The sequence below is a fragment of the Paraburkholderia sp. GAS41 genome (assembly GCF_050436545.1).
Classification (GTDB): domain Bacteria; phylum Pseudomonadota; class Gammaproteobacteria; order Burkholderiales; family Burkholderiaceae; genus Paraburkholderia.
This window is the reverse complement of the sequence record NZ_JBNDMK010000022.1, coordinates 1-57,333: the sequence shown is the minus strand read 5'-3', so window position 1 is coordinate 57,333 and position 57,333 is coordinate 1. Positions and strand designations below refer to the sequence as shown.

The following is a 57,333-nucleotide window of genomic DNA, read 5'->3' as shown; positions in this document are numbered from 1 at the left end:
ACATCGGCATTTCGTCGTACTCGGCTGCCAAGACGCGCGAGATGGCGAAGCTGCTCGCCGAATACAAGGTGCCGCTGCTGATTCACCAGCCGGCTTACAACCTGTTGAATCGCTGGGTCGAGCATGAGTTGCTCGACTCGCTCGAGGAACTCGGTACGGGCAGCATTGCCTTTACGCCGCTTGCGCAAGGTCTGCTGACCGGCAAGTATCTGAACGGCGTGCCGGACGATGCGCGCGTCAACAAACCAGGTGGCGGCTCGCTGAAACAGGACCATCTCAACCCGCAAAACATCGAGCATGTGCGCAAGCTCAATGAAATCGCGCAGCGTCGCGGTCAGAGCCTGGCGCAAATGGCCCTCGCATGGACGTTGCGCGGCGGGCGCATCACTTCGGCGCTGATCGGCGCGAGCAAGGCCGATCAGGTGCGCGAGAACGTCGGCGCACTGAAGAACCTCGAGTTCTCGAAAGAAGAACTGGCGGAGATCGACCGTTATGCGACGGAAGGTGGCGTCAACCTGTGGGAGAAGCCGTCCACCGATCAGGCCATCTGAAGCTCGCGGGTTCTCGCCGAGCCGCAGTCAGGAAAGTCGCCGTAAGGCGGCTTTTTCTATAGACGCGGGCTTTGCGTGCTCGGTTGCGCCGCTAGACGAGCGCGGGCAAGCCTTCGACCAGCAGGACCGCGACGCCCACGCCGAGCAACGCGCCGATCAGGCGGAAGACGTTGTGCCTTAGCTCCGTTTTGCAGGGTAGGGCGCCGACAAACAGAGCGCCGGCTAGTGCCATCGGAATGATCAGAATGAAATCGGCGATCGTGAAGTAGGTCGTCATGCTCGTCTCCTTATGGGGCGCTCGCGAGGTCGGCGACTGTATTTCTGGATTGGATGGTGCCGCTACGCTTGATTTGAGTATAGGCGACGCCTGAATCTGCGTGGGTCGCATTTGCGGCGCTGCAACGCCGCTCGGCGAGGCCCGGAAGTCTTGTCAGGCGGGGCTGCGCGGGTTTGCGTGGCGCCCAGTCGATATCCCTGACAGTGAAGCGAATGCTTACACTGTCCTTTCCGGATGGGCCGCGACAGCGCAGTCGAGGCCACCAACCCTGCGTTAGGCTGCACTGCGCCTTTCACGCCGATGCAGCCAGAGCGAAACGGCGAGTCCGAGCGCGAGCAGCATGCCGACCAGTCCGGCGACGCCATCCCACCCATGAGCGGTCCAGAAGCGCCCGCCGTATGAACCGACGAGGCTCGAGCCGAGGTAGTACGACAGCAGATACATCGCGGCGGCCTGCCCTTTTGCCTGTTTCGCCAACCGCCCGACCCAGCCGCTCGCTACCGCATGACCGGCGAAAAAGCCGAACGTCACGCAGGCGATGCCGGCTGCGATGGCCGTGATGGGGTGCAGCATCGTCAGCCCAAGGCCAATCAGCATGATGACGATGGCGCCGGTCAACACGCGTCCACGGCCGAAGGAATCGGCCATCCGGCCGGACCATGGCGAGGCCACCACGCCGGTCAGATACACGACGAAGATCGCGCCGATAGCGCTCTGGCTAAGCTGATAGGGTGGCGCGAGCAGCCGGTAGCCGATGTAGTTGTAGAGCGTGACGAAGCTGCCCATCAGCACGAAGCCCAGCAGGAACAGTGCAGGCAGGCTGGAGTGCGTGAATTGCTGGGCGAGCGCGGCACGGTGATGTGCAAAGCCGAGTCCGCGACGTGGCACGAAGTGGCGCGACGGTGGCAGCAGCGCACGAAACGCGAGCATCGACAGGATGCCGAGCACGCCGATCGTGCCGATGGCGATGCGCCAGGAGAACAGGTCGGCGACCACGCCGGTAATCACCCGCCCCGCCATGCCGCCGATTGCCGTGCCGCCGACATAGAGGCCCATCGCGAGGCCGAGCCCATCGGGATGAACCTCCTCCGCGAGGTAGGCCATCGCGACAGCCGGCACGCCGCCGAGCGCCAGCCCTTCGAGCGCGCGCAAAACCAGCAAGGTGTGCCACTGCGGTGCGATGGCAACGCCCACGGTGAGCAACGCCGACAGGGTGAGCGAGAGCGTCATGAGCCGATGGCGGCTCCAGCCCTCCGAAATGGAACCTGCGACGAATACCGCAAGTGCGAGCGTCGCGGTGCTGAACGACAGCGACAGACTGCTCTGCGCGGGACTGACGTTAAACGCGGTGGAAAATGCGGGCAGCAAGGGCTGCACGCAATAGAGCAGCGAGAACGTCGCATAGCCGGCGAACAGCAACGCCAGGCTGGCATGCCAGTAAGGGCGCGTGCCACGTTCGAGATAGGGCACAGCCGAAGTCGATGCAGCAGAGCCGGGAGGTGAGGAGGGGTGAACAGCGGAAGCAGCGGTCCGGTGGGATTCCGGCGATACGGTCACGAAACAGTCTCCCTGCAAAAGCGAAAACCACAACGATACGCGTATTACGTGTGCGGCGTCTGCGGGGCCGGCTCGACATAGGGGCCTCATGCGCGCGCGTTTCACCGCGACTGTCGACGATACGTTGACGATGCACGGTAGAAGCGCCGTGATAGGCCAGGTAGACAGCGCTCGCGCAACACCCACGTATGTTTTCGATATATCGGTGGCGTAAGGTTTATGATGGGCTCATCGGCATGCGGTAGAGTAGGGCCATCGGCTTGTTTTTTTGCCGGCCCACCACCGCGTGCGTCGCGGAGACAATCAGGTGCGTGCGCAACGTGTTCGACGAAGCGGCGCTTTTATCATCACCTCGACCGGCAAAGACGTTCATATAGCCGGCTATGGGAGAACGGGGAAATATCATGCAAGTCGGTTCTATTGTCCGCTCCGTGCATATCGCCGTGCCTCAGGGCGCGCGCGGAATTGTCATGCGTATTCTTGGCGATATGGCGATGGTGGCCTGGTATGCCGGTGAACCCGGCACGTCGCCGCATTTGAATACGGAACCCTTTTTCCTCGAAGACCTGATTGATACGGGCGAACTCGTGCGCCCGGCCAGTGCACAGATGCACTGAACGCGGCGCGTACCCGCGCGTGTTGCCGCGACGCTCGTCTTTGCTGGCGGCGCGGCGCACAATGCGGGCATGAACCACGAAACTCACGATTCGCAGGACAGCGCCCCCGGCGCTGTGCCCTTTACCCGGCTGACGCCGGAATGCGTACTCGACGCGATCGACAGCGTCATGAGCACGGTTGGCGTGCGCACCGATGGGCGCATGTTGCCGCTCAACAGCTACGAAAACCGCGTCTATCAGATCGGCGTCGAGGACGGCCCACCGGTTGTTGCCAAGTTCTACCGGCCGCAGCGCTGGACGGACGAAGCGATTCTCGAAGAGCATGCGTTTGTCGCCGAACTCGCCGCGCGCGAGATTCCGGCCGTGCCCGCGCGCGTCTTCGAAGGACGCACGCTGCATACATTCGACGGCTTTCGCTTCTCGATCTTCGAGCGGCGCGGGGGCCGCGCGCCCGACCTGGATCGGCGCGATACGCTCGAATGGCTTGGCCGTTTCATCGGACGCATTCATGCCGTCGGGCAGACGCAGAATTATGTGGCGCGTCCGACGCTCGATATTCAGACCTTCGGCTATGAACCGCGAGATTTTCTGCTGTCGCAGCATTTCGTGCCCGACAACGTGCGCACGGCGTGGGAGACCGTGGTGAATCTCGCGCTGCAAGGCGTTGAGCGGGCCTTCGAGCGGGCCGGTGAACTCCGCGCCGTGCGAATGCACGGCGACTGCCATCCGAGCAACGTATTGTGGACCGATGCCGGTCCGCATTTTGTCGACTTCGACGATAGCCGCATGGGACCGGCGGTGCAGGATCTATGGCTGCTGTTGCCGGGCGAACGCGCCGAAGCGTCGCGCGCGCTCACCGATTTGCTCGCGGGCTACGAGGACTTTTGCGAGTTCGAGCCGCGTGAACTGCATCTGATCGAAGCCCTGCGCACCTTGCGACTGATTCATTACCAGGCGTGGCTGGCGCGCCGTTGGGACGATCCCGCCTTTCCCGCGGCGTTTCCCTGGTTCAACACGCAACGATACTGGGAAGACCGCATTCTCGAAATGCGCGAGCAACTCGGCGCCATGCAGGAGGGGCCGCTGTGGCCGGTTTAACGTGTCGCTGTCTCGCCGGTTAGGCCCACGGTCGTGGACCTGCTGATCAAGGTGCGAGCAGCGAGACGGATGCAGACGGCGTCGACGGTGAGAACGCTGTGACGTTCGATGTTTCGACCAGCGTCGACCTGACGATCACTTCGGCCCGCACATCGCGCTGGAGTCTTTCGAGCGTGGGGCGCATCTGCACGAATTCGTCGGGGGTGCAGACATCGCTGTCGAAATGCGTGCTGCCATCGCGCGTTAGGGTCACGACATTGGTGAGCGGATCGAACGTGTACTGCGAGTGGAAATCGATGAAGCGATCTTGTGCCTGGATGGCCTCCGGCATGTCGAGCACGCGGAAATTCGACGGCAGCGAGATGCGTGTGTGCTCGTGCAACTCGAGGTTGCGGCACACGAACGGCTGGGTGCGCTGGCGTTCGCCCAACCAGTACTGCGCATCCGCACTGAAGCCGCCCGCAAAGCTCGTCAGCGCGGGAATGGAGGCCGCGGTGCCCGGTACCACGAGGCTCTCAAGGGTGCCTTTCAACGTGATGGTCAAGGGACCGTCGGTGGCGCTGAGATCGCTCGTGGAGAGGGTGGCCGTGCCATTCAGGTTGGCGCTGCGCAATTCGGCCTGAATCGATTCTTCACGCTGGGCCGGGGTCTGCATGCGCAGCATGGCGCGCCCCTGTTCCGCGGACCAGCCTGACGCCTGCACCTGATAGACGAAGCTCGCCGAGCCATTGGGCGCGACCGTGATGGCCAGCTCCGAAAGATGCGCCATTGGCGCGGTCGCGGGCGTTTGCGCCAGCTTGCCTTCGGCTACGAGCACGGCGGGCCGGTCCATGTCGCTCGAAGGCAGAAAGCCGAATTCGGTATTCGACGCGGTTGAATCAGCGTACATCTGCAGGTCGGGCAACCAGGTGATGACATGATTGATCACGCCATAGCCAGGCACGCTCGGCAGCGTGTAGATCGTGCCGCTGCTGATCAGGGCCGGTTCGTTGCGGATGCCCACGGCGTCGAGCAATGCGCCGTACAGGGCGACGTGATCCTTGCAGTCGCCATAGCGGTCCGCGAGGATGGCGCTGGCCGGATGCGGCACCACCGCGCCGCGCCCGACATTGATCGCGACATAGCGCACATTGCGGCGCACCCAGTCGTAGAGCGCCTTGGCTTTTTCACGCGGCGAGCTTTGGTGCGCCGTGACCGACTGCGCGAGCTGGACCAGTGCGGCATCATGCGCGCTCGGGTCTGCGGATGAAGCGCGATAGGTCGCAGCGAAGGCCGCGTAGTTGGCGAAGGTGGACACCATCAAACGGTCGCCGTAGGACACGTAGGCCACCGAACCATGTTCGAGCCGGCTGAAGTGCGCGCGATCGTAGCGGAATTCGTAACGCGTACGACCGTCGTGCGTCACCGGTGGCTCGGCGGTGAATCCGCGTGCGTCGGCGTAGAGCGGTTTGTCGGCGGGCAGATCGTAGATCAGGCGGAAGTTGTGGGTGGGCGCGAGATCGGGCGGCGTGAAGTCGCTGAATTCGCCGTCCACGATCGGCACCTTCTGCGTCTTGCGATACGTGAGATGAACGCGCGAACCCGGCTCGACCGCGGGAAATACGATCACCTTTTCCTGGATGTCCTGGAACATCGGCGCGTCGAACGAGCGGGCTTCCTGGACGTCACGAATCTCATCGGGCTGGACGTCGTGGCGTACGCCGTCGGCGCCGGTCGTATAGGCCTCGATGATCTCCACATCCGCCATGTTGCGGTTGAACCAGATGTATTGCTGGGCGGTGCGCGCGACACCCGCTTCGTTGTTCACCTGCAGCGTCATGCTGTCGAGCTTGCTGAACGAACCGTCAGCGTTGACGGTGTAGGTCTGCGTTTCGCCTTCGTTGGTATAAGGGTCGTCAGGATTGACCGCGACGCTCGCGCTGGCGGCGCAAGCGCACAACAGCCAACTGACAGTCGCAATACAGGCGAACGGGAAGAGGCGCATGGCGGGTTCAGGTGTCCGAACGGATACGTTGGTGGGGCTGCGTCCCTCAGAGTCGGTTCACGAAAACCGCTTGTCAAGCGGCGAACGCTCATAAAAACGGGGCTTTGATTGGTGCGCTGCGGTGGCTGGGTGGTGGCTCAGGCCACTGCACCGTCTGCTGCAGGACGCACGCCCAAAGAACTGAGTTTGACGTCGCGGTCCGGAAAGCGCGCGATCATCACCAGTTCGCCACCCAGCGCGTGAATATGGTCACGCAGCGTGGAGATATACATGTCCGTTCGCTGCTCGAGCTTGGCGATACTCGGTTGCTTCACATCCAGCAAGCCAGCCAGTTCTTCCTGCGAAAAGCCAAGCGCACGCACACGTGCGGCAACCCACGCGGCGCGCACGAAGCCATGCTAAGGATTTGAGGGAGGAAAACCAGTCAGCCGAACGGCCAACGTTGCAAAGGAATACGAATCAGATGGAAGGGAAACAACGGGCTGCAGCGTAGCGGCCCGCCGCACGCCGCCTACACCCGTCACCCCGGAAAATCGGCTACATGTTACGCGCTATACGCTACACGTCGTCCCACCGCTCGCCGCGATCTCTCTTGCGGCCTTGGCCCCTTCGACCTGCAACAAAGTCGGTAGCGACACGCCGTTCTTCGCGGCGGTCACTTCGGCAAGAATCGACACGGCGATTTCGGGCGGCGTCCTGCTGCCGATATAGATACCCACCGGCCCGTGCAGTCGCGCGAGTTCGGTATCGTTGAGATCGAACTCCTTGAGCCGCTCGCGCCGGGCGGCATTGTTGCGCCGTGAGCCCAGCGCGCCGACGTAAAACGCGCGCGTCTTCAGCGCCTCCATCAACGCGAGGTCGTCGAGCTTGGGATCGTGGGTGAGTGCAATCACCGCGCAGCGCTCGTCGAGCTTCATGTCGAGCACGGTATCGTCGGGCATCGTGCGCACGATCTTCGTGCCGGGAATATCCCATTCATCGGTGTACTCCTCGCGCGGATCGCAGACGGTCACCTGATAATCGAGCCCCACCGCGATATGGCAAAGATAACGCGACAATTGCCCCGCGCCGATCACCAGCATCCGGTAGCGCGGTCCATGGATGGTCAACAGGCGCTCGCCGTCGAAGTGGACGCCGTCGGTCGCCTGAGCGGGCCCCAGGTGCGCCGCGCCGGTCGCCATCTCCACATGGCGTGCGATCAGCTTGCCGTCTTCGACCGCACTGCAGAGTTCCGCGATGCCGCTGGCCTTGCTCAACGGCTCGAGCACCAACTGGATGGTGCCGCCGCAGGGCAGGCCGAAGCGGTGTGCTTCTTCCGCCGTGATGCCGTACTTGACCGCCTCCGGCACGCTTTGCTCGATGCCGCGTTGCCGGACACGTTCGATCAGGTCGTCCTCGATGCAGCCACCCGACACCGATCCCACCACGAGACCATCGTCGCGCACGGCCAGCATCGCGCCTTCCGGACGCGGCGACGAGCCCCACGTCTTGACCACGGTCACCAGTAGCGCGCGATGTCCCAATTCGAGCCAGCGTGCGCTGGACTTCAGGACTTCGAGATCCACGCTGTCCATCATGTGTTCCTTTTCATTTGAGCGTCGCCGGATTCGGGATCCGCGCCGTCTGTTGTTGCTGAGTCTGCGGGCGGCGCCTCTGCGCCGGCTTCGCCGCTCACGAGAGCATTGAAGCGCCTGAAAAATTCGCCGGCCAGCTTGCGCGCCGCACCGTCGACGAGCCGCGAGCCGATCTGCGCCAGTTTGCCACCCACCTGGGCGCTCGCCGTGTAAGTCAGCCGGGTCGACGCCGCGCCGTCCGGTTCCAGCGTCACGCGCGCATTGCCTGAGCCGAAGCCCGCCACGCCCCCTTGGCCCTCGAAAACGATGGTGTACGTGCGCGGCGCGTCGATATCGGTCAGCAGCATGCGTCCTTTGAAGCGCGCCTTGACGGGACCCACGGACGCGGCCATCGAGAGCGCAAATGCGTTTTCTCCATCCGCTTCGATGCTCTCGCAGCCGGGGATCGACGCGCGCAGGATGGCGGTGTCGTTCAGCGCTTCCCACGTGCGTTGTTGCGAAACGGGCAGCGTATAGGTTTCGGTCAATTCCATCGAGAGGCTCCACGTGTTCCGGCTACGGCGGCGCTGCGGGGGGCGCGGGTCAGTTGCGCCAGATCGCGGCCGAATGCAGCCAGGCTGTCCAGATTATGTACCGGCCGGTGCGCGTCGACATGGGGCAGGATCGCCCGCACGCCGCGCGCCTTCGCCGAGAAGCCGCTGTACCGCAGCAGCGGGTTGAGCCAGACGACGCGATGGGCGAAGCGGCGCAGACGCGCCATTTCGCTGCCGAGCATGTCGATGGCTTCGTGATCGAGGCCATCCGTGACGAGCAACACGGTTGCCCTGCCGGTCAACACCCGCCGCGCCCACCGCCGGTTGAACTCGGCGAGCGCCGCGCCGATGCGTGTGCCGCCCGACCAGTCCATCACCTGATCGGCGAGGCTGGCGATCGCCACGTCGGGATCGCGCTCGCGCAGCGCGCGCGTCGCATTGGTGAGGCGCGTGCCGAACAGGAATACCTGCAGCCGTTCGCGCGATTGCAATAAGGCGTGACAGAAGTACAGCACCGCACGCGAATACGCGCTCATCGATCCGGAGATGTCGAGCAGCAGCACGAGCGGCGGTTTGCGCTCGGTGACGGCGCGGTATTTCCAGACGGTCCAGTCGCCGCCCGAACGCACCGCGTGACGCGCACTCGCGCGCAGGTCGGCGTGGGTGCCGCGCGAAGCTGCCTTGAGACGGCGTGTCGGTTCGGTGGCGAGCGGCAGGCGGTGTCCGCGGATGACATGGCGCAGCGTACGCCATTCGTCGGCGCTGAGGGTTTCGAAATCGCGGTGGCGCAGGCGCTCCTCGGCGCTGAAGGTGACGTGGGCGTGCAGTTCGTGCTGCTCGGTTTCAGGTGCGGCATGGGGATGGCGTAGGCCGGGCGGACGCGCGGCAAGCGCATCGGCGAGACGGTTGTTGCGCTTCGGCGGCGGCAGACCGTTGCGGACTTTGGGCAGCAGGAGCGCGCGCAGCTTGCCTTCCCAGTCGGGGTCGCGCCAGAACAGATTGAAAGCGGCATTGAAGATCTCACGCGCGTCCGGTGCGGAAATCAGCATGGCGGCAAGCGCGGCGCGCACATCGTCGCGGCGGCTGAGGTCGATCCAGCGCAATGCTTCGAGTGCATCTACGGCGTGCGAGGGCGACATCGGCAGGCCCGCGCCGCGCAGGACACGCACGAAGTGCACGACATTGTGCGCAAGCTTGGGGGCCAGCTTGTCCTCAGGATCACTGAGCATCGTCGTCATTCCTTCACCGCCAGACACTGCGCGATCTGCGCGGCGTCGACACGGGCCAGATCGTCTTGATACTTGAGCAGCACGCCAAGCGTGTCCTGCACCGATTGCGGATCGAGTTCGGTGACGCTCAATGCGGCGAGCGCGCGGCACCAGTCGATCGTCTCGGCGATACCGGGCGCCTTGAACAGATCCATGCCGCGCAACTGATGGACGAAATCGACAGCACGCCGCTGCAGTTCGGCGCTGGTTTGCGGGGCGCGCGCGGCGACGATCGCCAACTCGCGGTCGCGTTCCGGATAGCCGATCCATTGATACAGACAGCGGCGCTTCAAGGCGTCGTGCACTTCGCGGGTACGGTTCGAGGTCATGACGACCAGCGGCGGCTGCTCGGCGCACACCGTGCCATATTCTGGAATCGACACCTGAAAGTCCGACAGCAGTTCGAGCAGAAACGCTTCGAATGGCTCATCGGCGCGGTCGATCTCGTCGATCAGCAACACACGGCGAGCGCCAGGATGCTGTTCGTCAGGCATCAGCGCCTGCAATAGCGGACGCTTGAGGAGAAATTCGCTGCGATACAGCGTGTCGTTACGGGGGCGTTCACCGGCGGCTTCCGCGAGCCGCAGCGCCATGATCTGACGCGGGTAGTCCCACTCGTAAAGCGCGCTAGCGGTGTCGAGCCCCTCGTAGCATTGCAGCCGCAGCATCGTCGTGCCCAGCAGCCCCGCAGCCGCCTTCGCCAGCTCGGTTTTGCCGACGCCCGGCTCGCCCTCGACGAACAGCGGCCGCTCCATGCGCAGCGCGAGAAACAGCGCGGTCGCCAGTTCGCGGTTGGCGAAATAGCCTTGAGCGCTGAGCCGGGCGAGCGTGTCGTCGATTGAAGCTGGCTGCATGATGCTCCCGAAGCCGGACGGCGGTAAAACCAGACGGCCCGGTCGCGCCGGGCCACGTGATGCGCAAGCTCGCGCCGCGCTCCGCCAGGTCCTGGTTCTTCGCAGGACTCCGTCCTAACCGTTTGCGGTGGTGACGGCCCGCGCTGCCATGACCGGAATCAGATGGGCCCGGTACTCGGCGCTCGCGTGCATATCGGAGTTCAGCGCGTCCGCCGAGACGCTGACGGCACGCGCGGCCTCGGGTGTGAAACTGGCGGTGAGGGCCCGCTCCAGATCCGGAACGCGAAACACCGAGGCGCCCGCGCCCGTCACGGCCACTCGCACACCGTCGATATGCTTCGCGACAAACACGCCCACCAGCGCAAAGTGCGAAGCCGGATTGCGGAATTTTTCGTAGGCACTGCGCTCGACGATCGGGAACTCGACGGCGGTGATCAGTTCGTCGGGTGCGAGCGCGGTCTCATACATGCCGATAAAAAAGTCGTCGGCCGGGATACGCCGGCGGTCCGTCACGATCGTGGCGCGGAGCGCCAGCGCCGCAGCCGGATAGCAGGCAGCCGGATCGTTATTCGCGAGCGAGCCGCCGATCGTGCCGAGCGCGCGCACCTGACGATCGCCGATATGACTCGCGAGGCTGGCGAGGCCAGGCAGGACACGGCGGATATCCGCATGATCGGCGACGTCTGCATGACAGACAGCCGCGCCGACCGTGACCGTGTTGGCGTCGACACGCAGCGCCTTGAGCGCGGCAATCCGCGTGACGTCGATCAGTTTCGAGGGCTGTGCGAGACGCAGGCGCATGGTCGGCAACAGACTCTGGCCGCCAGCGAGGAATTTTGCGTCGCTGTCACCGGCGAGCGCCGCGACCGCCGCTTTCGGATCGGCCGCGCGTTGATAGTCGAATGTGTACATGTCGGCTTGCTCCGGTCAGGGTTGTTGCGCGGCGCGGATCGCGGACCACACGCGGTGTTGCGTGGCAGGCATTTGCAGATCTTTCACGCCGAGCGGCGCCAGCGCATCGAGGATCGCGTTGATCACCGCCGGCGGCGAGCCGATCGCGCCCGCTTCGCCGCAACCCTTCACGCCGAGCGGATTGTGCGTGCACGGCGTGCCTTTGGCCGTTTCCACCGTGAAGCTCGGCAGGTCCGAGGCGCGCGGCATCGCGTAGTCCATATACGAGCCGGACAGCAACTGGCCGCTGTCGTTGTCGTACACGCACCGCTCGAGCATCGCCTGGCCGATGCCCTGGCCAAGTCCTCCGTGCACCTGGCCTTCGACGATCATCGGATTGATCACGTTGCCGAAATCGTCGACAGCGGTGAACTGCTCGATGCGACATTCGCCGGTTTCCGGATCGACTTCCACTTCGCAGATATACGAGCCGGCCGGATAGGTGAAGTTGGTCGGGTCGTAGAACGCGCTTTCGTCGAGCCCCGGTTCGAGCTTGTCGAGCGGATAGTTGTGCGGCACGTAGGCCGCGAGCGAAATATCGGCGAAGGCTTTGGTGCGGTCGGTGCCCGCGACGCGGAAGATGCCGTCCTTGAACTCGATGTCTTCTGCGGCTGCTTCCAGCAGATGCGCGGCGATCTTCTTCGCTTTCGATTCGATCTTGTCGAGCGCCTTCATGATGGCCGAACCGCCCACGGCGATCGAACGCGAGCCATACGTGCCCATGCCGAACGGAATGCGCCCGGTGTCGCCGTGCACGATTTCGACGTTGGACAGCGGAATGCCTAGCCGGTCCGCGACCACCTGGGCAAACGTCGTCTCGTGACCTTGTCCGTGACTATGCGAGCCGGTGAACACCGTCACCGAGCCGGTGGGATGCACGCGCACTTCGCCCGCTTCGAACAAACCCGCTCGCGCACCCAGCGCGCCGGCGATGTTGGACGGCGCGAGGCCGCAGGCTTCGATATAACACGAGTAACCGAGGCCACGCCGCTTGCCGTTTTGCTCCGAGGCCTGCCTGCGTGCGGCGAAACCCGGCACGTCGGCCAGTTCCTGCGCGCGGGCGAGCGTGGTGTCGTAATCGCCGGTGTCGTAGGTGAGGCCCACCGGCGTCGCATACGGGAACGTGCGTATGAAGTTGCGGCGGCGGATCTCTGCGGGATCGAGATTCATCTCGCGCGCGGCGGTTTCCACCAGCCGTTCGACCACGTAAGTCGCTTCGGGCCGGCCGGCGCCGCGATATGCATCGACGGGGACCGTATTGGTGAAGACCGCCTTCACCTCCGCATAGATTGCGGGTGTCGCGTACTGGCCGGCGAGCAGCGTCGCGTACAGGATGGTCGGCACGCTCGAGGCGAAGGTCGACAGGTAAGCGCCCATATTGGCGATGGTATGCACGCGCATGGCGAGGAAAGTGCCTTGCGCGTCCATTGCAAGTTCGGCTTTCGTCACATGATCGCGGCCATGTGCGTCGGAAATGAAGGCCTCCGAACGTTCAGCAGTCCATTTCACCGGCCGGCGGATTTTCTTCGACGCCCAGGTGAGCGCCACATCTTCGGCGTACAAAAAGATCTTCGAACCAAAGCCGCCGCCGACATCCGGCGCGATCACGCGCAGTTTCGATTCAGGCAGCGACAGCACGAAGGCCGCCATCAGCAGCCGTTCGACGTGGGGATTCTGGTTGGCGACATACACCGTGTAGCTGTCGTCCTGCGGCGACCAGCTCGCGTTCACCGCGCGCGGTTCGATGGCGTTGGGGATCAGACGGTTGTTGACGATATCGAGTGTCGTCACGTGGGCGGCTTTGGCGAAGGCCGCATCGGTTGCGGCCTTGTCGCCGTGGCCCCATGTGTAGCAGACGTTGTCGGGCACTTCGTCGTGCACGGCGGGCTGGCCCGGATCGGCTGCATGCGCCGTATTCACCACGGCGGGCAGCACGTCGTAATCCACCTCGATCAGTTCGGCCGCGTCTTTCGCCTGTTTCACCGAATGGGCAATCACCAGTGCGACCTGGTCGCCCACGTGGCGCACCTTGGTATGGGCCATCACCGGGTGCGGCGGCTCGTTCATCGGCTTGCCGTCGACGCTATGGATCAGCCAGCCGCACGGCAGGCCACCCACGTTATCCGCGGCCATATCCGCGCCGGTGAACACGCCCACCACGCCGGGCGATTGTTTTGCCGCAGCCGTGTCGACGCTTTTGATCCGCGCATGCGCATAGGGTGAGCGCAGAAACACGGCATAGGTTTGCTGGGGCAGGACGACATCGTCGGTGTACTGACCATTGCCGGTCAGGAACCGGTAGTCTTCCTTGCGCTGAACGGAGGCGCCAATCAGCGGATGCGGGTCGGGTGCGTTCATCGTCGTCTCCTCAGGCCGTGACTGTGTCGGTGGCGAGAGCAGCGGCGCCGCACTTCATGCCGGCTGCGCCTTCCAGGACGGCCTTGACGATGTTGTGATAGCCCGTACAGCGGCACAGATTGCCGTCGAGCTGGGCGCGCACATCCGCTTCGGTGAGATCGGGCTGACGTTGCACCAGCGCGGTGGCGCTCATCACCATGCCGGGCGTGCAGAAACCGCACTGCAGGCCGTGGCAGGCGCGAAATGCGGCCTGCATGGGATGCAGTTCGCCGTCTTTCGCGAGACCTTCGATGGTGGTGATCTCGGCGCCTTCAGCCTGCACGGCGAGGATGTTGCACGATTTGATCGCGCGTCCGTTCAGATGAACGGTGCAGGCGCCGCACTGGGCGGTGTCGCAGCCGATGTGTGTGCCGGTGAGCCGGAGTTGATCGCGCAGGAACTGGACAAGCAGGGTTTGAGGTTCGATTTCGGCGGTAACGGGCGCGCCGTTCACCGTCAGACTGATGCTGATCGCCATGAACTGTCTCCTATGTCCCGGGCAACATGGTTGCGAGGGGGATCGAGACCGGCACGGGCCCACGTTTATTACCTACCGCCTGCCTGCTATGAGGGCTCGCTTCGGTTTCTGGTTTTTATGGTTCCACCGAAAAGTAAAGCACAAATCGGTGAGGGGTGCTATCGGGGGAAATCGTCCACGTAGCCCGGAATGCGGCGACACGCTGCGTACGACACGGCGGCCGAACAGGAAAAAACGGCACGCTGCGTGAGCAGGCGTGCCGTTTCAGGAGGCGCTTCGTCGAGCGCCGGCGAGCGTTTAGTTGGCGGTACTCAGTTTCCCAAGACGATTCCCTCAGTGGCTCTGCGCCCCGTGCCCAAGTTTTGAATGACGGCGCGAGTAGCCGAAATAGATCGCCATGCCGATTACCAGCCAGATCACGAACGCAACCCAGGTGATGAGCTGCAGGTTGATCATCAGGAACAGGCACGATGCCACGGCGAGCACCGGCACCACCGGCACGCCGGGGCAGCGGAAGGCACGCGGCAGGTCCGGATGAGTCTTGCGCAGGATCAGCACGGCAATGGACACCATCGAAAACGCCGCCAGCGTGCCGATATTGATCAGTTCCGCGAGCACGTTGAGCGGCACCAGTGCGCCGATCAGACCGAAGAAAATGCCGACGAGCCATGTGGTGAAAAACGGCGTCGCAAAACGCGGATGCACGCGCGAGAGCTTCGCGGGCAGCAAGCCGTCGCGCGACATGGCGAAGATCACGCGCGTCTGGCCGTAGGCCATTACCAGAATCACGGTCAGCATGCCGAGCACGGCGCCCAGATCGATAAAGCCGGCCACCCATTTCTCGCCAGCCACCTGCAGCGCGTACGAAACCGGATGCGAGATATTGGCGAACTGCGCCGACGGCACGATACCCGTCACGACCGCCGCCACCGCCACGTACAGCACCGCGCACACCCCAAGCGAGGCAATGATGCCGATCGGCAGGTCGCGCTTCGGATCCTTCACCTCTTCGGCGGCGGAAGAAACGGAATCGAAGCCGATAAACGCGAAGAACATCACTGCTGCCGCGCCAAACACGCCGTTCCAGCCGTTCGGCATGAACGGATGCCAGTTGGCCGGCGTGACGTGAAACACCCCGACGCCGATCACCAGCAGCACGACGATCACCTTGATCGCCACCATGATGTTATTGATGCGCGCGGACTCGCGGATGCCGACTGACAGCAGCGCGGTGATGGCCATCATCACGAGGAAAGCGGGCAGGTTGAATAGGGTGGCATGGCCGGGCAACGCGCCTGGCGCGGCCGACAGGGCGACTGGCAGCGTCACGCCGAAGCCCGCCAGCAGCGATTGCAGATAACCCGACCAGCCGACCGACACGGCCGAGGTGGCGAGCCCATATTCGAGCATCAGGTCCCAGCCAATGATCCAGGCGGCCAGTTCGCCCAGGGTGGCATACGAATAGGTGTAGATCGAGCCGGCCACGGGAATGGTCGAGGCGAATTCGGCATAGGCGAGCGCCGCGAAGCCGCAGGCGATGGCCGCGATGATGAACGACACCATCAGCGCCGGACCCGCCTGCACGGCGCCGGTGCCGGTCAGGACGAAGATGCCGGTGCCGATGATGGCGCCGACGCCGAGGAAGGTGAGGTCGAGCGCGCCGAGGGTCTTCTTCAGGCCGCCGCTTTTGCTGCTGGCCGCGATCATGTGCTCGACGCTTTTCTTGCGAAACAGGGACATTGGCGTGGATCTCCGGTAGTGCACGCATGTTGCGCGCCGAATGTCGGGAGCCGATTATCTTATCGGATGTGCGGGCGCTTATCTGTCCCCGTGACCCGCCCGGAGGGCGCGCCGGTGGGTAAATGGTGCGGAAATGCGGGGTTTTGAGCAGCAGCCTTGCTGGCTGACCCGCCTATGCACCAAAGCTTTTTCGCGACAGTGCCGCGCGTGGGCGGGAATCGCCTGATGATGCAGGACACAGCGCGGGACACGCGACTGCGCGCCGTCAGCCGCCGTGTGGTCCTGATGGCGCTTATCCGGCCATCGCGGGATTCAGGTCGACGAGCCGGTTGCTCATGACATAGAAGGTGAGTTCGGCGTTGTTGCGCAGCTTCATTTTTTCGAGCAGCCGCGTGCGGTACACGCTCACGGTCTTCACCGACAGCGACAGCGCATGGGCGATATCCGTCAGGCGCTTGCCCGAGGCGAGCATGCAGAGCGTTTGATACTCGCGATCGGACAGCTTTTCGTGCGGCAACTGCTCGCCGTCGAACGAAACGTAGTCGGCGAGCGCCTCGGCCATGGCCGGGCTGACGTACTTGCGGCCCGCCGCGACCTGCTGGATCGCGCCGATCATCTGGGCGGTATCGACGGTCTTCGACAGGTAACCGGCCGCGCCGGCCTTCAGCGCGCGGACCGCATACTGGTCTTCGCGGTACATCGAAAACATCAGCACCGCCGCGCGCGGCGCCTTGCGCTTGAGACGCTTGAGCACTTCGACACCGCTCATGTCGGGCAAGGAGATGTCGAGCAGGATCACGTCGTAGACGTGCCGCGCCACCGCGGTCAGCGCTTCGGCGCCGGTTTCCGCCTCGGCCACTTCGAGCGCGACGCCCCGGTCTATCAGCAGTTGCCGGACGCCTTGACGAACCACGGCGTGGTCGTCGACGAGCAGGATACGCAGGCTCATGACAGGTCGCTCACGAAGAGAAAGGCGCGGCGACGCGTTCGGCAAGCAGCGCATCCCACGCGAAACGCGCCCGCACGAGGGTGCCGCGGGCAGGCGTCGCGGCCACGTGGCGTCGTGTGCCGATCTGCACGCTGCCGTCGAATGCGGCGCAACGGGCTCGCATGCCGGCGAGGCCGAAATGGCCCCGGCGCAGGCGGGCCTGTGGCGTGAGGCCGATGCCGTCGTCGCTGACGACGAGCATCAAGTGACGGCGGCTGACTTCAAGGCGGACCTCGGCCGCGCTGGCGCGGGCGTGCTTGGCGACGTTGTTGAGGGCTTCCTGGGCGACCCGGAAGATCGCGAGCGCGGCAGCGGCCGGCAAGCGCGTGAGCCGGTCATCGGTGGCGCACTCGAAGCGCGTGAGCAGTTGCGTGCGGGCGGCGAAATCGCCGGTCCATTGCGACAGGGCGCTAACGAGGCCGGTTTCGAGCGAAGGCGCATGCAATTCGGCGACCGCCTGGCGGGTGGCTTCAGTGGCGGCGTTGAGCGAGCGGCGCGCAACTTCGAGCGCGGCGGCGCATTGCGGCGGCGCATCGGCGGGAAGCCACGTTTCGACGCCGGCGAGCGCGAAGTGCGTCGCGGTCAGTTCGGCGCCGACGCTGTCGTGGAGTTCACGGGCCACGCGCTCGCAAGCGGCTTCGTGGGCATGGACGAGTTCAGTGGACAGTTCCAGCACGCGGGCCCGCAGAAGGGCGATTTCGCGCTCGGCGGAGCCGCTGGCGGCTGTCCCGTCGGGACCGTGGCGGGCGGCGGAAGGGGGCACATGCGCGGTGATCGGTACGACAATCGACGTATCCATGACTCTCCCACTCAGGATGCTGTCTGAACAGCAAACCGGGTGCGCTTCGACGGCGTGAAGACAGCAGAACGCATGCGAAATTCCGACTTGGTGATGCATCCGCGGCGCATATCGGCACGACGGACAAACCACTACGACGCAGCGTAACGAGATTTACATTTGGTAACAAATCGGATGTAACCCTGGTGGACGCGTAACAGCATCCGAAATGCGCCGCGATCATATCTCAAAAAAGCAAAAGAAGTAGGCAGCACAAGGCTTGGCGTGGGGTTTTTGCGCCAGGAATTTGATCTGATTGACAGATCGTATGCGTTTTGTGTGTAGGAAAAATGCTGACATCGGAAGTGAGGCTGTTTGCAGTATTTGTAACCTGATTGCGTCGTCAGATATCTCGGGTCGTTTTCCTGGCGCAAACCATAATCGTACGGTCGTTCTATTTTCGGTATCCTGCGAGCGATCGGTCTGGTTGCCGCGTGCCTGCAGCGCGCGATTCGCCGGCCACGCCAGGCGCCAGTTCATTTCCCTCATTCCGCGAAGAGACCCACCATGTCGTTGATTCTTTCCCGCCGTGATCTGAATTTCGTGCTGTACGAATGGCTCAAGGTCGAGCAACTGACACGCATCGAGCGTTACGCGGATCACTCGCGCGAGACTTTCGACGCCGCGCTCGACACGTGCGAGAAGATCGCCACGAATCTGTTCGCGCCGCACAACAAGAAGAACGACCAGCACGAGCCGCATTTCGACGGCGCCACGGTCACGGTGATCCCCGAAGTCAAAACGGCGCTGAAGGCGTTCTGCGACGCCGGCTTGATGGCGGCCGGGCAGGACTACGAACTGGGCGGGATGCAACTTCCGCTGGTCATGGAGAAGGCGGGCTTCGCGTGGTTCAAAGGCGCGAACGTGGGCACCAGCGCGTATCCGTTTCTCACCATTGGCAACGCCAATCTGCTGCTTGCGCACGGCAGCGCGGCGCAGATCGACACCTTCGTGCTGCCGGAATTGCAGGGCCGTTTCTTCGGCACCATGTGCCTGTCCGAGCCGCAGGCCGGTTCGTCGTTGTCGGACATCGCCACCCGGGCAGACTTCGAGGGCGAGTCGCCGCTCGGCGCGCAATACCGGCTGCGCGGCAACAAGATGTGGATTTCGGGCGGCGAACATGAGCTTGCCGAGAACATCGTGCATCTGGTGCTCGCCAAGATTCCAGGCCCGGACGGCAAGCTGATCCCCGGCGTGAAAGGCATCTCGCTGTTCATCGTGCCCAAGTATCTGGTCAACCCGGATGGCTCGTGCGGCGAGCACAACGACGTCGCGCTGGCCGGCCTGAATCATAAGATGGGTTACCGCGGCACGACCAACTGCCTGCTGAATTTCGGTGAAGGCACGAAGTACACGCCGGGCGGCAAAGGCGGGGCGATCGGCTACCTGGTGGGCAAACCGCATCAGGGGCTTGCCTGCATGTTCCACATGATGAACGAGGCGCGGATCGGCGTCGGTCTCGGCGCGACCATGCTCGGCTATACGGGCTATCTGCATGCCCTCGACTACGCGCGCAATCGTCGGCAGGGGCGGCTGGTCGGCGCGGGTGGCAAGGATCCCGCCGCGCCGCAGGTGCGGCTCGTCGAACATGCCGATATCCGCCGCATGCTGCTGGCGCAGAAGACCTACGTCGAGGGCGGTCTCGCGCTGAACCTGTATTGCGCGCGTCTGGTCGACGAAGCGCGCGCCCTCACCGATCCCGTTGAACAGGAAGAGATGGCGCTGCTGCTCGATCTCCTGACGCCGGTGGCCAAGAGCTGGCCGTCGCAGTGGTGCCTGGAAGCCAACAATCTGGCGATTCAGGTCCATGGCGGCTACGGTTACACCCGCGAATACAACGTCGAGCAGTTCTATCGCGACAATCGGCTCAATCCGATTCACGAAGGAACCCACGGTATTCAGGGACTCGACCTGCTGGGCCGCAAGGTCGTGGTGAAAGACGGCGCAGCCTTACGGCTATTCGTGGCACGGGTCGACGCGAGCATCAGCCGCGCTATAGGGCGCGGCGACGCGGCGCTGGCTGGGCATGCGCAGGCGCTGGGCGCGGTGATGGGGCGTTTAGCCGAGGTCACCGGCATCGTATGGGCGTGTGGCGACCTGAACCTGACGCTCGCCAACGCGACGGTGTATCTGGAGGCGTTTGGTCACATCGTGGCGGCGTGGATCTGGCTGGAACAGGCACTGGTGGCGCAAGCGGCGCTGCCGCAGGCCGTCGGTACAGATGGGGATTTCTATCGGGGCAAGCTGGCAGCCGCCGACTATTTCTTCCGCTGGGAATTGCCGAGGACGGGGCCGCAATTTGATTTGCTGGCGTCGCTAGATCGCACCACGCTGGATATGCAGGACGCGTGGTTTTGAGGTCCGCTGACTCCGTCACGTCGCACCATGCAGCTCAACGGAAGTTCTGGCGGGGCGGAGATCTGGCGGAGGGCAGCGGCTTCTTGAGAGGCTCAGATTTGCCGCTTCGTGTCGTGTCTTGTCGTGCCCCAAGGGGGCGAGGAAGTCGAGGCGACCTGAAAGTTGGTTGAGAGACTCGAAGCGACCCGAAGGTTAGTCGAGAGACTCGAAGCGATCTGAAGGCTGATTTAGAGCCTCCAAACCCGCCGCTCAAAGAACTGCGCAGCGTTTCACCACACGGTGAGCACGCTGCGTCCACCATCCCTGCAGTTAAAGCCCAACTTAGCCCACGAACGCCTTTTCGACGACGTAGTGGCCCGGCGCATTGTTGCTGCCTTCCTGGAAACCCGCGTCGTCGAGCAGCTTGCGCGTGTCGCGCAGCATGTGCGGGCTGCCGCACAACATGACGCGGTCGTTTTCCAGCGAGAAGCCCGGCACGCCGAGGTCGGCGAACAGCTTTTCGGTTTCGATCAGTTCGGTGATCCGGCCACGGTTCTGGAATGCCTCACGTGTGACGGTGGGGTAATACAGCAGCTTTTCCTGCACCAGTTCGCCGAGGTGCTCGTGCGCCGGGAGGTGGTCGGTGATGTATTCCTTGTACGCCAGTTCGTCGACGAAACGGCAGGTGTGCGTGAGGACCACGCGCTCGTAACGGTCGTAGATGTCCGGATCCTTGATGATCGACATGAACGGCGCGAGGCCCGTGCCGGTGGACAGCAGCCACAGCGTCTTGCCGGGCAGCAGGTTGTCCGCCATCAGCGTGCCGACCGGCTTCTTGCCGATCAGAACCTGGTCGCCCACCTTCAGATGCTGCAGGCGCGAGGTGAGCGGGCCGTCCTGAACCTTGATGCTCAGAAATTCCAGATGCTCTTCGTAGTTCGCGCTCGCGAGGCTGTAGGCGCGGATCAGCGGCTTGCCGTCGACTTCGAGGCCGACCATCGTGAACTGGCCGTTTTCGAAGCGAAATGACGGGTCGCGGGTGCAGGTGAAACTGAACAGCGTATCGGTCCAGTGATGGACGCTCAGGACGGTTTGTGAATTCAGGTTGCTCATGGCTTCTTGGATGGTGCGAAAACAAAGACGGCCAGACGAATAGCCGGCCGGCACGGCAAGGGCGATGCTGCGCTAACCCCGTGGTTGACCGACTGCTAAAGGAAAATGATGCGCAATCCGCCATTTTACCGCGCTTGCCACCTTGAGGTGGCGGCGCGGCATCGAGCATGCTCAGGCGGTTGCCGGACTTGCGGCTTCGGAACGGCACATATCGGAGCACGTCGGCGGGGGTACAGCCGGGGTTCAGCAGCGGTACGGCGATGGGCGAAATGCGCGTGGTGCGTGTCGCCGTCCGGTGAGCGGATCGCATGCCGGTAGGCACACGCCCTCACAACAAGTTTTTGGGATGATACAGAAAGCCGTCGCGCAGTGCAGCATTGACCCTGCTCGCGGGACGGCAAAAGGAGCAAAAATCCCACAAAACGGCGCTAAAGATCAGGGAAAAAGGCAATTTTGCCGTCTATAGGCCGCAGAATCGGGACTGCCGCTGCCGCTGCCGCTGCCGCTGCCGCTGCCGCTGCCGCTGCCGCTGCCGCTGCCGCTGCCGCTGCCGCTGCCGCCAATCGGCCAATCAACCCGACCACTCCCCAGCCAGACCGTGCGCGCACGCGCGCTTCAGCCGCAAACTCCGCCTTCAGCCCGCCACGGCAGCCGGGCGCTTGCGCGCACGCTGCTTCAGTACCCGGGCCTGCATGACGATGACGGCCAGCAGGAACACACCGCGAATCACCGATTGCCAATAGGCCGACAGGCTGATGAACCCCAGCCCGTTTTCGAAATTGAGCAGGTTGAACACCAGGCCGAGCAGCAGAACACCGGCAATGGTCATCGCAATCGAGCCTTCACCGCCCGTCAGCAATGTGCCGCCCAAAACCACGGCGGAGATCGCGAACAGCTCCCAGCCGACGCCTTCGTTCGGTTGTCCCGCGCCGAACTGCGCGGCGAGGATCACGCCCGCCATGCCGGCCAGCAGCCCGCTCACCGCATAAGCCATGATCAGTGTACGGTCGACATTCAGGCCCATCAGGCGCGCCGCCTCCTCACTGCCGCCGATCGCCAGCGAATGCCGTCCGAAGCGCGTGCTGCGCAGCGCGAGCCAACCAGCCAGCGCCGCCACCAGCGCGACGATGCCGGGGATCGGCAGGCCGAACAGATCGCCCTGGCCGAAGTTGCCGAAATTCGAAGCCGGGTCGATCGACACGGCGTCGTTCTTACCCAGCAGCAGCGCGACACCGTGCGCGCCGAGACTGGTGGCGAGCGTCGTGATGAACGGCAGGATCTTCAGACGCGTGATGATGATGCCGTTCAGCACGCCCACCACGAGCCCCGCTGCGGTGCCGGCCACCACGGCGACCCAACCGCCATGGCTGCTGGCGAGCGCGGCGACGACACTGGACATCGCCGCCACCGTGCCGACCGAAAGGTCAATGCCGCCGGTGATGATGACGAACGCCATGCCGACCGAAATCAGCGCGAACATGGAGTTGTAGCGCCAGAACGAATTGATGTTGTAGGCGGAGCCGAAGTGCTCGTAACGCACGAGCCCGAGCACCACGAGGGCGACGAGCGCGAGCAGGATGGGGAGATTCTTTTTCATCGCATCGGGTCCGGAGTCTTGGGGAGCGCAGGCAACGTAATCGGCATGGACGTTCGGGATCAGCGCGAGCGCCGTTGCACGTACACGGCTGCGATGATGATCGCCGCCTTGACGACCAGCGCGGCCGCGTCGGGAATGCCATGCGCGAGCAGGGTGAAGCGCAGCAACTGGATGATCAGCGCGCCGATCAGCGTGCCGCCGATATACGCCTTGCCGCCCGTCAGCGCGGTGCCGCCGACCGCTACCGCGGCGATCGCATCGAGTTCGACACCGAGCCCGACCACGTTCGCATCCGACGACGAATTCACCGAAATCGAAATCAGCCCCGCAAGTCCGGCCAGCGCCGCGCAGATCGTGTAAGCGATCAGCTTGACGCGCGTAGTAGGCACGCCGCAGAGATAGGCGGCCTTCTCGTTGCCGCCGGTAATCAGCAGGTACTGGCCGAACAGCGTCTTGCGCACCACCCAGACGAACAGTGCGACCAGCGCGAACATCAGCAGCACCTGGAACGGCACGCCGCCCACCTTGCCGAGCGCGATCCACTGGAAGGTCGGGTTGTCGAAGGCTTGCAGGCTGCCGTCGGTGACGACCTGGGCAATGCCGCGGCCGGCAATGAACAGCACCAGCGTGGCCACGATCGGCTGCACCGAGAGCTTCGTCACCAGCAAGCCGTTGAACACGCCGCAGGCAGCCGCGGCGAGAACCGGCAGGACGAACGCGAGCGCAATGCCGCCGGGCCCGGGGATGTTCATGAACAGCATCGGCGCCAGTGCGCCGGAAATCGCCATGGACGCGCCCACCGACAGATCGATGCCGCCCGTCGCGACCACCAGCGTCATGCCGATGCCGACGATCACGATCGTCACGACCTGCGTCAGGTTGACGTTGAAGGTTTGCAGCGACCAGAAGTGTTGTGTGAAGAGCAGGTTGAACACCAGCATCGCCAGCAGCACGATGACTTCGCGCTGGATCGTGACGCGGTGGCGCTTCTTCGCCCGTTCCTGCGCGGCGCCATCCACTGCGGGGAGCGGCTGCGCGGCCTGATTGCCGACTGATTTGAGCGACTTAAGCGCCATGACGGTCGCCCTCCAGCGCGTCTTCGATATGGGCCGTGTGGGCCGCTTCCGCGATTTGCGAGGCGCCGTCGCTACCGTACGCGATGGCATCCATGATGCTGCTTTCACTCATTTGTGCGCCATTCAGTTCAGCGACGGTGCGGCCGTCGCGAATCACCACGGCGCGGTCCGCCACGGCGGTCAGTTCTTCCAGTTCCGAGGCCGACAGCAGGACGGCGAGTCCGGCGTCGCGCAGTTCGCGCACGATCCTGGCGACGTCCGCCTTGGCGCCGACATCGATGCCGCGGGTCGGCTCATCGAGCAGCAGCAGCGAAGGTTCGGCCGCCAGCCAGCGCGCGAGCAGTACCTTCTGCTGATTGCCGCCGGACAATTCGCGAATCGGTTGATCCGGCGAGCGCAGCTTGATGCCGAGCGAGGCAATAAAGCGCTCGACGATGACCTGCTGCTTTTTCACGTCCACCACGCCATGTCTGGCGAGCGTGCGCAGGCAGACTAGCGTGAGGTTGTCGCGCACGGACAGCTCGGGGACGATACCGTCGCCCTTGCGGTCTTCGGTGAGATAGGCAAGGCCGCGCGCAATGGCGTCCTGTGGCGATTTGAGCGTCACCGTTTCGCCGCCGACGGTGAGTGTGCCGTGCTCGAGCGGATCGGCGCCGAACATCAGCCGCATCGTCTCCGTGCGGCCCGAGCCGAGCAGTCCGGCGAGGCCCACGGCTTCGCCGGCGTGCACTTCCAGCGACACGTCGCTCACCTTCGGATGGGCGCTGAGGTTGTGCACCGCCATGACCTGCGCGCCGCGACGCGCGAGGTTCGCTTCGCGCGCGCTGGTGTCGTCCTGAACGACGGCGGCGAGACTGCGGCCGAGCATCGTCGTGACGAGCTGCAATTTGTCCATGTCGGCCATCGAACTCTGGGCGACGGTCTGGCCGTCGCGCATCACCGTGACGCGATCGCACAGCGCGTAGAGTTCGTCGAGCCGGTGTGAGACGAAGATCACCGCGCGGCCGTCGTCGCGCAGCTTGCGCACCACGGTGAACAGCAGTTCCACTTCGCGTTCGTCGAGTGACGAGGTGGATTCGTCCATGATGACCATCTTGGCGTCGGACGATACCGCGCGGGCCAGCGCCACCATCTGCTGGATCGCCGTCGAATAGGTGCGCACGGGCTTCTTCACATCGATCTGCAGCCCGAACGATTCGAGCAGCGCAGCGGCGCGCTGCTGCACGGCGCGCCAGTCGATCAGACCATAGCGGCGCGGTTCGCGGCCCAGAAAAATGTTCTCCGCCACTGAGCGGAACGGCACCAGGTTGATCTCCTGATAGATCGTGCTGATGCCCGCTTCGCGCGCTTCTTTCGGAGTGCGGAAATCGATCTCACGGCCTTCGAAGCGCACGGTTCCACCGCCGCGCCGATACGCGCCGGTGAGAATCTTGATCATGGTGGATTTGCCGGCGCCGTTCTGGCCGATCAGCGCATGCACTTCGCCCGCGGCGACGCTCAGATTCGCGTTGCGCAGAGCGGGCACGCCGCCGAAACTGATCTGGATATCCTGCATCTCCAGCAGCGGCGAACGTCCGGCGCTGGGAGACGGCGGCGTGGGGCTGCCGGGTTGCGTCACGTCTATTCTCCTGCTGCAGATGCGGTACGGCGGGCGGCGGAGCGGCTCGCGCCACCTTCCCATAGTAGTGCGTAAGACAAAGCGAAGCGACGGCCCGTCGTGGCACAGGCGCGTCGCTCCGAACCCTTCCCATCCCCCTCGGAGACTGAAGGGGGACGTACTGCGGGACGTCCCCAGTGCCCGGGATGACTGCCTTTTGCACTGGGGATCTCTTTCAGGTGCCCCATGACCCTAAAAGGGGACCACTTCCGGGGCCGGGATACCTTACGGTCGCCGATTCCCGGAGGTGAATCCTCCGGGAGCCGGGGACGTGCTGCGCTGAACGCGCCGGCCTCAATAGCCGTATTGCGTGTTTTGCGCGACGTTGCCCTTGTCGTAGAAGCGGTCGGAGACCTTCACCCATGTCGGGATCTTTTCGCCCTTCGCGTACTTCTGCGCCACATCGCAGGCGAGCGGGCCGAAGAACGGGCTCGACTGCACGCTCGCGCCCAGTTCGCCGGCGGCGATGGCATCCATACCGCCCTTGGTGCCGTCGATCGTCACGATCTGGATGTCCTTGCCCGGCTGCTTGCCGGCGGCCTTGATCGCGGCGATCGCGCCCAATGCCATTTCGTCGTTATGCGCGTAGACCGCGGTCACGTCCGGATGAGCCTGCAGCAGCGTTTCCATCACCTGACGACCCTTGTCGCGCGAGAAATCGCCGTCTTGCGACGCGATGATCTGCATGTCCGGGTGCTTGGCGATCACGTCGTCGAAACCCTTCTTGCGATCGTTCGCCGCGGAGGCACCGGTCGTGCCTTCGAGTTCGATGATCTTGGCCTTGCCGTTGGTGGCTTTCACCATCCAGTCGGCGGCGCGTTGACCCTGGTTGATGAAGTCGGAGCCGATGAAGGTGATGTAGTCCTGGCCGGGCTTGGCGACCGAGTGATCGACGTCGCGGTCCACCAGGATCACCGGAATGCCGGCCTTCTTGGCCTGCAGCACGACCGGCGACAGCGGCTTTTCTTCACGCGGCGGGAACACCAGCAGATCGACGTGCTGCGCGATCATGTTCTGGATGTCCGAAACCTGTTTCGCGTTCGAGCCGTTGGCGTCCGTGACGACCAGCTGCCAGCCGCACTTGGCGGCGGTGTCCTTCATGCTCTTGGTTTCCGCGAGACGCCACGGATTGTTGCTTTCGGTCTGCGCGAAGCCGACCTTCAGCGGGGTTTTGGTGGGGATCCTGGGCAGGGCATCGTCGGCGTGAGCCGTCGCGACGCCGAAACCGAGTGCCAGTGCCACAAGGGATGCAGCCAGCGGAGCTGCGGTCATTCGACCCGTCCGTTGTCCGCGCGATTGCCGTTTGAGCGATGCCATGTCTTCCTCCAGTACCTGGTGAGGTAGGTGTGTATTTGCTTTTGTGCTTCTTCTGCCGATCGGCACTTGCGCGCCCCGTGACCGGACGTGCCGATTATTCCATCCAAAATTATTATCGGTCAATCACTAATAATATTAATTATGGGCGATTTTGCCTCGGTAATTACCCTCACTGAGGCGCGTTCGACGAGCGGACCGTCGAGTTTCACCATGCGATGGCGCACCGGCGCGCCCGCCGCGCGGTTCTGTTCCTCCTGCAGCAGCGTTTCGACCGCCCAGCGGCCGAGTTCATAGTTCGGCAGCACCACGGTGGACAGCGCGGGATGCGTGTGACGGGCGATTTCCTGGTCGTCGTAGCCGAGCACGGAAACGTCTTCGGGAACCCGCAGGCCGAGCTGCTTGATGGCCTCGATCGCGCCGAGCGCGGTCAGGTCGTTGGCGCAAAAAATAGCGGTCGGCGGGTGCGTCTCGCGCATTAGCGAGAGGGTGTGTTCGAAGCCGGCGCCTGAACTCCAGTCGCCGTCGCGCACGAGCTCGGAGGCGAACGGCAGGTCGGCCGTGGCGAGCGCGGTGCGGTAGCCCTTCAGGCGATCTTTCGAGGCGTCCTGCCACGGTTCGCCGTTGATGTAGCCGATCCGCCGGTGGCCGGCGTTGAGCAGATATTCGGTGGCGATATGGCCGCCCGCCACTTCCGCGGGCACCACCGACGACTGGCCGCCTTCGCTGGTGTAGCAGTTGAGCAGCACGGTCGGCACGCGCGACAGCGCACCCGGCAGGCTCACCTTGCGCGTGTAGACGGTGGCGTAGATCACGCCGAACAGGTTCGGGTTCGACAGCGTGGTTTCGAGCACCTGTTGCTCGATATCCGCATTGCCGTGGGTCGAGTAGACCGCGAGCATCTTGCCGCTCGCGTAGGCGGCGTCGCGCGCGCCGTCGATGTTGACGACGGGATGCGGGCTCGTCGAGATTTCGTCGGCGAGATAGACGATCAGATTGCGCTCGTCCTTGGAGGCCAGCACCGGTTCGCGCGGCGAGAGCCGGTAGCCGAGATCGTGTGCCGCCTTGAGCACCTTGTTGCGAGTGGCTTCGGAGAACTTCGCGCCGGTTGCGTTGTTCAGGACAAGCGAGACCGTCGATTGCGACACGCCGGTGAGCTTGGCGATATCGGTCATCGTAGGGCGGCGTTGAGTCGATTTTTTCATTGAGCGGGCCGCACTGGAGCGGCGGCAAAAGCGGGGAATGCCAAGGGCATGATCGTGCTGACGGTACCACTAATAATATGCGGTGGGAACGCGCGAAAACCCGTCATTTGGGAGGTCGGACGGGGCCTTCTATCAACTGGATTTTGATCTAAATATTACTAATAATATTGACCTGAGAGTTGCGACGTGCGATTCTCGGTCGCGCGGGGCCATGTCGGCCGCGTTCTGCCTACGGGCTTTCCTATCCTTACCATGCGCGATGTTTCCTTGAATCCGAGCCGGCCAGCCGTAACAGAGCCATTCCAGCTCGACGATCCCGCCTTGATCGCCCTCGCGAGCGGCACGATGCGTTTGCTGGTGGCACCGCATGTCGGCGGTTCGATTGCGGCGTACTACGAAAACGCGGTCGCGGGCCCGGTGCACTGGTTACGGCCGGCCACCGAGGCGGCCCTGGCTGAACGCGATCCGCTACGCATGGGAAGTTTCCCGCTGCTGCCGTACTGCAACCGCATTCGCGATGCACGCTTCGAATTCGACGGCCAGACCATCGATCTTGCCGGCGACGGCAATCTGTTCACTCACGCGTTGCATGGCCATGCGTGGCGTCGTCCTTGGCGGGTTGGCACGCGGACGGCGAGTTCGGTGGAGTTGCACTTCGAACACGAGCCGGATCCGCAGATGCCCGGCGACTGGCCGTTTCGCTATCGTGCGATGCAACGCATCGAACTGGCGGGCGACACGTTGCGCGTGACCTTGTCGGCACACAATCTGGCGGAGCGGCCGATGCCGTTCGGCATGGGACATCACCCGTATTACCCGCGCACCGCTAACACACGCGTGTACGCGCAGGTGCAGGGCATGTGGCATGCCGACGGTGAAGTGCTGCCGACCCACCTCGGCCCGCATCCCGCCGTCGAGGCGTTGCGCGCGGGCATGTCCGCCGACGCGTTCGATCTCGACAACAACTTCGCGGGCTGGTCGCGCAGCGCGACGATTGCGTGGCCGGACGAAGGTCGTCAGCTGACGCTGACGGCGCAGGCGCCGTTCGATCATATGGTGGTGTTTGCGCCGGCGAACGCTGCGCTGCTGTGCGTCGAACCGGTGACGAACACCACCGATTGCTTCAACGCCAACGACACACCCGATCGCGTGGGCGGCTGTGTGCTGATGCCCGACGAGCAGATCACGGCGACCGTGCACTGGACGCCGCAGCGGGTCTAGTTCGAAACCGCGCAGTCGGCAGTTGAGCCGAAGCGCCGCTGCACGGCAGCCGCGCCCCACGGCACCGTGCTATTCAACCCGCAAGCGCGCCATGTACGGCAAATGATCCGAGAGCCACGCGGTTTCCTGCGTCGGCGGGATCCATTCAATGGGTTTCATGCCGCGCACGAACATCTTGTCGAGCGCGAGCGCCGGCGAAAACGCCGGGAAGGTTCGTCCCGATTCGCCGAGCAAGGTCGCCACTTCATGGAGGCCGTGTTCGCCGAAGAGCGGCACCGAGTCGTTACGCCAGTCATTGAAGTCGCCGGCGAGCACGAGCGGTCCTTCCGGCGCTTCTTTCGCAATCCAGTGCGCGATCCAGTGCATCTGCCGCAGTCTTGCCGAGCGTGTGAGCGCCAGGTGAGCACACAACAACGTCACTGAATGACCGGCGAAGGTGGCCCGCGCCACCAGCAGACCGCGTTTCTCGAAGCGGTGCGCGGAGATGTCCCAACGGCCGCTGAGATCGAGCGGATGCGGCGACAGGATGGCATTGCCGTGTCGCCACGAGGGCTTGAACACATTCGGCCCGAGGGCGATCTGCAACTCCAGCGCGCGCGCAATTTCGGTGGCCTGGCAATGCCAGATATCGTCGAGCGGATCGAGCAGCGGTGCGCCGAAATTGCTGGTCAGCACCGGCGCCGGCATGCGCCGCGCCATCGCCTCCTGCAGGAAGTAGGCATCGGCGTGGGTCGACTGCACCCAGCGCTGCATGGCCTGCCACGCCTGAAAGCCAAGAGGCGTGCGCCCCTTGTGCAGGTTCCAGCTGACCGCAATGAAGTCTTTCGGCTGTACGCTCTCGCGGATCAGTTCTTCGGGGTTTCGCATGCCGCTGGGTCCACGGTGTTCGTTGATATCAGGAGTGATCGGCGAGGCCGGCATGGATCCGGTACACGAGGCTCGGATTCTTGTCGACGATCTGCCATGTGGCCCACTGACCGGCCGGCACTTTCAGCCCCGGATGACTGGCGCTCACCTGGCGCGGCTGCGGCGGCAGTTTGCAACCGGTATCGGTCTGCTGGGCGCTGTCGTCCTCGAAGGTTTCCTGCGCGTCGATAGCGAGTGTGACCTGATTCGCGTCGGCCTGCAGCGGCGAGATGGTGAGTGTGCGCGACAGATCGATGCTGCCGCCGGGCGCATCCTTGCAGCCGACATTGTGTTGCACGACCTGATGATGCGTATCGGTGCGCGCCTGGCCGACTGTCGTCGTTCCTTCGAAAGAGTCGATCTGCTGGCCGTCGCGCATCACTTGCAACTGCCATTGCACGACCTGCTGGGCGGCCGGCTGTTGGGCCTGCGCGAGTAACGACGTGCTCAACAACACGGCGACGAAACTGGATTTCCACATGATTGACGGCTCTCCGGGAGCGCTGCGTCCGGCAGGATGACAGGCGCCCATCTTACGCCTGATGGGCACAACGTCTTTCTGACACGAATGTCGGGACCAGGTTCAGCAACACGCTATTTCGCATGAGGATACGGCCCGGTCACGCCAGTGCGCTTCGATCCGGCCGAGGGTTCCGGTGTTAGCAGCAGACCCGCGTGGCTGCTCGCTTGCGCACGAATATGGCCTCGTTACACTGAACCTGAAACGGCGCCTTACCGGTGCCGCAGCAGCAGGACCAGTACGACGGGGTGAGTCATGACAACAGCAATGGTCAAACAGGAAATCGCGGTGGCGTCGTTCAGCAAGGTGTACGACCTCGATCGGGTCGAAGCCGCGCTGAATGATCTTGGCGAAGGCGCGAACGACGCGCTGCGCACCACCTACGAAAAGATGTTGAAGATCGGCAATCTGCGCTTTTGCGTGAAGCCGAACCGGATGCCCTCGATCGACGATCTGGTCGAGGCGCTGCCCAACTTCAGCGAACCGCTCGACGACGTCCGCAAGCAGGTCGCGCTGTGCCTCGAAACCGAGGACCGGCTCGAACTGATGCCGATCCTGCTGCTCGGCGATCCGGGCATCGGCAAGACGCATTTTGCGAAACAGCTCGGGCGGCTTCTGGGCACCTCGTATCACTACGTTGCGATGAGTTCGCTGACGGCGGGCTGGATTCTCTCGGGCGCGTCGTCGCAATGGAAGAATGCCAAGCCCGGCAAGGTCTTCGATGCGCTGGTGCATGGCAGCTACGCCAACCCCGTGATTGCGGTGGACGAAATCGACAAGGCGACCGGCGACTCGCAATACGATCCGCTCGGCGCGCTGTATGCGCTGCTGGAACATGACACGGCGCAAACCTTCATCGATGAATTTGCCGAGATTCCGATCAACGCAGGACACGTCATCTGGATCGCCACAGCAAACGACGAGCGCTCGATTCCCGAGCCGATCCTCAACCGCATGAACGTGTACGAGATTCCGCCGCCGGATCGCGACGGCGCGCGGCGCATTGCGCAATCCATCTACGATGAAATCCGCTCAGCGCACGGCTGGGGTTTGCGCTTTCCTGGCATGCTGGGTGACGCCGCGCTCGATGCGCTGAAACATGCGTCGCCGCGAGAAATGCGCCGCGCGATTCTGAATGGCTTCGGGGCGGCGCGCATCGAGGGCCGCGACTGGATCGGCGCGGACGATATCCGTCTCGACTACGGTAACCGGCGCAAACCGATCGGCTTTTGAGCGACGCCGGACTTTGTTCTACTCACGAAGAAGCCGCCTTCGGGCGGCTTTTTCATGGGCTTGGTGGGCAGCCTTGGCGCGTGAATAGCCGCATGACGCTCAAGCGAATCCCGAGCCTGGATTGTTCTCCTGAACGTAACTGTTTATTGGCTCAATCAGAATGGTTTTTTGATAGTCGTGGCCTACACTGGGCTATCCCGACATGCAGCGGCGCATGACAGCGCCGCTGCATGTCAGACCTGACCCAGCGGTACTGACGAATCTGGAACCCATCATGAAACTCGCTCCCTTTGCACCGTTTGCTGCCTTGCTGATTTCCGCCGCCGTCGCGGTGCCAGCCTTCGCCAGTGCGAACGACGCGGCCACGGTCAACAATGGCCCGAAAACTCGCGCCGAGGTCAAGGCTGAACTCGCGCAGGCGCGCGCCGACGGTGAACTGAGCCTGAACCCGAACGATCCGGCGTATCCGGCGCAGTTCGCCACCGGCGGCTACACGGTGCCGCGGGTTCAGATCAATACGACCCGAAACGGCGTCGAGCGGGACGCCGCGCTCAATCGCACGACTGAACAAAACTGATCGGCCTGGTTCCGCGCTCGTGAGAAGCGAGCGGCTCGTTCCTCGACGGCGTACACTGAAGCTGGGCGACAGACAGAATCAAGACGCAGTAGCAGAACTGGTTCCCCAATCCGATGCCCGCAGTCGTGGCGACTGCGGGCATTCGTTTCTGTACCGCGTCGTACGATTTTGTCATGTGTGCAGGATGCGTTCGACAGCGAGCAGCGAGCCGGATAAAACGGCCGCATCCTGTCTTCATCTTCATCGGATGGACGAGGCAGCGCGCGGGGCGGTAAGCCGCGTCAAGGGACATGGATCAAATCGAATGTGTGGTGATTGGCGCGGGCGTCGTGGGGCTCGCGGTGGCGCGTGCACTCGCGGCACGCGGTCACGAAGTGATCGTGCTGGAGGCGGCCGAGGCCATCGGCGTAGGCACGAGTTCGCGCAATAGCGAAGTGATTCACGCGGGGCTCTACTATGCGCGTGGGTCGATCAAGGCAGGGCTCTGCGTGCGCGGTCGCGAGATGCTGTACGACTATTGCGGGCGGCATGGTGTGCCGCATTCGCGTTGCGGCAAGCTGCTGGTGGCAACCTCGCGCAATCAGATTCCGCAACTGGAAGGCATCATGGCGCGCGGCAGGGAAAACGGCGTGCTCGATCTGATGCGCATAAGCGGTGCCGAGGCGCAGGCGCTGGAGCCCGCGCTGGAATGCGTGGAGGCGGTGTTTTCGCCGCATACGGGAATCGTCGACAGTCATCAACTGATGCTGTCGATTCAGGGCGATGCCGAGCGCGATGGCGCGGTATGCGCATTCCATGCGCCGGTCGAAGCGATCGAGTCGAGCAACGGGCGCTTCGTCGTGAAAGTGGGCGGGGCGGCGCCCACCACCATCAGCGCGGCCTGTGTCGTCAATAGCGCAGGACTGCAGGCCAATGCGCTCGCCCGCAAGATTCGCGGACTCGACGCACGTCACGTGCCGCCGCTCTTTCTCGCGCGCGGCAATTACTTCAGTATCACGGGACGCGCCCCCTTTAGCCGCCTGATCTATCCGATGCCGAACGAGGCGGGGCTCGGAGTGCATCTGACCATCGATCTCGGCGGCCAGACGCGCTTCGGTCCGGATGTGGAATGGGTCGACGCGATCAACTATGACGTCGATCCGCGCCGTGCGGATTCCTTCTACGCGGCGATTCGCGCCTATTGGCCCGCTTTGCCGGACGGCGCATTGCAGCCGGCCTACGCCGGCATTCGTCCGAAACTCTCCGGTCCTGGCGAAGCCGCCGCCGACTTCGTGATTCAGGGGCCCGCGGCGCATGGCGTCCGTGGTCTGGTCAATCTGTTCGGGATCGAGTCGCCGGGGCTAACCGCGTGTCTGGCAATCGCGCAGCGCGTCTGCGAACTGGCGGGGCGGGCCTAGGCAGGCCACCCGGCCCGCAGCGAAGTACCGATTCGTTATCTCTATCATTTGAACGCTCACGGGGGGCGGCTTCATTGCTATGCTTGGGAACGCTGTCGTCAGAACGGCGTTTGTCCAATACAAAATGGAGTGAGTCCCCATGAAGTCATCCCGTCGTAGTTTTCTGATTACGAGCATTGGTGTCGCATCGACGCTCGCGCTGTCGCGCCAGGCCTTCGCCGACGCCCCCAAAGTCACCGAAACCGATCCAACCGCTCAGGCGCTCGGCTACAAGCAGGACGCGGCCCAGGTCGACAAGGCCAAATACGCCAAGTACGCCGCCGGTCAGGACTGCGGCAACTGCAGCTTTTTCCAGGGCAAGGCGGGTGATCAGTGGGGCGGCTGCCCGATGTTCGGCGGCAAGCAGGTCTCGGCCAAGGGCTGGTGCAGCGCGTACAACAAGAAGGCGTAACTGCTCGCTGGGCTGTCCGGCCATTGCGGCCGGACGTGCATCTTACGCACGCCTGAGGGTTCGCTCCGGCGTGCGTGATTCAATTGCGCGCCGGCATCAACGGCGGTCTTCTGGAGAACCAGGGACGCGCCGCTTCCAGTTGCGCGGCGAGTCGCAATAGCGTCGCTTCGCCACCCTCGCGGGCGGCGAACTGCACGCCGACCGGCAGGCCGCGTGCATTCCAGTAGAGCGGCACCGACATGGCCGGATGCCCGCTCAGATTGAATATCTCCGTGCAGCCGGCCCAGGCGAAGGCCTTGTCGGCTGCTTCCGCCAGCATCTTCCTCATGAGCGGCTCGATGGGCATGGCCGTGACCGCGCGCATCTGCAGACGCTCGCTCTGGGTGGGCTGCATCTCGCCGATCTTGATCGGCGCGGAAGCCAGCGTCGCGCAGAGGATCACGTCGTAGCGCGACAGCAGGTCGGTCAGCTTGACGGTGATCCGGCGTTGCTCTTCAAGTGCGTTGGGCAACGCGCGCTCGCCGAGTTTGCGGCCGATTTGCGCCATCGCCCATGTGGCGATTTCGAATTCGTCGCGCGTGGGTTTCCGACCGGTAATGCGCTCCGCATTCAACACCATGTCGCGAGTCGTCACCGAACACAGCATCAGGAAAGCATGGCGCACGGCTTCGAAATCGATGCCGAGCGTGACCGGTTCGACATGGTGGCCGAGCGATGCGGCGAGTTGCGCCGCGTCGTCGAGCGCCGCGCGCACGTCGCCGGACAACGTGGGCGCGAGCATCGGGTCCGTCACGTAGGCGATGGCCAGTGGCGGGCAAGGCTCGCCGACTGCACCCAGAAACGTGCCGGGTGCGCCGGCAGGCTGGCGTCCGGTTTGTCCCGTCATGAAATCGAGGAGCAGGGCGCTGTCGCGCACGCTGCGCGAAACGGCATGATCGACGCCCAGCTCGCCGGGGGCGTTCGTATAGGTCGTGGGAATGCGCCCGCGCGACGGCTTGAGGCCGAACAGCCCGCAGCACGAGGCTGGGATGCGGATCGAACCGCCGCCGTCGGAAGCATGCGCGAGCGGCACGATGCCGGCGGCGACCGCGGCTCCCGCACCGCCGCTCGAGCCGCCCGGCGTGTGATCGAGACTCCAGGGGTTGCGGCACGGCCCGAACAGTTCGGGCTCGGTGTAGGGCATCTGCCCCAGTTCCGAGGTGCTCGTCTTGGCGAAGATATTGAGGCCGGCGGCGCGCGCCAATGTCACGACAGGCGCGTCTTCAGTGGGCACGTAGTGCCGGTAGTGGCGGCTGCCCATCGACATTCGCAACCCCGCAACCGGCGCGCCCAGATCCTTGATCAGATAGGGCACGCCTGCGAACGGACCGGCGCCGGGCACGTACGCCTGATCTTGCGAGGCGCGTTCGCGGGCCGCCTCGTAATCCTTGAGAACGATCGCATTGATGGCGGGGTTGGCTGCTTCGGCGCGCGCGATGGCAAGGTCAAGCAATTCGCGCGCGCTGGCTTCGCGGGTGCGGACCAGATTGGCGAGGCCGATTGCGTCATGGGCCAGGTAGTCGGATAGCACGCCGGATGCGCCTCGCAATATTAATAGAGATGTTCGCCGAGGAACGTCAGCGTGCGACCGTGCGCGAGCGCGGCAGCGTGCTGGTTGTACGACGCGCGGTCGGTGCAGTTGAAGCCATGATCGGCATTCGCATAGATATGGAATTGCGCATCGCCACGACCCGCGAATCGCTCCTGCACCTGGCCCACCGCTTCCATTGGAATGCCGTGGTCGAGCTCGCCGTAGTGGAACTGCATCGGCACCTTGATCTTCGCCGCTTCGTCGAGCAGGTTCTGGATGCCGCCGCCGTAATAGCTCACGCCAAGGTCGATCGTGTTCTGTGCGGCAGCCAGGTAGGCGAGGCGCCCGCCGAAGCAATAGCCGATGGCTGCAACCTTGCCGGTCACTTCGGGCATGGCGCGCAGGGCAGCGGCTGTCGCGCCGATGTCCGCCACGGCGAGACCCACGTCGGTCTTCTGCAGAATTTCGATGCCTTTGTCACGGTCGGCGCCGGCGTAGGTCAGTTCGACGCGCGGCTGGGTGCGCCAGAAAATATCCGGCGCGAGCGCGACGTAGCCATCCTGCGCGTACTGCTCGGCCACCGCGCGGATATGGCTGTTCACGCCGAAGATTTCCTGAATGATGATGACGGCCGGACCCTTGCCGCCTTTGGGCAACGCCAGGTAGCCCTGGAAACTTTCATTGCCGGCCGGGATATCGATCCATCGCGATGTCACACTCACGTCGTACTCCTTCCATTTACTGTGGGCGCAGGCGGGTATTGCCCGCAGCGGGCGGTCAGTTTGCCACTAAAAAAGAAAGGCCGTATTGCGGGGTCCGCGGCGACGCAGCGGCCGTGGCGCGGGCAGGCTGAAGGCGGGTGCGCCGGTACACTATGAAGAGGCCGCTTCGTCTCATTGAATCCTTATTGAGGCAATTAACGGTTTAGGCCGAAGGTTTAAGCCGGAAAACCGTTTAGACGGATCGACCCAAAAATCCGGCGCTTAGCGGAAACCCGCATGGGCCGGTGCTTTCCGGGGTAGCAAACGATTCACCATTCGACCTCGTAGGATAAACGCTATTGGTGTTCATCCCACTTCCTCAAAAAAGTCCCACAAATTAATTTGATCGCCTACACTTGCGCGCAAGTACGCTTAGCCGCCTGCCACAAACAGACCGGTTTGCGTGCTGGCCAAGTGCATAACGATGCAACCGGCGTGGTCGTCCACGGGATTGAGCGACACGAGAAGGAAGCGGGGCACAGGGCGATTACGTTGTTTTTGGGACCGAAACTGGAGACTTACATGAACATCAAGATTCAAAAGCTGTTGCCGATCAGCGCTGCTGCCATGTTGTTTGCGTCGTTGGCAACGGGCGCGGTGGCGGACGAGGTCGTCAAGATCGGCCACGTCGCACCGCTTACTGGCGGTATTGCTCACCTGGGTAAAGACAACGAAAACGGCGCTCGTCTGGCGGTTGAAGAAATCAACGCCAAGGGTCTGACGATTGGCGGCCAGAAGGTCACGCTGCAACTCGACGCACAAGACGACGCAGCTGACCCGCGTACGGCAACGCAAGTTGCACAGAAGCTGGTTGACGACAAGGTTGTCGCCGTGGTCGGCCACTTGAACTCGGGCACGTCGATCCCGGCTTCAAAGATCTATAGCGATGCAGGCATCGTGCAGATCTCGCCGTCGGCAACGAACCCGGCTTACACGCAACAGGGTTTCAAGACGACGTATCGCGTCGTGGCGACCGATGCGCAACAAGGCCCGGCACTGGCTAACTACGCAGCCAAAGACCTGAAAGTGAAGAGCGTCGCGATCGTCGACGACTCGACCGCTTATGGTCAAGGTCTGGCGAACGAGTTCGAGAAGACCGCCAAGTCGCTCGGCCTGAACGTGATGTCGCATGATGCGACCAACGACAAGGCAGTCGACTTCCGCGCCATTCTGACGAAGATCAAGGGCGAAAACCCTGACGCGATCATGTACGGCGGCATGGACGCAACCGGCGGCCCGTTCGCCAAGCAAGCCAAGCAGCTCGGCCTGCGTGCGAAGGTTCTGGCGGGTGACGGCGTGTGTACCGACAAGCTGTCGGACCTGGCTGGCGACGCAACCGACAACATCGTCTGCTCGGAAGCCGGTATGGCGCTCGAAAAGATGGCTGGCGGCAAGGCGTTCGAAGCCAAGTACGAAAAGCGTTTTGGCCAGCCGATCCAGATCTACGCTCCGTTCACGTATGACGCTGTGTACATCATCGCTGATGCTATGAAGCGTGCTAACTCGACGGATCCGGCAAAGATCCTGGCAGCGATGCCGACGACCGACTACAAGGGCGTGATTGGCGAAACGACGTTCGATTCGCACGGCGACCTGCAGCACGGCGTGATCTCGCTGTACGACTACAAGGCGGGCAAGAAGACGCTGCTGGACGTGGTCAAGATGTAATTTCATGCCGCATGACGGCGGGCGTTTTGCCTGCCGTCCAACGGATGATGCAAGGCACGTGTTTTTAGAAACGCGTGCCTTTTCTTTTGGGCGGTTGCATGAGAGTCTATCGATCGTACAAATAAAATATTGGGAGATGACGTGACCCGATCGATCGACGACTGGCGTCGCTGGATAGCCGAAAATCTGCTGCTGGACGCAGCGCCCCCCGCGTTGCATGCCGTGCTCATGCAACAGGGCTTCAATCCCGAAGAAGCCGCACTCGAAATCAACACCGCGTTGGCCAGCCCGTATCTGCAGGGCGGTACACGTCTGCGCAACCGTTTGCGCAAGCGCGACTGGACGTTATCCGTGTATGGCCAGTTGAGCCGTATGCGAGACAGTGGCGGTGCCGTGCAACGGCGCGAGCGGCTCTCGCGTGATGAATTCTTTGAGCAGTACTACTTTCAGAACCGGCCGGTGATTATCTCGGGCGCATTCGATTCGTGGCCGGCGCGCACGCTATGGAATTTCGATTACTTTCGTGCTCGCTGCGGCGATTGCGAAGTTGAAGTACAGTTGGGTCGCAACGCCGATCCCAACTACGAAATCAACCAGCCGAATCTGAAGCGAATCATGCCGTTTCGCGAGTATGTCGATCTGGTCGAGAAGAGTGGACCGACCAACGACTTTTATATGACGGCGAACAACACCTCGCAAAATCGTCAGTCTCTAGCGGCGTTATGGGCGGATACGCCGACGATTCGCGAGTATCTCGATCCCGCGTCGGCCGATACCGGCTTTTTCTGGTTTGGTCCGGCCGGCACGAAAACACCGTTTCATCATGACCTCACCAATAATTTCATGGCGCAGGTGATCGGACGCAAACGGGTCAAGCTGGTGCCGATGTCGGATACGCCGCATATGTATAACCACTTGCACTGTTATTCGCAGGTGGATGGAAGTGCGATCGATGTCGCGCGTTTTCCGGACGCGCAGCAGGCGAACCTGATCGAATGCACGATCGGACCCGGCGACCTGCTGTTCCTGCCGATCGGCTGGTGGCACTACGTCGAGGGCCTCGAAGCCTCCGTCACGATGACGTATACCAACTTCGTCGTACGCAACGACTTCTGCAATACCTACGATACCTATCACGAACTCTAGGCGCGCAATACGCTGCTCCGGGGCGTGATGTCATTCACGCCCGGACGATAAAAAACAGCGGACCGGTTGCCCGGTCCGCCGCCTCCCTGGTACTGCTTTTTTTGCCTTCGTTATTTCTTGGGTATCAAGCCGCCGAGGAGACCGCCTGAGCTGCTGCCGCCCGAGGTGCTGCTGCCGGATGTCGCGCTGGTGAGGCCGCTCGTGAGCGAGCTGACGAGCCCAGTGACGGGTGCGAGCAGGCTGCCGCTGGCTGTAGCGGAACCGCTGGCCGAGCCCGCTACCGTGACGCTGCCGCTCACTGAACCGAGCGCACCGGTCAGTGACGAGACCACCGAGGTCACCGGTGCCAGCGGATTGCCCGATCCGCCTGCCGCGCCACCCAGTGCGCCAGTGACCGAGGTCAGGGCGCCGGTCACCGGTGCCAGCGGATTGCCTGCGCCGCCGCTCGCGCCGCCGAGTGCGCCCGTCAACGACGAGGTCACCGAGGTCAGCACACCGGTGAGCGGCGCCAGCGGGTTACCCGAACTGCCGCCGGTGAGGCCGCCGCTCAGCGTGCCAGGCAAGGCGGTCAGGATGCTGGTGAGTGGCGCCAGTGGCGTGCCGCTGAGCGGGTTGGTACCGCCGCTGAGGATGCCAGTGATCGGCGCAAGCGGATTGCCACCCGTGCCGCCAGTCAGCAAGCCGCCTGCGGACGTGACGGTGTTACCGAGGTTGGTGACCACGCTGCCGAGGTTCTGGCCAATCGGGTTGCCGGTGGCACTGCTGATCTGGCTGCCCGCGCTATCGAGTCCATGGCCGATGGTCGACAGCAGACCGTTCAGCGGCGCACCGAGACCGGTGGTGTTGCCGATGGTCTGCGTCGTCTGGGCGAGGGTGGTCGTGATCGGGGTGATCGCGGTGCTGACCGACTGCGTGACCTGCTCGATCGGGCCGGTCGAAATGGCCGTGCCGAGATGGGTGCCGAGTCCGCTGACTGCGTTGCCGAGCGTCGAGACGGTGCTGCCGAGCGGTGTCGTCAGCGGGCTGAGGGGCGCGGTTGGGCCGGTGCCGAGACTGGTCACTAACTGACCGGCGCTGTTGACCGCCTGGCCCGCGTCATAAACGAGGTTGCCGCTGCTCGAGAGCGTGATGCCAAGCGGATTGGATGAGGCGCCAAGCTGGCCGAGGCCGTTGGTCGCGCCCATGCCGACGGCGGTGACGCCGTTGCCGAGATTCGACAGGATATTGCCGAGCGCGGTGCTGGTCGCGGAGTTGCCGCCGGGGATCGGCGTAAGGCCGATCTGGCTGCCGATCGAAGAGACCGTATGGCCGGACGAGGTGACGACGTTGCCTGTGTTCTGGACGACGACACCGATGGCGTTGGCGCTGGGTGTGGGTGTCGGCGTCGGTGTCGGTGTTGGCGTCGGTGTTGGCGTCGGCGTCGGAGTCGGAGTCGGTGTGGGCGTCGGAGTCGGTGTCGGAGTCGGTGTGGGCGTCGGTGTGGGCGTCGGCGTCGGCGTCGGTGTTGGCGTTGGCGTCGGCGTCGGAGTCGGAGTCGGCGTCGGCGTCGGAGTCGGAGTCGGAGTCGGAGTCGGAGTCGGCGTGGGTGTCGGCGTCGGCGTCGGAGTCGGCGTGGGTGTCGGAGTCGGAGTCGGCGTCGGCGTCGGCGTCGGAGTCGGAGTCGGCGTATGCGAACCACCACCCGAGCCAGCCCCAGTGCCGGTTCCTGCGCCTGCACCGCTTCCCGAACCGCTACCGACTGTCGGCGGCTTATTGACCGTCGTGCCACAGCCTTGAAGAATCATCAGCGACGATACGCACAAGGCGATGGCCGTCTTTTGGAAATTGCGGTTCATGACTCTGCTCCCGGTTATCAAATCGATGGGGAGCTAACTGCAAGCCTTATGCCATTTGTACTATGTGATCAGTCATGCAGAATAAACCTAGAAGAATCAAGGGTCAGCGGAGTGCGACGACGCCCGGACGATCGCCACGCGAGGCGATGTTTCGCGGAACAGGGCCACGCGCCCCGCGCGTGTAACGTAACGCATAACGCGGCATATCCCGGGGGAGGACAGGCGGCAAAACCCGCGACTGACTCACCAGCCGCGCCGTCATCGATCAGATCTTGAGCCGCCGCAACACCTTGGGACCCGCAAACGCAATCAGCGCAGAACACACCGCGACCACCGATAACCCGATCGGCAGACTGGTGACCTGCGCAACCCCGCCGATAATCACCGGACCCAGCAGTAGTCCGAAATAAGCGAGCCCGGCCACATGCGCAAGCCCCTCGGCCGCATGGATGCCCTCGACGCGCGCGGCCGCCGCGAACAGCACCGGCATCATGTTCGCGAGCCCCAAACCCATCAGCGTGAAGCCCGTCAACGCAGCAAACGGATAGGGCAGCAACAGCGCACCGATCATCCCCGCGCACGCGAGCGAGGCGCTTGCCATGACGAGCTGCGGCGCGCCGAACCGGGCACGCACGGCGTCGCCACCGAAGCGGGCGGCCGCCATGCCGCCGGAAAATGCAGCGTAGGCCGCGCTCGCAAGCGCCGGCGTGGCGAGGACGACATCGCGCATATAGACAGTGGCCCAGTCGTACATCGCGCCTTCGGCGATCAGTGCAATCAGCGCGGTCGCCCCCAACGCCCAAAGCGCGGGAGAGCGCCAGCGGTTGGCGCGCGGCGCCGCGGAATCCGGATGGTCGGCGTGCGGCACGTGCGGCAAGACGGCAGGGCACGCGACCAGCAGGACGAGTGTGCTCAGGGTCGCAGCCAATGCGAGATGCATCTCCGGCGGCATTCCGCGTGACAGCAATGCTCCTCCGACGGCAGCGCCCACCATCCCGCCAACACTGAACATGCCGTGCAAAGCTGACATGATCGGCCGCCCCAGGGCCTGTTCGACGGCGCTTGCTTCAGCGTTCATGGCCACGTCGAGCGTCGCCATGCCGGCGCCGAAGAATGCCAGAACGATCAGCAGCAGCCAGTAAGCGGGCACGACGAGGATCAGCGCTGCGCACACGGCCATCGTCAGTCCGCCGGCGAAACAGGCCCGGCGCGTCCCGACCCGCGCAATCCATGACGCATTGGTGGCCATGGCCGTAATCGAACCGCCTGCCACCGCCAGCAAGGCGAACGACAACAGCGCCGGATTCAGATGAAATCGGTCGCGTACGGTCGGGACATGCACCCCCCACGACGCGTACATCATCCCGGCAATAAAGAAGAGCGCCATGGTCGCGAAGCGGGCGCGACGCAACGAGGCGGCTGGCAGATCGCGGTGAGCGGCGGGCAGCGCCAGGAAGTCAGAGGAACGGTCGGACACAGAAGTCTCGTGGGAGAAAAGCAGGATTTCGGCGGAATCAAGAAAGCCGCCTGAAAGCGGAGATTCGATTCTAACGAAGCGACCGGACTCGTGCAGGCCACGCTGCACTAATATTTACTCCTTATGCGGAACGACGGCCGCGCCGCCGCTTTCTTGTGTCGGCCTGCGGCTCGCAATCTATCGAGGACGCGCACTTGAACATTCCCGCTCACGCCCCGCTTCATCTGTTGCATCAGGCCGCTGCCGGCACACTCGCGACTCATTCGCGTCAGCCCGAGGGCTTCCCGTATCCCTCGATCCTGCCGTTTGCGCCGGACGCGCGGCACCGTCCGATGATTCTGGTGAGCCGCCTTGCCGAACATACGCGCAACCTGCAAGCCGATCCGCGAGCAGGTTTTCTCGTTTCGCAAGCGCCCGATGGCGATGTGCTCAACGGCCAGCGGCTCACGTTGCTAGGCGCGTTCGAGCAGGTCGAACCGAAGCCCGAAGCGGTCCGCCGTTACCTGCGCTATCACCCGGATGCCGAACGTTACCTCGCGCTCGGCGACTTCAGTTTCTGGGTGATGTGCCTTGAACGCATGCGCTACATCGGAGGCTTTGGCGCGATGGGATGGCTCGACGGCGCTGAACTCGATCCTCTCGAGCCCGTCGCGTTCGACGAAGAGGAGGCGCTGCTGGCTTTATTCGACGCTCATCCGCAGCGGCCGGAACATCTCGAATGGTTAGGCATAGATCGCTACGGCATCGATCTGCAGAGCGGCAACACGCGAAGCCGCTTCATATTCGACACAGTGGCAAAAGATGGCGAGTCGCTACGCGCGGCGCTGGAAGATTGCATCGCGCGCCATATGGCTAGTTCGTGACCGCCACTATTTCGGGAAAAGCGGATCATTTCACGCATCCGAACTATTATTTCGCATTGATGCCAATATCGGGACGAAAACTCTCATCCCGTGAGATGTTTCTCCTCACAGCGCATTTCGCATTTCATAATTTGAGAATTAAACAGACTATTTACTCGACGCGCACGCTGCCTTTTCCATATCTTGCGAAAAATAGAGGTAAATGAAAGGCGTTGTAAATTTCGGTTAAACGAACGTTTTTGAAACAAGGCATAATTAATTTAACAGTTGGGCTTTTCCACGCTTTCCGTTTTGTGTTAATCTCGCCTGCAAATTCCGAGGCATGAACACCTTCAAAGGGCAAACCGGCTAAGACTGGTAGTCATTTATCCAAACCATAAGGGAACCTATGTCTTCCTACAAGGAACTACTCGCACAGCGAGAGAAGCTGGAAAAGCAGATCGAAGAAGCAAAGTCGCGTGAATACGCGGAAGTGTTGAATGAGATCAAGCAGAAGATGGCTGACTATGGCATTACGCTTGCGGAGTTGGGCGGCGGCCGCAGTACTAAAAATGCCAAGGTAGGTCGTCCGCGTGGCGGCGTTGCGCCGAAATACCGTGACCCGGATAGCGGCAGCACGTGGTCCGGCCGTGGCAAGCCGCCGCGTTGGATTGCTGGTCAGGATCGCGAAAAGTTTCTGATCGCACATTAATAGCAATACCCCGGCGTGCGCTTTAGCGCGCTCCCGGCCAAAGAACCGCGCAACTTTCAAGTGCGCGGTTTTTTTGTTCAATGATCAGATGACACTATGCGCGATGCGATTGTGCGATTCCAGTACACGCGGGCACGCATCCTGTGAAGTCGAAACACGAATACTTCCCGTTTAGATAAGCATCTGATTTAAAAGAGAATTTTAGGGGAATAGACAGTTTGTCACGAGCCGGCGGTTAGAATTCAGTCATTGAAAAATCCCGCGCGCTCGCATGCTTTCTACTCTCGCCGACCAATCCACGCAAAAACATCACGTCGCGCGTAAAAGCACGTTGGTCAGTATCGCGTTGAATACGGTGTTGATGACGTTGCAAATCGTCATCGGCGTGATTGCGCATTCGCAGGCGCTCGTCGCAGACGGTGTGCATTCGCTTGCCGATCTGGTGTCGGATTTTGTCGTACTAATTGCCAATCGTCATAGCGGCGTCAAACCCGATGCCGATCATAATTACGGCCACAGTCGCTATGAGACGGTGGCTTCGCTGTTTCTCGGGGCGCTGTTAATCGCGGTCGGCGTCGGCATGCTGTGGCGGGCGGGAACCCGACTGGCGCATTTGCAGGATATTCCCGCAGTTCACCTGAGCGCGCTCGGCGTCGCAGTGCTGGTACTCGTTTCGAAAGAAGGACTTTTCCGCTACATGCTGCGTGAAGCGCACCGCGTGCGTTCGGCCATGCTGATCGCCAACGCGTGGCATGCGCGCTCGGATGCGGCGTCGTCGCTGGTGGTGGCAATCGGCATTCTCGGTAGTCTGGCCGGCGTGCGGCTGCTCGATCCGATCGCGGCGGCTATCGTGGGCTTCATGGTCGCGCGGATGGGCTGGACCTTCGGCTGGGATGCGCTGCAGGATCTGTCCGATCGCGCGCTCGACGATGTCGCCGCGGATGACGTCCGCAAGCTGCTGTTGTCGACCGCAGGCGTGCGCGACGTGCACGAATTGCGTACCCGCAAAATGGGCGACTTCGCACTCGTCGACGCGCATATTCTGGTCGATCCGCTGATCTCGGTATCGGAAGGGCACTACATTGCAGAGACGGCGCGTGCGCGTGTTCTGACGGACAACCGCGTATTGGATGCGCTTATTCACGTCGACCCGGAAAACGATATGGTGGCGCGACCGCCCGTCAATCTGCCGCCGCGCGAGCAGGTCGTGGCGGAGGTCGACGCCGCGCTGGCCGAGCACGGCGAGCGGGCGGCGGCCGTCAATCTCCACTACCTGAGTACGGGGCTCGACGTCGAGGTGACGTTACCTGCCAGCGGGTCCGATATCCGCGAGAGCGATGCACAGAGGATGGTTCGCCTGGATCTTGCGGGATTGAAGCGGCGCCTGGGCGCGCGGCAGGTGAGTGTGCTCAGGGCCATGGCCTCGGGCGCGTGCGTGGAGGAAGCGGGAGTGGGAGCAGACGTAGACGCAAGAGCAGACGTAGACGCAAGAGCAGACGCAGGCGCAGGCGCAAGACTATGCGCAGGAGCCGGCGCGGACGGAGAAGCAGGCGCCGAAACGGCCACCGCCGAGCGTCACGACATTGTCTAAAACCGGCTGCGTCCGAGCGACGCAGTCCAGCCTCGCGGCGCGAGCAACCTGATCAGAATCTCAAAGCGGCAGTTGCGTGTCGAACTTGATTTCACGCAGGACGACGCTCGTGCGAACCTGTGCGACCGCCGGAATCTTGAAGATCCGTTCGTGCAGAAACGCGTCGTACGCCTTGATGTCCGGCGCGACGATCTTGAGGATGTAATCGGATTCGCCGGTGGTGCTGTAGCACTCGGTCACCTCGGGACAGGTGGCGATCTCCCGCTCGAACTGTTCGACGCCGCCTTCCGTGTGCCGCGTCAGATGGATGTGGGCAAGCGCGCACACATGCAGACCGAGCTTCTCCCGATCCAGCAGCGCCGTGTAACGCTGGATCACCCCCGATTGCTCCATGTCCTTGATCCGCCGCCAGCACGGCGTGCTGGAGAGTCCAACCTGGTCGGAAATCTCCTGCACCGACCGGCGAGCGTCAAGCTGCAACAGGCGCAGAATCTTTTGAGAGAACGTATCGAGTGTCAACTGCGCCTCCGTTGGCGTGCCATGGTCCTTATGGTAGAGGCCGCGAAAACGAAACGCAATGCAAAACGGCTCTGACGAGGGAGATTACCTAATTTGCAGGTTTGGCAGCGGCTTTTTGCCCTGAGCCGTCCCCATCTTTCCCAGCTGCCGCAGTTGCCGCCTGAGTGGCGCGCAGCTCGGCGAGCATGTTGCAGAAGAGGGCGCCCTGTTCGATCGCGTCATCGAGCGCGACATGGGTGTGCGGATGGTCGTCGAACCAGCGTTGCGGCAGGCGGGGTTTGATGCACTTGCGGTAAGGCAGTCCGGTCATTGCGAACGCCAGCGTCTTGATGTCGAGCGCGGACCATGAGAACGGGCAACGGCCGGTGAAGCGCATCATGTACCAGAACATGAAGGTGAAATCGAAGCCGGCCGGCATAGCCACGAAGACCGGCTTGCCGGGTAGCGCTTCGACCCAGGTGACGTAGTCCGTCAGCGCCTTGAGCGGCTGCTGCAGGTCGCGGCGGCAGGCTGCCCACGCCTCGGGCTGGGTCTTCCACCAGGCCTCCTGGACCGGATGGGCGCTCGCCCCTTCCAGCAATTCAAGATTCGCAGAGAAAGTGCCGATGAGTTGCTTGTCCTCGGTGTACGCGGCCGAGGCGAAACTGAGCATGGAATGCGGACCCGGAATCGGGCCGTCCGCTTCGACGTCGGTGCTTACATAGATTTCGCTGCTCATGCATGCACTCCATCGGCGACGTAGGGATTGGTGCGCCGCTCGGCGCCGAACGTCGACGTTGGGCCGTGACCCGGGACGAAAGTGACGTCGTCGCCAAGCGGCCAGAGCTTCTCACGGATCGAGCGAATCAGGTCGGCATGATTGCCGCGCGGGAAATCCGTGCGGCCAATGGAGCCGGCGAACAGCACATCGCCTACCAGCGCGAGCCGGTGTGCGCGGCTAAAGAAGATCACGTGGCCGGGCGTGTGCCCCGGGCAGTGATAAACCTCCAGCTTCTCGTTGCCGAACTCGACCGTGTCGCCGTCCTGCAACCAGCGGTCCGGCTCAAAGGCTTGCGCTGCGGGAAAGCCGAAGCGCGTGCTCTGGTCAGGGAGCTTGTCGAGCCAGAAGCGTTCATCGGGATGCGGCCCGTCGATCGGCACGCCGTAGTGCGCGGCCAGCGTTTTCGCGCCGGCGCAGTGATCGATATGGCCGTGCGTGAGGAAGACTTTTTCGACCGATACATTCTGCCGCTCGACTTCCGCCTGGATGATCTCGAGGTCGCCGCCGGGATCGACGACAGCGGCGCGTCCCGTTGCCTCGCAAACGAGCAGCGAACAATTCTGCTGGAACGGCGTGACAGGGATCAGAGTGACTTTCATGAGTACGGTAGGCCACGCAAAAACGTTGATTGTACCGGCGCTTCACCGGCCTCGCCGATATGCCGAATGGCTGTTCCGCAATGCCCATTTTTGCATCAATAGTGAAAATTCATCAAAGTTATCAGGGTCTTGCCATCCCAGAATTGGGTTTTAGGTATAATGGACCCATGTGTGCGGGAGACCGTACTGCCAAATGGCGATGCGTACCCATTAAAAGTGGGGCGCTGATCGTCGTCAAGTAAGTGCCGTCGTAGATGTTTTTGACGGCAAATCAAGCATCGGATATGTCCGATGCGCACGTCTCGTCCAGCCAGGTGCCACGCGCCTGCAACGGCTTTCGCCGTGACGCTGGGTGGGGCCTACGCCGCTGTTCCTGCGCGCCGTTGTTAAGCGCGCAAGAACGTGATGCCACGTTCGATGGCGGCTTGTGGGGTCTGGTCAGGCTGCCGGGGACAGGTTGCGCCAGACGTGAAAATTAACCGTGCGGGAGCGGCAGAATGTGCCGCGTGCGGACTTCAACGTACTGCGCTTTTTGCGCGGCGTGTGGTCGTTCGTTTTTCGCCGGAGTCGCAGCAACACGCAGCTATCGCGTGATGCGGCTCGACATTGTGATTTTACGTCTTATGAAAACTTCATCCCGAAGTATGGGGAGCCTTTTTGCCTTTTTTGTGCTCGCAGGGTGCGCCATGCCCCCGACCGAAGGCAACCAGGCAAGCAATCCGCCGCTCAGCACGACGAGCGCGCAGGCAGGCGGCGCCGGTACCTCCGCGCCGCAGGCCTTTGGTACGCCGGCAGGATCGGCTTCGGAAGCCAGCGGTACGTCGCTTGCCGACGCCCAACCGCTCTCGGAACCGGGACCCAATATTGCCGGTTACCGCGAAACCGGACGTGCATCCTGGTACGGCCGGTTCTTCCACGGTCGACGCACCGCGAACGGCGAACGCTACGACATGCACGCGCTCACAGCGGCGCACCGCACCTTGCCGCTCGGCTCCTACGTGAAGGTCACCAATCCGGCTGACGACAGTTCTGTGATCGTCCGGATCAACGACCGCGGCCCATTCGCGCGCGGCCGGGTGATCGATCTCTCGCTGGCGGCGGCTACCGCGCTGCACATGGCACATGCGGGCACTGCTCGCGTGCAGATCGAAGGTTTGACGCAACAGCAGGCGAAGGCGGAACGAGCCGAAATGCTGGCGTCGAACAACAACGACGTCAAATGATGTGAAGGCGGCTGGCGCGTTTATCGCGTGCCTGGCCGCCTGTCTTGAGGCGGGCACGGCTTTACCTGCCGTGCGCGCCGCTCGCAAAGGCCACTTGCGCCGCCCCTTGCTGCTCCTTTAGTCGTCCTCGTCTTTCTTCAGCGCCAGTGCGCGCGTGTACAGCGCGTTGCGCGATGTCCCCGTGATGGCGGCCGCGACCTTCGCCGCGCTACTCACCGTCAATTCTTCCAGCAGGATGCCTAGCAACGCGTCGTGATCGTGTTCGCCCGCGATTTCCTGCTGCGCGCCTTCCACCACCAGTACGAACTCGCCGCGTTGCCGGTTTGGGTCGGCTGCCAGCCACGTTGGCCCTTCGGCCAGGGTGCAACGATAGAGCGCCTCGTGTAACTTCGTCAGCTCACGTGCGATCAGCAGTTTGCGTGCGCCACCGAATGCTTCGGCCAAGGCTTCAACCGTTTCTACGATGCGATGCGGCGCTTCGTAGAAGACCATCGCGTGAGGGTGAGTCGCGAGCGGTTGCAGGGTCGCCGCGCGTTGCTTCGCCTTGGGCGGTAAAAAACCGAGGAACGAGAAGGTGGCGACCCAATCGCCCGCTGCGGAAAGTGCCGTGGCGAGCGCGCTTGCGCCGGGCAGCGGAATCACCGGCAGGCCCGCTTCGCGTACGGCGTCGACGAGTTTTGCGCCGGGGTCCGAAATACCTGGCGTGCCGGCATCGGAAACATACGCGATCCGCTCGCCCGCTTGCAGATATTCGACGATGCGCAGCGCCGCTTCGCGCTCGTTGTGCTGATGCACGGCCACGAGTGGTTTCGAGATTCCGTAGCGGGCGAGCAGTTGACCGGTATTGCGAGTGTCCTCGGCGGCAATCCGGTCCACCAGTCCGAGTACGTGCAGCGCACGCAACGTGATGTCCGCTAGATTGCCGATCGGCGTCGCCACCACATAGAGCGCGGCAGCAGGATATTGCTGCCCTTGCGCAAGTTCGGAGAGAGGAGTCATGAGGCAGAAGACGCAGACAGACAGAGCAAGGCCGACATTGTGCCACGCAGCGGCAGAGCGGCCGGAGCGCTCGACGCCTCGATCCGGCGCTCACAACTTTTCGGGTCGTGGTGGGTCCAAAGACGTTGGAGCGATTTTCGAAGCGCACGCACTGGTGTTTTTGCAGCGCCAACGCTTGCGTCTGGTGGCGCGCAATGTGGTGTGCCGTGGTGGCGAGATCGATCTGGTGATGCGCGAGCGCGACGGCGCGCTGGTGTTCGTCGAAGTACGCGCGCGGGCGCAGCGGCACTATGGCGGCGCGGCCGCCAGCATTGACTGGCAGAAGCGGCGGCGACTGGTTCACGCCGCGCGGCATTATCTGACCACACATGTAGATGCTGTGCCGGCATGCCGTTTCGATGTTGTCGCCTTTGAAGCGGGGCGGCTGGTCTGGTTACGGGACGCGTTTCGCGCCGATGAAGTCTGAGCCAGCGCGCGGACATCGGCCTTGAGTGCGATAAACTTGCGCTCGCGTGTGGGTGGCGCGGCGAACGTGTCATGCGCGGCGCCGCAGATTCATGGGTACTTCCCGCACCGTCAGTCCGAACAATAGGTCTTCACAACAGGGCGCGCGAAAGCGGTCCATACGCGGTAATAGATAGAGACTCGATGTCAGTCGAACGCATTCAACAGCACTTCCGCGACAGCGCGGCGGTCAAACTCGAAGCCCTGGAAACCCTGTCGATGCCGATCGCCGCTGCGATCGACACGATGTTTATGGCGCTTGCCAACGGCAACCGCATTCTTGCGTGCGGCAACGGAGGATCCGCTGCCGACGCACAACATTTCGCCGCCGAGCTGATGGGCCGCTTCGAGCGCGAACGACCCGGTTTGCCCGCTATCGCGTTGAGCACCGACAGCTCAGTTCTCACTGCCATAGCGAACGACTACACCTTCGAGCAGATCTTCTCGAAGCAGGTGTGGGCGCTTGGTCAGCCCGGCGATGTGTTGCTCGCGATCACGACCTCGGGCAACTCGGCAAACGTGCTGGCCGCGGTCGAGGCCGCGCACGAGCGCGAGATGATTGTCGTGGCGTTGACGGGCAAAGAAGGCGGCAAGGCGCACGAGGTATTGGGCGACACCGACATCCATATTTGCGTGCCGTCGGATCGCACCGCGCGTATCCAGGAAGTGCATTTGCTGACCATCCATTGTCTGTGCGACGGCATCGATGCCATGTTGCTGGGCGAAGACTGATTCCGAAGGAGAGCTAGTTGATGAGCGTATTTCGCATCAAGACGACGTTGGTGAGGACCACACTGGTGGTGGGGCTGGCGGCGGGTCTGTCCGCGACGCTGCAAGGTTGCTTTCTGCTGGTGGCAGGCGCGGCCGGCGGCGGTGCGCTGGTAGCGACCGACCGGCGCACGGTCGGCGCGCAAACCGAAGATCGCGAGATTCAGGTGAAGTCGATCGCGCAGATCAACCAGACGTTGCCGGATACGGCGCACGTCAACGTGACGGTGTTCAACCGTCGCGTGCTGCTGACCGGCGAGGTACCGGACGACGCGTCGAAGCAGAAGGCCGAGCAGATCGTGCGCGGCCTGAACAACGTGACTTCGATCGTCAACGAATTGGTCGTGCAGCCGGGGGCTGACATTTCCTCGCGGGCGAATGACTCTTACCTTGAAACGCGGGTCAAGACTGCGCTCATCGCCGAGAAGAATATTTCGGCGAACAACTTCAAGGTGGTGTGCGAGAACGGCTCGGTTTATCTGATGGGGTTGGTCACGCGCGATGAAGGTGCGCGCGGCGCTGACGTGGCGAGTCGTGTGCCTGGCGTGACGCAAGTGGTGAAGGTGTTCCAGTACATCCTGCCGCAAGATGCGGCTGCGGCTACTGCCGCTGCATCAAGCGCACCGGCTGCACCGACGCCTTCGCCGACCACCGATGCGACGGTTGGCGCGGTGCCGGATGCGTCGGTGAGCTCGCGTCCGCTTGAGCAGCAGGCGCCGGCTCCGGTGACGAATTCGACCCAGGTGCATCCGGGTAATCCGCAGGTTAGTCAATGAGGCTGGGTGTTTTTTCGCGTAGCTTGTTCGGCGTGGGTGCCGTGCTTGCGTTGAGCGGTCTGGCCGAGACGGCGTATGCGGATGGCACACCGCGCGGGCAGGCGATTGCGAGCGCGAACGCTTGTATGGGTTGTCATGCGGTGGATCGCAAGCTTGTCGGGCCGTCGTTTCAACAGATCGCGGCGAAGTACAAGGGCGATTCGCAGGCATCGGCGAAGTTGGCGCTGAAGGTGAGGAATGGTGGGTCTGGGGTGTGGGGGGCGATTCCTATGCCCGCGCATCCTGCCATGAGCGATGCGGATGTCCGGGCGGTGGTGGATTGGGTGCTCGCGGGGGCTCCGTCTAAATGATTTTTGGGTGGTTTTGGAGGCTTTTGTGGCTTGGTAAAGGTGAAAAACCTTGTGCTAGAATTGTTTCGTCGTTGGGGGGGTAGCTCAGCTGGGAGAGCGTCGCGTTCGCAATGCGAAGGTCGGGAGTTCGATCCTCCTCCTCTCCACCACCATCAAGTCTGACAGAATCCAGGAAAGGCCGGAAAGTCCTTGTCGCACAAGGCTTCCGGCCTTTTTTGCGTCCAGCGTCATCCAGCGACGTCTGGTGAAATCCGGACGCCTTTTGGGGCAGCTCTCGGGGCATCGGTGCCTATACTAATTTTAGGATGCCCCCAAATGCCCCTGACTGACCTCACCATCAAGAACGCCAAACCTATAGGTAAAACCCAGAAGCTCTGGGACGGTGGCGGACTCCATCTCGAGATTACCCCGACCGGCTCCAGGCTCTGGCGCATGAAATACCGCTACGACGGCAGGGAGAAGAAACTGTCCTTCGGCCAGTATCCTTACGTCACCCTGAAGGACGCGCGGGCGAAGCGGGAGGAGGCACGCGAGCTGCTCGCCAAGGGGATAGACCCTGGCGAGCACAAAAAAGCGCTCAAGGCGGAGCGGCTCGCGAAAGCTACCAGCACGTTCGAGGCCGTTGCCCTTGAGTGGTTCGAGCGGATGATGGCCGACAAGGCCAAGTCTCACAAGGACAAGGTGCTCGCGCGCCTGAAGAACGACCTCTTTCCGTGGCTGGGCAACCGGCCGATAGCCGAGATTACCGCCCCCGAAATACTGAGCTGTCTGCAGCGAATCGAGAACCGGAAGGCGTTCGACACCGCACACCGCGCGATGGAGAACTGTGGGGCGGTATTTCGCTACGCGGTGGCGAGCGGCCGGACTCGGACCAATCCGGTGCCGGACCTGAAAGGCGCATTGAGGCCAGCGAAAGCGGGCCACTTTGCGGCCGTCACCGACCCCCGGCAGGTGGGACCACTGTTGCGAAAGATGGATGCAGTGGGAGCCTCGTTTCCGGTGAAAGCCGCGTTGCATCTCGCGCCAATGCTGTTCTGCCGGCCTGGCGAGCTGCGCATGATGCGGTGGGACGAGGTGCATCTGGACGCAGCCGAATGGCGCTACATCGTTGGAAAGACGACGACGCCCCATCTCGTGCCGCTGGCATCCCAGGCCGTCACCATTCTGCGTGAACTGTATCCGCTAACGGGACGATGGCCGTATGTTTTCCCGGGCCGGGATGACAAAAACCAGCCGATGTCCGGGAACACGGTCAACAACGCGCTGAGGCGGGCGGGTATCAATACCCGGACGGACCAGACCGGACATGGATTCCGGGCCATGGCGCGTACCATTCTGCATGAAGGGCTGGGCATCAGGCCTGAGGTTATTGAGCATCAACTGGCGCACATGGTGCCCGACCCGCTGGGTACCGCGTATAACCGGACGAAATTTCTGGATGAGCGCAGAAAAATGATGCAGAAGTGGGCCGACTATCTCGACCGCCTGCGGAATGGTGATTCGGGCGAACCCCCGGTTGCGCCCGCGCCGCTTGGCCCGCGCGAAGGGCGGTAATAGGCGTCGCCATCGCGGGCGATTTGCCGGCGCTACGGGCACGGGACGTCCCAGAGAAATCCAGGGCCTGTCCGCCTACGTTTTCCGTGTCTTCGAACCGGCTTCGCGCGGCGGCGACCAGGTGACATCACATGGGAGACGTCTGGCTAAGGCCTGCCGAATTCCTGATTCCACCGGTGTGCGGCTGAATGAAAACTGGCCTGGTTGGCACGGGCATCCCACAACGCGTGATGATGGTGCCCGTGCTCGGCGAAGAAAGATTGCTGTCGCGCTGCATCCAACCGGGTCCAGATATTTTCGGTCCGCCATTTTTTCGGAAGCTGGCCGTCCATCAGGCGCTCAAGCAGCTCCCGGTCAAAATCATGGTCATAGCAGAGAACAAGGTGGTCGCGAACCGGAACACTATGCAGCCAGTCCGTCACTTCGAGGCGAAGCTGGTCAAGTGGCATTGCACGCCCGGCCGGAGAACCAAGTTGGGGGAGCACGGTCTCCCGGACAAATTCGCTGCAGCGAGATAAATCGAAACCGGAAGATTCTCCGTAAAACTCGCTACCGTTTTCGGCGACAAGACCCAGGCTGATGAGCTCACGGTCCTGCAGATTGGTAAATTCAGTGTCTAGGAATACGCGCATACGTTTGGGCGGTTCGCGAGCCCATCTGGTTGGGGGAATATCGCTCGCTCGGTGAGTGACTCACCGGTGCCCCGGGTTGGCAATCAGCGAGAAGGGCGTGTCGTGAATGGAGTTGACGGTCAGTATAAATGGGGCGGTCGTATGGGGGCCATGCGGATGCCTGCGCTGCTTCGGGGTTGTGCGCCAGGCAGCTCCGAATCACCGGAGGGCATCAATGTCGCGCCGGTCTCTCTGGTTGAGAGCATCGGCGGATTAGCCGATTGGAGAATGGCGTTTCTGTGGCGCGCTGAGTCACCATGTGATGAACAACGGAAGCGCGGCATTTTTTAAAAAATATATTGAGGATTGCTAAAACATCTTTCATATTTTGTGGAAAATTTTTAAACATAGTTCGAACTGCTTGACAATTGGATGGGAGGCGCGCCACAATGCGGTTATCGTTATCAGACGATAACCGGTGGTCAGCCCGACTCCGGCCGGTTTAAGGGCATATCTAAATAGCTATATTTCCACGGTATTTTTCGTGGGGTGAGGACATATCTCCAAGGGCGTGTTTTATGGAGATGGTCAATGCAAATCCAGCATGACTTCCTGCTGCGTCTTCCTGAAGTTTTGGCGCTTATCCCTGTTTCACGAGCCACCTGGTACGCTGGCGTCAAAAGCGGCCGTTACCCTTCACCGGTGTCCCTCGGCCCGCGTTGCGTTGCCTGGAGAGCCAGCGAGATTCAACGACTCGTCAGTCAAGGGCAATTGGGGGCATCTGGCGAGTAGTAACGCTCATTTGTCGGGCCTTGGCTTGAGTTCCTTCCGTAAGTGGATGGCACCACTTTGTCGAGCTGCCTTGGCGAGAGCCGAGGCGGTCGTCAATTTGCGATTGCTGGTCAAAGCGGTATGTCCCATAAACATCCTTGATGAAGGAAACGATGCGCCTTTCTCGTTACGTGGACCAGAAGCTGGACGCTTAATATCACGTTTCTTTCAAATGCGACTGTTGCCTTGTTTCGACTCATGGACGTAAAGGCAAATCAATTCTTCCGGTCAGCGTGAATGTCCTCGAGTTCCTGCGTGGCATCGCCCCGTAGTCAACCCAGTGGGCGCACAGCCGCTCGCTGATAGAGCCGAAGGACCAGGTGGCCGGCAATTGCAAGAATTGGCAGGTCACGTATCTCATAGCTGTTCGTGCTGGTCGCGCCCGATTTGGCCTTAATCCGGTCGCGCTCGACCGTCCATGTGTTGGAAGAAGTCGCGCTAGCCTTAGGACGCAATTCCTTACCGTCAAAAAGCCAGGTGTTGCCTGAAACTGCGCCCGTCTCGGGCTTTATTTCTTTCCCATCGAGAATCTAGGTCGTGCTCGCAGTCGCCCCGTTTCTGAGTTTCAGTTCTGCCCCGTTGCACGTCCATTCTCGTGGAACAATAATCTTTTTTGACATGGCTTCCCTGTGTTGAGCCGATTGACGAATTTGGAGGGTATTGGTCGGCAAGAATCGACTGTCGAGCAGCGCTCCAAATAAACTGTCCTAGTAACTAGTCATGATTCTCGTAAAGCGCAATGAGGTTCCGCCGGTGTTCGTCGAGCTTGAGAAACGCTTCCTGCCTGAGGCCGAGCGGTTCTACGCAATTCCTCTCGCCGAGCGTGGTCAAAAGCAGTTCGATATCAAGTTTGCTTCAAGAAATTCGCAGCAGGCGTTCATGCCCGCGCTGTTTGACCAATTTGCAGGGAAATGTGCCTACTGCGAATCGACACTGGGTGCTTCGACCAAAGGGCATGTAGACTGGTTCCGACCCGTTACAGGCGTCTCGGGCTCGTCGGGCAAGTATCTGCGCGACCACTACTGGCGCCAGGCGTTCGAATGGGAAAACGCGTACCTGGCCTGTGCCGAGTGCTGGCGGAACAAGACGAACAGATTTCCCCTTCTTGACGAGAGCACACGCGCCCAGGCATCCGCGCTGCGCTCGGAGCTCACCAGAGAGACTCCGTCGCTGCTCGACCCCTGTTTGGATGACCCGTCCGAGCATCTGCTTTTCTCGAGAGATGGGGCCGTCGCGGGCACCACCGAAAGAGGGCGGGTGACCATCGAGGTATTCGGACTGAACCGCCCAGGCTTGAAGGTGGACCGCCAGCGCACCTTAAACCATTTTGAGCACGCGACGGAACGGCATCGCGTCGAGATGCTACGCGCGGGGCAACCGTATCTCGCGGCTGTCCGTCAGATTTCCCGGCGCATCGCCGGGTCAGCCCCAGGCGAAGACGCGAGGCTGCAGACCGCCATCGAGTTGCAGCAGCGCTTTGACACGGACAAGGAACGTGCGTCAACAGCGCCGGAAGGAAACCTTGATGAATGGGATTCGCGCAAGCGCGTCATTGAGAGCATCACCATCGAAAACGTCGGTACTGTTGAGTCTCTCCAGCTCGACCTGCTTGCCAAGAATACCAAGCGCACGCCGTGCTTTGCGTTGCTGGGAATTAACGGTGCAGGCAAGTCCACCATCCTGAAAGCCATTGCGATTGCGCTGGGAGGGCGACCCTATGCGCGAAGACTGAAGCTCAAAAGTAACGACCTCTTGGCTGGCAACGCAGCTAGCGGTCGGGTCGCAATCCGTATCAGCGGGTTCGAGGAAGAAGTTGTGCTGACTCTGAAGCGGTGTTGACGGCGGCGTAAATCCGCACATAAATGGCGGCGCAAGGTTGACCAGGACCATCAACAATGAAGCGCCGTTGACAGCCTCGGTCGGGGTGG

General features: G+C 62.7%; 52 protein-coding genes, 1 tRNA gene and 1 pseudogene (1 of these 54 only partly in view). 23 read left to right on the top strand and 31 right to left on the bottom strand.

The genetic code is table 11. From position 1 onward, the window contains the following. A protein-coding gene (gene mgrA, locus P3T43_RS26025; protein WP_429283883.1) for an L-glyceraldehyde 3-phosphate reductase crosses the window boundary here: on the top strand, positions 1-551 show its 3' portion. 493 nt of this gene lie to the left of the window's left edge; only the last 551 of its 1,044 coding nucleotides appear in the window; the start codon falls outside the window, past its left edge; it ends in the stop codon at positions 549-551. A gap of 91 nt (positions 552-642) precedes the next feature. Here mgrA and P3T43_RS26020 read toward each other — a convergent pair whose 3' ends face one another. Further along, on the bottom strand, positions 643-828 hold the full coding sequence (locus tag P3T43_RS26020; RefSeq protein WP_429283882.1) for a hypothetical protein: 186 nt from the start codon (positions 826-828) through the stop codon (positions 643-645). A 273-nt stretch (positions 829-1,101) separates the two neighbouring features. After that, positions 1,102-2,385 carry an MFS transporter gene (locus P3T43_RS26015; protein WP_429283881.1) on the bottom strand — a complete coding sequence of 428 codons (1,284 nt, stop codon included), beginning with the start codon at positions 2,383-2,385 and terminating at the stop codon, positions 1,102-1,104. 404 nt (positions 2,386-2,789) lie between these two features. On the opposite strand from P3T43_RS26015, the gene P3T43_RS26010 reads away from it, so the two are divergent. Together P3T43_RS26010 and P3T43_RS26005 are read left to right on the top strand one after the other, a co-directional pair. After that, a complete protein-coding gene (locus P3T43_RS26010) occupies positions 2,790-3,002 on the top strand; it encodes a hypothetical protein (protein ID WP_429283880.1) in 213 nt (70 codons plus the stop codon). A 69-nt stretch (positions 3,003-3,071) separates the two neighbouring features. Further along, positions 3,072-4,100: a serine/threonine protein kinase gene (locus P3T43_RS26005; RefSeq protein ID WP_429283879.1), complete on the top strand. Its 1,029-nt coding sequence runs from the start codon at positions 3,072-3,074 to the stop codon at positions 4,098-4,100. A 46-nt stretch (positions 4,101-4,146) separates the two neighbouring features. Here P3T43_RS26005 and P3T43_RS26000 read toward each other — a convergent pair whose 3' ends face one another. The 12 genes from P3T43_RS26000 to P3T43_RS25945 all read right to left on the bottom strand — a co-directional run bounded on the left by P3T43_RS26000 (position 4,147) and on the right by P3T43_RS25945 (position 17,666). Continuing rightward, complete coding sequence (locus tag P3T43_RS26000; protein ID WP_429283878.1) at positions 4,147-6,084, bottom strand: DUF3857 domain-containing transglutaminase family protein; 1,938 nt, start codon at positions 6,082-6,084, stop codon at positions 4,147-4,149. Between the two features lie 137 nt (positions 6,085-6,221). Continuing rightward, positions 6,222-6,473 carry a helix-turn-helix domain-containing protein gene (locus tag P3T43_RS25995; RefSeq protein WP_429283877.1) on the bottom strand — a complete coding sequence of 84 codons (252 nt, stop codon included), beginning with the start codon at positions 6,471-6,473 and terminating at the stop codon, positions 6,222-6,224. 162 nt (positions 6,474-6,635) lie between these two features. Continuing rightward, positions 6,636-7,658: an XdhC family protein gene (locus P3T43_RS25990; protein ID WP_429283876.1), complete on the bottom strand. Its 1,023-nt coding sequence runs from the start codon at positions 7,656-7,658 to the stop codon at positions 6,636-6,638. Next, positions 7,658-8,191 carry a CoxG family protein gene (locus P3T43_RS25985; RefSeq protein ID WP_429283875.1) on the bottom strand — a complete coding sequence of 178 codons (534 nt, stop codon included), beginning with the start codon at positions 8,189-8,191 and terminating at the stop codon, positions 7,658-7,660. Before P3T43_RS25985 ends, P3T43_RS25990 begins: the two co-directional genes overlap by 1 nt. Next, the gene (locus P3T43_RS25980; protein ID WP_429283874.1) at positions 8,182-9,429 is read right to left on the bottom strand and encodes a vWA domain-containing protein; all 1,248 of its coding nucleotides are present in this window, start codon (positions 9,427-9,429) and stop codon (positions 8,182-8,184) included. The genes P3T43_RS25985 and P3T43_RS25980 overlap by 10 nt, the downstream gene beginning before the upstream one ends. Then, entirely contained in the window at positions 9,426-10,313 is an 888-nt protein-coding gene (locus tag P3T43_RS25975; protein WP_429283873.1) for an AAA family ATPase, read from the bottom strand. Before P3T43_RS25975 ends, P3T43_RS25980 begins: the two co-directional genes overlap by 4 nt. Positions 10,314-10,427: 114 nt before the next feature. Beyond that, entirely contained in the window at positions 10,428-11,225 is a 798-nt protein-coding gene (locus tag P3T43_RS25970) for an FAD binding domain-containing protein (RefSeq protein ID WP_429283872.1), read from the bottom strand. Between the two features lie 15 nt (positions 11,226-11,240). Beyond that, on the bottom strand, positions 11,241-13,622 hold the full coding sequence (locus P3T43_RS25965) for a xanthine dehydrogenase family protein molybdopterin-binding subunit (RefSeq protein WP_429283871.1): 2,382 nt from the start codon (positions 13,620-13,622) through the stop codon (positions 11,241-11,243). Between the two features lie 10 nt (positions 13,623-13,632). Further along, positions 13,633-14,139, bottom strand: a complete 507-nt coding sequence (locus P3T43_RS25960; RefSeq protein WP_429283870.1) for a (2Fe-2S)-binding protein — start codon at positions 14,137-14,139, stop codon at positions 13,633-13,635. A gap of 333 nt (positions 14,140-14,472) precedes the next feature. After that, on the bottom strand, positions 14,473-15,879 hold the full coding sequence (locus tag P3T43_RS25955; protein WP_429283869.1) for an amino acid permease: 1,407 nt from the start codon (positions 15,877-15,879) through the stop codon (positions 14,473-14,475). Between the two features lie 292 nt (positions 15,880-16,171). Next, positions 16,172-16,828 carry a response regulator transcription factor RqpR gene (gene rqpR, locus P3T43_RS25950; protein ID WP_429283868.1) on the bottom strand — a complete coding sequence of 219 codons (657 nt, stop codon included), beginning with the start codon at positions 16,826-16,828 and terminating at the stop codon, positions 16,172-16,174. 10 nt (positions 16,829-16,838) lie between these two features. Continuing rightward, positions 16,839-17,666 (bottom strand): sensor histidine kinase, encoded by an 828-nt coding sequence (locus tag P3T43_RS25945; RefSeq protein ID WP_429283867.1) that lies wholly within the window; start codon positions 17,664-17,666, stop codon positions 16,839-16,841. 546 nt (positions 17,667-18,212) lie between these two features. Between P3T43_RS25945 and P3T43_RS25940 the strand changes: the two genes are divergently transcribed. Next, on the top strand, positions 18,213-20,063 hold the full coding sequence (locus tag P3T43_RS25940) for an acyl-CoA dehydrogenase (RefSeq protein WP_429283866.1): 1,851 nt from the start codon (positions 18,213-18,215) through the stop codon (positions 20,061-20,063). Positions 20,064-20,384: 321 nt separating this feature from the next. Here P3T43_RS25940 and P3T43_RS25935 read toward each other — a convergent pair whose 3' ends face one another. The 6 genes from P3T43_RS25935 to P3T43_RS25910 all read right to left on the bottom strand — a co-directional run bounded on the left by P3T43_RS25935 (position 20,385) and on the right by P3T43_RS25910 (position 27,974). Further along, complete coding sequence (locus tag P3T43_RS25935; protein WP_429283865.1) at positions 20,385-21,155, bottom strand: ferredoxin--NADP reductase; 771 nt, start codon at positions 21,153-21,155, stop codon at positions 20,385-20,387. A gap of 634 nt (positions 21,156-21,789) precedes the next feature. Continuing rightward, positions 21,790-22,752 (bottom strand): ABC transporter permease, encoded by a 963-nt coding sequence (locus P3T43_RS25930; protein ID WP_429283864.1) that lies wholly within the window; start codon positions 22,750-22,752, stop codon positions 21,790-21,792. A 59-nt stretch (positions 22,753-22,811) separates the two neighbouring features. Continuing rightward, positions 22,812-23,828 carry an ABC transporter permease gene (locus P3T43_RS25925; protein WP_429283863.1) on the bottom strand — a complete coding sequence of 339 codons (1,017 nt, stop codon included), beginning with the start codon at positions 23,826-23,828 and terminating at the stop codon, positions 22,812-22,814. Next, positions 23,818-25,383, bottom strand: coding sequence for a sugar ABC transporter ATP-binding protein (locus P3T43_RS25920; RefSeq protein WP_429283957.1), 1,566 nt, complete (start codon positions 25,381-25,383; stop codon positions 23,818-23,820). Before P3T43_RS25920 ends, P3T43_RS25925 begins: the two co-directional genes overlap by 11 nt. Before the next feature lie 396 nt (positions 25,384-25,779). Continuing rightward, complete coding sequence (locus tag P3T43_RS25915; RefSeq protein ID WP_429283862.1) at positions 25,780-26,802, bottom strand: ABC transporter substrate-binding protein; 1,023 nt, start codon at positions 26,800-26,802, stop codon at positions 25,780-25,782. A gap of 119 nt (positions 26,803-26,921) precedes the next feature. Beyond that, complete coding sequence (locus P3T43_RS25910) at positions 26,922-27,974, bottom strand: LacI family DNA-binding transcriptional regulator (RefSeq protein ID WP_429283956.1); 1,053 nt, start codon at positions 27,972-27,974, stop codon at positions 26,922-26,924. 282 nt (positions 27,975-28,256) lie between these two features. Here P3T43_RS25910 and P3T43_RS25905 point away from each other — a divergent pair, with 282 nt between their 5' ends. Then, positions 28,257-29,225, top strand: a complete 969-nt coding sequence (locus tag P3T43_RS25905) for an aldose 1-epimerase (protein ID WP_429283861.1) — start codon at positions 28,257-28,259, stop codon at positions 29,223-29,225. Between the two features lie 69 nt (positions 29,226-29,294). Here the strand turns inward: P3T43_RS25905 and P3T43_RS25900 are convergent, their stop codons facing one another. Together P3T43_RS25900 and P3T43_RS25895 are read right to left on the bottom strand one after the other, a co-directional pair. Next, on the bottom strand, positions 29,295-30,092 hold the full coding sequence (locus tag P3T43_RS25900; protein ID WP_429283860.1) for an endonuclease/exonuclease/phosphatase family protein: 798 nt from the start codon (positions 30,090-30,092) through the stop codon (positions 29,295-29,297). 28 nt (positions 30,093-30,120) lie between these two features. Further along, positions 30,121-30,612: a hypothetical protein gene (locus tag P3T43_RS25895; RefSeq protein ID WP_429283859.1), complete on the bottom strand. Its 492-nt coding sequence runs from the start codon at positions 30,610-30,612 to the stop codon at positions 30,121-30,123. 294 nt (positions 30,613-30,906) lie between these two features. On the opposite strand from P3T43_RS25895, the gene P3T43_RS25890 reads away from it, so the two are divergent. The 4 genes from P3T43_RS25890 to P3T43_RS25875 all read left to right on the top strand — a co-directional run bounded on the left by P3T43_RS25890 (position 30,907) and on the right by P3T43_RS25875 (position 34,309). Further along, positions 30,907-31,884, top strand: a complete 978-nt coding sequence (locus P3T43_RS25890) for an AAA family ATPase (RefSeq protein WP_429283858.1) — start codon at positions 30,907-30,909, stop codon at positions 31,882-31,884. Between the two features lie 274 nt (positions 31,885-32,158). Further along, on the top strand, positions 32,159-32,461 hold the full coding sequence (locus P3T43_RS25885; protein WP_429283857.1) for a DUF4148 domain-containing protein: 303 nt from the start codon (positions 32,159-32,161) through the stop codon (positions 32,459-32,461). A 290-nt stretch (positions 32,462-32,751) separates the two neighbouring features. Next, the gene (locus tag P3T43_RS25880) at positions 32,752-33,858 is read left to right on the top strand and encodes an NAD(P)/FAD-dependent oxidoreductase (protein ID WP_429283856.1); all 1,107 of its coding nucleotides are present in this window, start codon (positions 32,752-32,754) and stop codon (positions 33,856-33,858) included. 139 nt (positions 33,859-33,997) lie between these two features. After that, positions 33,998-34,309, top strand: coding sequence for a high-potential iron-sulfur protein (locus P3T43_RS25875; RefSeq protein WP_429283855.1), 312 nt, complete (start codon positions 33,998-34,000; stop codon positions 34,307-34,309). Positions 34,310-34,388: 79 nt separating this feature from the next. On the opposite strand, the gene P3T43_RS25870 is transcribed toward P3T43_RS25875, so the two are convergent. Both P3T43_RS25870 and P3T43_RS25865 read right to left on the bottom strand, forming a co-directional pair. Then, complete coding sequence (locus P3T43_RS25870; protein WP_429283854.1) at positions 34,389-35,879, bottom strand: amidase; 1,491 nt, start codon at positions 35,877-35,879, stop codon at positions 34,389-34,391. Between the two features lie 20 nt (positions 35,880-35,899). Further along, on the bottom strand, positions 35,900-36,601 hold the full coding sequence (locus P3T43_RS25865) for a dienelactone hydrolase family protein (protein ID WP_429283853.1): 702 nt from the start codon (positions 36,599-36,601) through the stop codon (positions 35,900-35,902). A gap of 561 nt (positions 36,602-37,162) precedes the next feature. Between P3T43_RS25865 and P3T43_RS25860 the strand changes: the two genes are divergently transcribed. Together P3T43_RS25860 and P3T43_RS25855 are read left to right on the top strand one after the other, a co-directional pair. Beyond that, a complete protein-coding gene (locus P3T43_RS25860; protein WP_429283852.1) occupies positions 37,163-38,308 on the top strand; it encodes a branched-chain amino acid ABC transporter substrate-binding protein in 1,146 nt (381 codons plus the stop codon). A 141-nt stretch (positions 38,309-38,449) separates the two neighbouring features. Next, positions 38,450-39,454 (top strand): cupin-like domain-containing protein, encoded by a 1,005-nt coding sequence (locus P3T43_RS25855; protein ID WP_429283851.1) that lies wholly within the window; start codon positions 38,450-38,452, stop codon positions 39,452-39,454. Positions 39,455-39,564: 110 nt separating this feature from the next. Here the strand turns inward: P3T43_RS25855 and P3T43_RS25850 are convergent. Both P3T43_RS25850 and P3T43_RS25845 read right to left on the bottom strand, forming a co-directional pair. Further along, positions 39,565-40,905: pseudogene (locus tag P3T43_RS25850) on the bottom strand (collagen-like triple helix repeat-containing protein); the annotation flags it as partial. 649 nt (positions 40,906-41,554) lie between these two features. Further along, a complete protein-coding gene (locus P3T43_RS25845; RefSeq protein ID WP_429283850.1) occupies positions 41,555-42,766 on the bottom strand; it encodes an MFS transporter in 1,212 nt (403 codons plus the stop codon). A 194-nt stretch (positions 42,767-42,960) separates the two neighbouring features. On the opposite strand from P3T43_RS25845, the gene P3T43_RS25840 reads away from it, so the two are divergent. From P3T43_RS25840 to P3T43_RS25830, 3 genes are all read left to right on the top strand, one after another. Next, positions 42,961-43,629, top strand: a complete 669-nt coding sequence (locus P3T43_RS25840; protein ID WP_429283849.1) for a HugZ family protein — start codon at positions 42,961-42,963, stop codon at positions 43,627-43,629. Positions 43,630-44,017: 388 nt separating this feature from the next. After that, positions 44,018-44,320, top strand: a complete 303-nt coding sequence (locus tag P3T43_RS25835) for an H-NS family nucleoid-associated regulatory protein (protein WP_429283848.1) — start codon at positions 44,018-44,020, stop codon at positions 44,318-44,320. A 271-nt stretch (positions 44,321-44,591) separates the two neighbouring features. Next, a complete protein-coding gene (locus P3T43_RS25830; protein WP_429283847.1) occupies positions 44,592-45,911 on the top strand; it encodes a cation diffusion facilitator family transporter in 1,320 nt (439 codons plus the stop codon). Between the two features lie 60 nt (positions 45,912-45,971). On the opposite strand, the gene P3T43_RS25825 is transcribed toward P3T43_RS25830, so the two are convergent. The 3 genes from P3T43_RS25825 to P3T43_RS25815 all read right to left on the bottom strand — a co-directional run bounded on the left by P3T43_RS25825 (position 45,972) and on the right by P3T43_RS25815 (position 47,789). Further along, positions 45,972-46,430 (bottom strand): Lrp/AsnC family transcriptional regulator, encoded by a 459-nt coding sequence (locus tag P3T43_RS25825; RefSeq protein WP_074263115.1) that lies wholly within the window; start codon positions 46,428-46,430, stop codon positions 45,972-45,974. Positions 46,431-46,518: 88 nt separating this feature from the next. Then, complete coding sequence (locus P3T43_RS25820; RefSeq protein ID WP_429283846.1) at positions 46,519-47,148, bottom strand: exonuclease; 630 nt, start codon at positions 47,146-47,148, stop codon at positions 46,519-46,521. After that, the gene (locus P3T43_RS25815) at positions 47,145-47,789 is read right to left on the bottom strand and encodes an MBL fold metallo-hydrolase (protein ID WP_429283845.1); all 645 of its coding nucleotides are present in this window, start codon (positions 47,787-47,789) and stop codon (positions 47,145-47,147) included. Before P3T43_RS25815 ends, P3T43_RS25820 begins: the two co-directional genes overlap by 4 nt. 623 nt (positions 47,790-48,412) lie before the next feature. Between P3T43_RS25815 and P3T43_RS25810 the strand changes: the two genes are divergently transcribed. Beyond that, complete coding sequence (locus tag P3T43_RS25810; RefSeq protein ID WP_429283844.1) at positions 48,413-49,012, top strand: septal ring lytic transglycosylase RlpA family protein; 600 nt, start codon at positions 48,413-48,415, stop codon at positions 49,010-49,012. A gap of 117 nt (positions 49,013-49,129) precedes the next feature. Here the strand turns inward: P3T43_RS25810 and rsmI are convergent, their stop codons facing one another. Further along, the gene (gene rsmI / locus P3T43_RS25805; RefSeq protein ID WP_429283843.1) at positions 49,130-50,011 is read right to left on the bottom strand and encodes a 16S rRNA (cytidine(1402)-2'-O)-methyltransferase; all 882 of its coding nucleotides are present in this window, start codon (positions 50,009-50,011) and stop codon (positions 49,130-49,132) included. Between rsmI and P3T43_RS25800 the strand changes: the two genes are divergently transcribed. From P3T43_RS25800 to P3T43_RS25775, 6 genes are all read left to right on the top strand, one after another. Then, complete coding sequence (locus P3T43_RS25800) at positions 50,010-50,477, top strand: YraN family protein (protein WP_429283842.1); 468 nt, start codon at positions 50,010-50,012, stop codon at positions 50,475-50,477. The genes rsmI and P3T43_RS25800 overlap by 2 nt on opposite strands. Before the next feature lie 182 nt (positions 50,478-50,659). After that, on the top strand, positions 50,660-51,247 hold the full coding sequence (locus tag P3T43_RS25795; protein ID WP_429283841.1) for a phosphoheptose isomerase: 588 nt from the start codon (positions 50,660-50,662) through the stop codon (positions 51,245-51,247). A 20-nt stretch (positions 51,248-51,267) separates the two neighbouring features. After that, complete coding sequence (locus tag P3T43_RS25790) at positions 51,268-52,059, top strand: BON domain-containing protein (RefSeq protein ID WP_429283840.1); 792 nt, start codon at positions 51,268-51,270, stop codon at positions 52,057-52,059. Continuing rightward, the gene (locus P3T43_RS25785; RefSeq protein WP_429283839.1) at positions 52,056-52,409 is read left to right on the top strand and encodes a c-type cytochrome; all 354 of its coding nucleotides are present in this window, start codon (positions 52,056-52,058) and stop codon (positions 52,407-52,409) included. Before P3T43_RS25790 ends, P3T43_RS25785 begins: the two co-directional genes overlap by 4 nt. A gap of 73 nt (positions 52,410-52,482) precedes the next feature. Beyond that, a tRNA-Ala gene (locus P3T43_RS25780) sits at positions 52,483-52,558 on the top strand. Positions 52,559-52,724: 166 nt separating this feature from the next. Next, positions 52,725-53,963, top strand: a complete 1,239-nt coding sequence (locus P3T43_RS25775) for a tyrosine-type recombinase/integrase (RefSeq protein ID WP_429283838.1) — start codon at positions 52,725-52,727, stop codon at positions 53,961-53,963. Positions 53,964-54,109: 146 nt separating this feature from the next. Here the strand turns inward: P3T43_RS25775 and P3T43_RS25770 are convergent, their stop codons facing one another. After that, a complete protein-coding gene (locus tag P3T43_RS25770) occupies positions 54,110-54,595 on the bottom strand; it encodes a hypothetical protein (protein ID WP_429283837.1) in 486 nt (161 codons plus the stop codon). A gap of 570 nt (positions 54,596-55,165) precedes the next feature. Here P3T43_RS25770 and P3T43_RS25765 point away from each other — a divergent pair. Beyond that, entirely contained in the window at positions 55,166-55,366 is a 201-nt protein-coding gene (locus P3T43_RS25765; RefSeq protein WP_429283836.1) for a helix-turn-helix transcriptional regulator, read from the top strand. 759 nt (positions 55,367-56,125) lie between these two features. Further along, positions 56,126-57,244, top strand: a complete 1,119-nt coding sequence (locus P3T43_RS25760; RefSeq protein ID WP_429283835.1) for an AAA family ATPase — start codon at positions 56,126-56,128, stop codon at positions 57,242-57,244. The last annotated feature ends 89 nt before the right edge of the window (positions 57,245-57,333 follow it).

Coding starts and splice junctions, on each gene's coding strand:
- P3T43_RS25910 (WP_429283956.1), bottom strand. CDS start 27,974: ATGACCGATATCGCCAAGCTCACCGGCGTGTCGCAATCGACGGTCTCG.
- P3T43_RS25970 (WP_429283872.1), bottom strand. CDS start 11,225: ATGTACACATTCGACTATCAACGCGCGGCCGATCCGAAAGCGGCGGTC.
- P3T43_RS25775 (WP_429283838.1), top strand. CDS start 52,725: ATGCCCCTGACTGACCTCACCATCAAGAACGCCAAACCTATAGGTAAA.
- P3T43_RS25860 (WP_429283852.1), top strand. CDS start 37,163: ATGAACATCAAGATTCAAAAGCTGTTGCCGATCAGCGCTGCTGCCATG.
- P3T43_RS25820 (WP_429283846.1), bottom strand. CDS start 47,148: ATGAGCAGCGAAATCTATGTAAGCACCGACGTCGAAGCGGACGGCCCG.
- P3T43_RS25955 (WP_429283869.1), bottom strand. CDS start 15,879: ATGTCCCTGTTTCGCAAGAAAAGCGTCGAGCACATGATCGCGGCCAGC.
- rsmI (WP_429283843.1), bottom strand. CDS start 50,011: ATGACTCCTCTCTCCGAACTTGCGCAAGGGCAGCAATATCCTGCTGCC.
- P3T43_RS25920 (WP_429283957.1), bottom strand. CDS start 25,383: ATGCAGGATATCCAGATCAGTTTCGGCGGCGTGCCCGCTCTGCGCAAC.
- P3T43_RS25835 (WP_429283848.1), top strand. CDS start 44,018: ATGTCTTCCTACAAGGAACTACTCGCACAGCGAGAGAAGCTGGAAAAG.
- P3T43_RS25945 (WP_429283867.1), bottom strand. CDS start 17,666: ATGGATACGTCGATTGTCGTACCGATCACCGCGCATGTGCCCCCTTCC.
- P3T43_RS25930 (WP_429283864.1), bottom strand. CDS start 22,752: ATGAAAAAGAATCTCCCCATCCTGCTCGCGCTCGTCGCCCTCGTGGTG.
- P3T43_RS25960 (WP_429283870.1), bottom strand. CDS start 14,139: ATGGCGATCAGCATCAGTCTGACGGTGAACGGCGCGCCCGTTACCGCC.
- P3T43_RS26005 (WP_429283879.1), top strand. CDS start 3,072: ATGAACCACGAAACTCACGATTCGCAGGACAGCGCCCCCGGCGCTGTG.
- P3T43_RS25895 (WP_429283859.1), bottom strand. CDS start 30,612: ATGTGGAAATCCAGTTTCGTCGCCGTGTTGTTGAGCACGTCGTTACTC.
- P3T43_RS26010 (WP_429283880.1), top strand. CDS start 2,790: ATGCAAGTCGGTTCTATTGTCCGCTCCGTGCATATCGCCGTGCCTCAG.
- P3T43_RS25965 (WP_429283871.1), bottom strand. CDS start 13,622: ATGAACGCACCCGACCCGCATCCGCTGATTGGCGCCTCCGTTCAGCGC.
- P3T43_RS25770 (WP_429283837.1), bottom strand. CDS start 54,595: ATGCGCGTATTCCTAGACACTGAATTTACCAATCTGCAGGACCGTGAG.
- P3T43_RS25935 (WP_429283865.1), bottom strand. CDS start 21,155: ATGAGCAACCTGAATTCACAAACCGTCCTGAGCGTCCATCACTGGACC.
- P3T43_RS26000 (WP_429283878.1), bottom strand. CDS start 6,084: ATGCGCCTCTTCCCGTTCGCCTGTATTGCGACTGTCAGTTGGCTGTTG.
- P3T43_RS25880 (WP_429283856.1), top strand. CDS start 32,752: ATGGATCAAATCGAATGTGTGGTGATTGGCGCGGGCGTCGTGGGGCTC.
- P3T43_RS25990 (WP_429283876.1), bottom strand. CDS start 7,658: ATGGACAGCGTGGATCTCGAAGTCCTGAAGTCCAGCGCACGCTGGCTC.
- P3T43_RS25975 (WP_429283873.1), bottom strand. CDS start 10,313: ATGCAGCCAGCTTCAATCGACGACACGCTCGCCCGGCTCAGCGCTCAA.
- P3T43_RS25785 (WP_429283839.1), top strand. CDS start 52,056: ATGAGGCTGGGTGTTTTTTCGCGTAGCTTGTTCGGCGTGGGTGCCGTG.
- P3T43_RS25890 (WP_429283858.1), top strand. CDS start 30,907: ATGACAACAGCAATGGTCAAACAGGAAATCGCGGTGGCGTCGTTCAGC.
- P3T43_RS25885 (WP_429283857.1), top strand. CDS start 32,159: ATGAAACTCGCTCCCTTTGCACCGTTTGCTGCCTTGCTGATTTCCGCC.
- P3T43_RS25815 (WP_429283845.1), bottom strand. CDS start 47,789: ATGAAAGTCACTCTGATCCCTGTCACGCCGTTCCAGCAGAATTGTTCG.
- P3T43_RS25765 (WP_429283836.1), top strand. CDS start 55,166: ATGCAAATCCAGCATGACTTCCTGCTGCGTCTTCCTGAAGTTTTGGCG.
- P3T43_RS25925 (WP_429283863.1), bottom strand. CDS start 23,828: ATGGCGCTTAAGTCGCTCAAATCAGTCGGCAATCAGGCCGCGCAGCCG.
- rqpR (WP_429283868.1), bottom strand. CDS start 16,828: ATGAGCCTGCGTATCCTGCTCGTCGACGACCACGCCGTGGTTCGTCAA.
- P3T43_RS25830 (WP_429283847.1), top strand. CDS start 44,592: ATGCTTTCTACTCTCGCCGACCAATCCACGCAAAAACATCACGTCGCG.
- P3T43_RS26020 (WP_429283882.1), bottom strand. CDS start 828: ATGACGACCTACTTCACGATCGCCGATTTCATTCTGATCATTCCGATG.
- P3T43_RS25790 (WP_429283840.1), top strand. CDS start 51,268: ATGAGCGTATTTCGCATCAAGACGACGTTGGTGAGGACCACACTGGTG.
- P3T43_RS25985 (WP_429283875.1), bottom strand. CDS start 8,191: ATGGAATTGACCGAAACCTATACGCTGCCCGTTTCGCAACAACGCACG.
- P3T43_RS25940 (WP_429283866.1), top strand. CDS start 18,213: ATGTCGTTGATTCTTTCCCGCCGTGATCTGAATTTCGTGCTGTACGAA.
- P3T43_RS25810 (WP_429283844.1), top strand. CDS start 48,413: ATGAAAACTTCATCCCGAAGTATGGGGAGCCTTTTTGCCTTTTTTGTG.
- P3T43_RS25915 (WP_429283862.1), bottom strand. CDS start 26,802: ATGGCATCGCTCAAACGGCAATCGCGCGGACAACGGACGGGTCGAATG.
- P3T43_RS25905 (WP_429283861.1), top strand. CDS start 28,257: ATGCGCGATGTTTCCTTGAATCCGAGCCGGCCAGCCGTAACAGAGCCA.
- P3T43_RS25760 (WP_429283835.1), top strand. CDS start 56,126: ATGATTCTCGTAAAGCGCAATGAGGTTCCGCCGGTGTTCGTCGAGCTT.
- P3T43_RS25800 (WP_429283842.1), top strand. CDS start 50,010: ATGAGGCAGAAGACGCAGACAGACAGAGCAAGGCCGACATTGTGCCAC.
- P3T43_RS25875 (WP_429283855.1), top strand. CDS start 33,998: ATGAAGTCATCCCGTCGTAGTTTTCTGATTACGAGCATTGGTGTCGCA.
- P3T43_RS25795 (WP_429283841.1), top strand. CDS start 50,660: ATGTCAGTCGAACGCATTCAACAGCACTTCCGCGACAGCGCGGCGGTC.
- P3T43_RS25900 (WP_429283860.1), bottom strand. CDS start 30,092: ATGCGAAACCCCGAAGAACTGATCCGCGAGAGCGTACAGCCGAAAGAC.
- P3T43_RS25980 (WP_429283874.1), bottom strand. CDS start 9,429: ATGACGACGATGCTCAGTGATCCTGAGGACAAGCTGGCCCCCAAGCTT.